Here is a 56533-nt window from a genome sequence, read left to right on the forward strand (position 1 = left end):
TGGCAGGTGGGACCACACCGCACGAACGCTTCTACGACCTGAGCGGCCGCGTGACACGGTATCGACTGGGCAACGTCTTCCGCGACGTGACCTATGACGCCGCAGATCGCATCATCAGCTTCACGCACCTGAGCGCCAACGACGGCATCCCGCAGCCGGCGCTGGACCAGAGCTTCGGCTATGACGAGAACGACCGGATCACGCAGGTGACGACGCTCGCGAGCAGTTGGTCGATCACCTATGACCCCAACGGCAACCGCACGGGCGTGAGCCTGAACGGCAGCCCGAGCGTCTACAACGTCGAGGCCACGAGCAACCGGCTGGCCAGCATCACGAACCCTGCGCGCAGCTTCGGGTATGACAACGCCGGGAACACGATCACCGACAACCCGAACTACACGGCGACCTATGGCCTGAGCGGCTCGCTCGCGAGCATCACGAAGGCCGGCGTTACCGGCACGTACAGCTACGACGCCGACAAGCGGCGCATCCGCAAAGTGACGAGCGCGGGAGCCAGCAGCACGGTCATCTTCGTGTACGGACTCAACGGGGAGTTGCTCGGGGAGTACGACCAGAATGGAGCGGCCATCCGCGAATACGTGTGGCTCGACGACATTCCGGTGGCGATGTTCATGCCGGACCCGACGAACCCGAGCGGCGCGCCGCTGGTGTTCTACATCCATGCCGATCACCTGAACGCGCCCCGGCTTGTCGTCGACATGAACGACGCGATCCGCTGGCGATGGTTCGCCGAGCCGTTCGGCACGACAGCGCCCGAGGTCAATCCGAGCGGGCTTGGCGCCTTCACGCAGCACCTGCGCTTCCCGGGGCAGTACGCGGATGCCGAGAGCGGGCTTTGGTACAACTACTTCCGCTATTACGCGCCGGACGGTGGAGCGTACCGACAGAGTGATCCGATTGGACTCGATGGCGGCATCAACACCTACGCATACAGCTTCAACCAACCAACGAAGTACACAGATCCGCTCGGACTGCAGACCCCAGTCGCTTGTGCAAACCCAGTCAATGCTGCTGTTTGCGCAGAAGCAGGAGTAGGCGTCGGCGCTGGCTCCGGAGGTGCAGCGATCACTATCGCGCGTTTGCAGCAACTTGTTCGCGCTGCGGCGCAAGCCGCAGCAGATGCCGCCGACTCCGACAACGACAAATGCAATGACAAATGCAAGGAGAAAAAGGCCGAAGCGAGCGCTGCGTTCGCAAAGCTGGTTGACCGCCTGATTGACTACCTGACCGGCGGGTCGAGAGGACCGGATGCAGGTCATCTCAAAGCAATCGGTGAAGCGCAGAACAGATTGCAGAATGAGCTTCGCGGAGTGGAGCGGTACTGCAGGCCTCTGCCCCCTCAATATCCGTTCTGGCGGCAGTTGGCGGATCTCAACGTACCTAAAATCTTCTGACCATGAAGTATCCCGCCCTGCGGTTCACCAACGAGCTGTCTTCCGACCCCACCATCGGCGATCTGAGCGCAGCGCAGCGCAGATTGTTGTTGGAGCGGCTGTCATACGTCATTGAGCTTTGCGAGAAGATGGATGGTCTCCAGAGTCGGCAAGAGATTCGCGAGTTCCTGACGGACATTGAGCTTGATGCGTGGGTGAACATTGGCGCGCCGGAAGACGTCGCCGACAAGCCCATCAGTAGTTGGTTGGTCCACGTGAGCTGGGCGTCAGCTTTTTCCGACGGTGAGCCTCTATCGGCCGTTGAGCGTGACGTCCGAGACAGGCTAACCAGCGTCGGGGATGTCAGCTCAGCTCAGGCACTGACGAGTTGGATGAGCCAACAGGCGGCATTCATTCGCGCTTGTGCGACCCACGCGCTTGCCTCTGTAGATCTGGCTTCGTTTGTTGGTCACACGATTGGGATGAACGTGCTGCTGCTCAACCTTCTATCGACGATTGGTCGAGCACGGCTTATGGCGTCATGGCTGAAGCGTTCGGGCTAACGACCGGTCACCGCTGAACATCGCGAGCAAATTGCCCGCGACCGACCCGGCGACGTCACTTGACGCTTCATGCGATGGGGCTCATCAGAAAAAAGCCCGGCACGAGGCCGGGCCAACGTTCTCGCTTCGGACCCCCACCGCCGTGGGGATCCCGCAGGTCACCGCGCCGAGGCGCCGAGCCCGCGTGTCGGGCCGCACACCGGGGGAGTCGGGCAAGCACGATCCCCCAACCGCGGCAAAACCTGTCCTACCGGCGGCGACCCGGGCCGATCACCACCAGGTTTCGCCTTGGATCCCGATGGACGTGCCGGCCTTCTTGTCGCCGAAGACGGCTTGCGTGGTGCCGCCGAGGTTCAGGCGTGCTGCCTCGTTCCACGAGGCATGCGTGACGAACAGGCGCACGGTCGGGCGCGACCACGGGTCCTTGCCGGCCGAGGCGGCCAGCGTGCCGGTGATCTTCGTCATCGTCAGGTTGCCGGTGCTGCCGGCCGCTGCCGCGAGGGACGACCCGGCATCCGGCTTGACCTGGTCGTGGCCCACTTCGAGCAACGCGCGGAACGGCCCGCCGAGGTAGGTGTCGGTGCGCGCGCCGATGGCGAACCACTTGTTGCCGCCGTCGTTGATCTGCTTGTTGATGCGGTACTCGGCGATCGCATCCCAGCCAGTGGTCTCGCCGAACTTGCCGGTTTGCTGGATCACGATGCGGCTGTTCTTCGTCTCGCCCTGCTTGTCGAACTTGGCGCCGAAGATGGTCGCGCCGCCGAGCGTGCCGTTGATGGTCTGGTACGCGCCGATCGCGAGGCCCTTCGGCTGGTCCGGCGCTTCCTGGCCGTTGGCGCCGCCGGTCTTCGACTGCGCCGAGCCGGTCACGTAGATCGACAGGTCGCCGTTCGGGATGTCCTTGATGCCGGTCAGGCGCACCGGAATCGTGAAGCGGTTGTTCTTCACCGAGGTGTCGGTGGCGACACCCGGCACGCCGTAGTTCGGGTCCATCATGAACGCGATGCTGAGCTTGCCGACGCCCAGCTCCATGTCCTCGATGCCGGCACCGTTGCCGTCGTTGTTCTCGAGGAACTGGTCGTTGATGCCGAGCTGCAGGCGGTTGTAGAAGCGGCGGCCAGCCCAGACCTTGCCGTTGGCCAGCTGGCTGATGTGGTCGCCGTAGGTGTAGATCTGGCCGAAGCGCGTGGTCAGCGCGTCGGGCTGCGACTGGCCGGCATCCCAGGCCTTGTAGACGCTCGGCATCACGTGCACGTGCCAGTCGGAACCCTCGAACTCGGCCAGCTTCGCGTTGATGTTGGGCTCGACGACGTAGTCGCACTCGTTGCCCAGGCGCCATTTGGTGTCTGCACCGGCCAGCTGGTAGCAGACCTGGTTGCCGCCACGCGTGTTCAGGCCGACGCCTGCACGCATGTAGCCCGAGAAGTCGATGGCGGGTCCGGCGGCGGCCGAACCGACGGCGCCTGCAAGCGCCATCGCGAGGAACAGAGGTTTCTTGTTCATGGTGTCTCCTGGTCTCCTGTTGGGGTGGAAAGGTCGTTCGCCGAAGTGGCGGCTTTTGGCCTCTGGAGGGGCGGCCAAAACGGGGGCACCGCGCTGCGGCCGGGCACCGGGCGGTCTGTCCGGAAAACGCGAGAAATCGTTTTCATGACAGCGGTGTTCAGCGTGGGCAGCGAGGCGTGCATGGGGGATCCCTAGTGGAGGGCGAGGGCGGCGCCGTTGTCGTTGAACAGCAGTGCGCGCGAGGCCTGCGGCACGAGGCCGATGTCCTGGCCGGCGCCGAGCCCTTCGTGGTCGGCGCTGATGCGCAGCGAGACGGTGTTGGCGGTGCCGCGCAGCGTGGCGTGCACGATGATCGAATCGCCGAGGTGCTCGAGCAGGTCGACGCGTGCGGCGAGGCCGTTCTCGACGCGGCCGATGCCGAGGTGTTCGGGGCGGATGCCGAGCACGAGTTGGGCCGACGCGCCCGACGGCAGCCCGCCGGGCAGGCTGAGCGTGCCGGCCTGTTCGACGCGCAGCTGCACGGCGCCGCTGCCGGCGGCCGCGGCGACGCAGGGGATGAAGTTCATGCGGGGCGAGCCGAGGAAGCCGGCGACGAACTGGTTGGCCGGGTGCTCGTACAGCGACATGGGCGTTCCGACCTGCTCGATGCGGCCGGCGTTGAACACCGCGATGCGGTCGCCGAGCGTCATCGCCTCGACCTGGTCGTGCGTGACGTAGATCATCGTGTTGCCGATTTCCTTGTGCAGCTTCGACAGCTCGATGCGCATCTGCACGCGCAGTGACGCGTCGAGGTTGGACAACGGCTCGTCGAACAGGAAGACGCGCGGCTTGCGCACGATGGCGCGCCCGATCGCGACGCGCTGGCGCTGGCCGCCGGAGAGCGCCTTCGGCTTGCGTTCGAGCAGGTGCGTGATCTGCAGGATCTCGGCGGCGCGGCCGACGGCTTTCTTCACCTCGTCCTTCGACTGCCCGGCGAGCTTGAGCGCGAAGCCCATGTTCTCGGCGACGGTCATGTGCGGGTAGAGCGCATAGCTCTGGAACACCATCGCGACGCCGCGGTCGGCGGGCGGCACCTCGTTGATCAGGTCGCCGCCGATGCGGATCTCGCCCTGGTCGATGTCTTCGAGGCCGGCGATCATGCGCAGCAGCGTCGACTTGCCGCAGCCGGACGGTCCGACGAAGACGGCGAATTCACCGTCGGCGATGTCGAGGTCGATCCCGCGGATCACCTCGACGCTGTTCTCGTAGCTCTTGCGCACGCCGCGCAGGGTCAGGGTGGACATCTCTTCAAGTCTCCGATGTGTTCTTGCTGTGCGCGCGGGCTGCGGCAGGGAGGCTGGGCCGGGAGCTCATGCCGGGGTGGTCGGCCCGGGGGCCGACTCCACTGCGAAGATCGGCTTCGGGGGTGCATCGGCAAACTCCCTCCACTCACTTCGTTCGTTGTGGTCAAACAGTGCCGATGAGTCAGTCCACGAAGCGCGCTGGCGCGCGCCACCCCCGAAGCCGATCTTCTCCGTCACCCCAGAAATCGCCCCCAGCCCAGCCCCCCTGCCACAGCCCGCGAACGGTGAGTTTTCGACGAGCGACTTGCGTTCGACTTGGTGTTGGGCGAAAGCCGCTGTTGTCTCTGCAAAGGCGTGGGTGGGCAGGGTGTGGAGCGCCAATAGGGACGGGGCGCCGGAGCTGGCTGGATTCATGGCCCGCGTGCGCAGCACGCTTCGTGAACTGACTGTCGCCGACTGTTTGACCACAACGAACGAAGTGAGTGACGGGAGTTTCGGCGACGGGCCATGAAGCCAGTCAGCGGAGGGAAGTCTTCGCCCCGAGAGGGGCGAAGACCGGCCCGTCCGGCGCGCCACAGCCTGCCCACCCGCGCCTTTGCCGCTCCGATAGTCGAACGTCGTCATCTCAACCCCCACTCCGAGAGCGCGCGATGAACTCGCGATACCAATGCGCGCTGTCCTTCAGCGTGCGCTGCTGCGTCGCGTAGTCGACGTGAACCAGCCCGAAGCGCTTCGCGTAGCCGGAGTTCCACTCGTAGTTGTCGAGCAGACTCCAGTAGAAGAAGCCCCGCACGTCCACGCCCTGCGCGATCGCGTCGCGCACCGCGCCCAGGTGGCTGCTCAGGTAGTCGATGCGCTGCGGGTCGGCCACCTTGCCGCCCACCAGCTGGTCGGCGCAGGCCGTGCCGTTCTCGGTGATCCACACCGGCGGCAACGGGTAGTCCCGGTGGATCTTCACCAGCAGCTCGGTGAGCCCCTGCGGGTAGTTCTCCCAGCCCATGTCGCTCTCGCCGTGCAGCTTCGGCGCCGGGCGTGCCGGGTCCTCGCTCGAGGCCCAGATGCGGGTGTAGTAGTTGACGCCGAGGAAATCGAGCTTCTGCGCGATCACTTCGAAATCGTTTTCATGAGTGACCGGATAAAGATGTACCCCGGGGGCCGTCGGGTAGCGCTTCAGGAAGATCGGGTCCATGTACCAGCGCACGAAGGTCGCGTATTCGCGCTCGGCCAGCGCGATGTCGGTCGGGCTGTCGGTGGCGGGCGTGGCAGGCGACTGGTTCAGCACGATGCCCAGTGGCGCCTTCACGCCGGCCGCGCGCATCGACTGCAGCGCGAGGCCGTGCGACAGCAGCAGGTGGTGCGCAACCTGCACGGTGAGCTGCGGGTCCTTGAAGCCGGGCGCGAACTGGCCGTTGCCGTTGCCGAGGAACGCGGTGCACCACGGCTCGTTGTGCGTCGCGATGCTCGCGACGCGGTCGCCCAGCTGGCGGCCGATCACCGCGGCGTAGTCGGCAAAGCGATAGGCGGTGTCGCGCGAGCCCCAGCCGCCGAGGTCCTGCAGGGCCTGCGGCAGGTCCCAGTGGTACAGCGTCAGGTGCGGCGCGATGCCGCGCTCGAGCAGGCGGTCGACCAGCCGGTCGTAGAACGCCAGGCCCTTGTCGTTCCAGGCGCCGTGGCCGAGCGGCTGCACGCGCGGCCACGCGATCGAGAAGCGGTAGCTGTCGACGTTCAGCCCGGCGATCAACTCGACGTCGTCGGACCAGCGGTGGTAGTGGTCGCAGGCGACATCGCCGGTGTGGCCTTCGAAGGTCTTGCCCGGGGTGTGCGAGAAGGTGTCCCAGATCGACGGGCCGCGGCCGTCCTCATGGGCCGCGCCTTCGATCTGGTAGGCGCTGGTGGCGACGCCCCACGCAAAGCCGCGGGGAAATTTCGGGTCGGTCACGGGTCGGGATCCTTGAATGAGAAAGTCAGCGTCTCAGGCCTTGACCGCGCCTGCGGTCAGCCCTTCGATCAGCCGGCGCGAGGCCAGCACGAACATCACCAGCAGCGGCAGCACCGCGATCGACGAGCCGGCGCAGATGGCGCCCCACGGCGTCTGGCCGGTGCCCTGCAACGAGCGCAGCGCGAGCGGCACGGTGAACATCTCCATGTCGCGCATCACGATCAGCGGGCCCAGGAAGTTGTTCCACGCACCGATGAAGGTGACCAGGCCGAGCGTGCCCAGCGCCGGGCCGATCAGCGGCACGATGATGCGCAGGTAGATGCCGAACTCGCCGCAGCCGTCGATGCGCGCCGCATCGATCAGGTCGCGCGGGATCGCCGAGCCGATGTACTGCCGCATCATGAAGATGCCGAGCGCGCCGCACGCCGCCGGCACGATCAGCGCCTTCGGCTGGTTCAGCCAGCCGAGCCAGCTCATCGTCAGCGCGGTCGGGATCATCCCGACGAAGCTCGGCAGCAGCAGCGTCGCCATCACGAAGCCGAACAGCCGGTCCTTGTGCTTGAAGTCGTACATCGCGAACGCGAAGCCGGCCAGCGAGCAGAACAGCAGGTTCAGCGCGGTGATCGCCACCGCGATGTACAGGCTCCAGCTCAGGTTGCGCCAGAAGAACGGCAGGCGGTCGAGCAGCAGCTTGACGTTGTCGATGAAGGCATCGCCGAACCACAGCGGCGGCGGCACCGACAGGATCTCGCGGTTCGAGTGCGTCGCGAACACGAACATGAAATAGAACGGCGCCAGCATCAGCAGCGCACCGCCGAGCACGATGGCGTAGGCGCTCGCGGCGGTGGCCGGGTGGGCGAATCGGATCGAGGTCGCGCTCATCGCGTCAGGCCTTCTTTTCGCCGAGGATGCGGTTGTTGGCCCAGGTGACCAGCGCGATCACCATGAACAGCAGCCACGCGATGCTCGACGCGGTGCCGAAGTCGTTGTCGATGAAGGCGGTCGCGTACATGTGCATCGCCGCGGTCTTGCCGGCCTGGTCGAGGCCACCGGTGCCGCCGGTCAGGATGAAGGGCTCCTCGAACAGCTGCAGGTTGCCGATGATGGTCAGCGTGACCGCGAAGAAGATCATCGGCTTGAGCATCGGCAGCGTCACGTAGCGGAACTGCTGCCAGGCCTTCGCGCCGTCCATCGTCGCAGCCTCGAACAGGTCCTTCGGGATCGTCTGGATCGCCGACAGGTACAGCACGGTGTTGAAGCCGACATAGCGCCACCACACGACGAACGAGATCATCCACTTCGTGTAGTACGGCTGCGCCCAGTCGATGTTCTGCGCCGGGAACAGCCAGCCGAGCACCGGCACCTGCGACATCGCGCCGAGCGCCGCATTGACCACGCCGTAGTCGCGCGAGAACAGCGACGAGAACACCAGCGAGATCGCCACCGTCGACGTGATGAACGGCAAGAAATAGGCGCCGACCACCGCGTTGCGCCAGCGGCCGAACGCGGTGTGCAGGAAGAACGCCAGCGGCAGCGCCACCGCATGCTGCGGCACGCCCGACACGATGGCCATCCACACCGTGTTGTAGAGCGACTTGCGGAACCAGTCGTCGTTGGTGACGACGTAGATGTAGTTCTCCAGGCCCACCCACTGCATCGCGTCGAGCCCGGCCGCCGGCTCCCAGCGGTGGAACGACATGAAGATCGAGAACAGCAGCGGGAACAGCCCGAACACCAGGAACAGGATGAAGAACGGACTGATGAAGACGTACGGCGCGTAGTCGCGGAAGCTGAGTCGGCGCTTGCGCACGCCGGCTTGCGCGGCGGGCGCCGTCGTCGTCGTCGGGTCCGGGATCGACGGGTCGGAACTCGTCGGGACCGTGGGTTTGGGCATGGCCTGCATGGTGTCGGGTGCAGCCGGGCACGGCGGCTCGCGCCGCGCCCGGTCTGTCGGTCAGCTGAGGATCAGACGTGAGTCAGAGACGCAGCAGGTCAGCGGCGCACGCGCTTCTTGACCTGTTCCTGCGCATCGGCCAGGGCCGTCTTGATGTCCTTGTTCTGCTCGAGCACCTTGTCGAGCTCGGCGTTGACGACATCGTTGGCCACCGGGTCGTACTTGTCGACCGCGATCGCCTTGATCTTGTCGGCCGACACCTTCCACAGCTGGCGCGCCTTCTGGCCGCCCAGGTACTCGATCGGCTGGTCGAGGAAGGGATCGCTCTGCGCCTCGATCAGCGACGGGAAGGCGTCGAGGCTGCGGAAGGCCTCGATCTGCATGCCCTTGTCCAGCGTCATGAACTTGATGAAGTCCCAGGCCGCGGCCTTGTTGGCCGCCTTCTTCGGGATCGCGTAGAACGAGCCGCCCCACGAGGCGTAGGCGCCGTTCGGCAGTTGCGCCGAGCGCCACTTGCCCTTGGACTCCGGTGCCAGCCAGTTCGACAGGTGGCCCGCCAGCCAGGCGCCCATCATCTGCGAGGCCACCTTGTCGCGCTTGAAGCCTTCGCTCCATTCGTTGGACCAGGCGGTGATCTTGGCGTCGATGCCGGCGGCGCGCGCCGCCTTGGCCAGCTCGAAGCCCTTCTGGAAGCGCGGCGTGTTGATCAGCGGCGTGCCCTTCTTGTCGAAGAAGATGCCCTCGCCGTCCTTCAGGCCGGAGCGGATGTAGATGTCCTTGATGTCGACCGCGCTCGCGAGCAGGTAGGCGCCGGTCGCGGCCTTCACCTTCTTGCCCGATTCGATGTACGACTCCCAGCTCTTGGTGAGGTCGGCCTCGCTGACGCCGGCCTTGTCGAGCAGGTCCTTGCGGTAGAAGAGGGCGCCCGGCCCGATGTCGGCCGGCATCGCGGCCAGCGCACCGCTGCCGCTCATGCCCTGCGGCACGGTGAACTTGGCGATCTTCGACGTGGCCTGCAGGCCGTTGTACGGCGCCTTGCCGAGGTCTTCCAGCCCGCCCGATTCGGCGAACTTGCCGATGAAGCCCACTTCCACCGCCATCACGTCCGGCAGGTTGGCGCCGGTGGCGAGCGCCGTCGTCATCGCGGTGTGGTGGTCGCCGAAGGCCAGGCTGGTCAGCTTGATCTCGACCTCGGGGTGCAGCTTCTTGTAGAGCGGAATCGCCGCCTTGATGGCCAGGTCGAAGCTCGGGAAGGACGCCACCGTCAGCGTCGTCGTGGTCTGGGCCGAAGCGGCCGAGGCCAGCGCCAGTGCTGCGCTCAGCAGCAGGGGTTTCATCAGTCGTGTCACGTCGGGTCTCCTAAGGTCTTTGTGGACGCCGGGCGGGCTGCCTTTCGCTCCGCCGGCTGTTGTACAGGCTCGTGCCTGACGGGGGTCGAACTTCGGCCAGATCGGCTCGGCTGAAATCGATTTCACATCTGCAAACGATTTCAACCGTGGCCCGGCGGGGTGTCAATCGACAAAACCCGGGGTGGTTCACCACTGAGGGAAAGTCCTCTCCGGAGTCACCCTGAGGGGAATCCGGACAGTCCTGCCCACTTGAATGCGGTGGCATTTCTGAAATCGATTTCAGATCAGAGTGAATTAGAAGCGGGCTGCCAGCGCGGGTCAAGATGGTCCGACTCGGGGAAATCCCCGAGATCGTGCAGCTTGTTGCGGGCGTGTAACTCGTGCCAGATGGCGCTGCAAGCGAGCATTGGCGCCATTCGTGGCTTGAGTGGTGCGACTGATCGCCAGCGCCGGCACACATTCGGCGCGCGCGGGAGCGAGCCATCTGTCCCGGTCATGGTGCCATCTGGTTTTGGCACGGTCATGAAAACGTTGCCATACTTGAAACCCCATGCAAAATCGCGAATCGCCCTCTCGCCACAGCCCACCGTGACCCGTCCGAATGTCCGTTCGCCCCTGACCGTCCCGGCTGCCGTGACCCTGCTCGACGTGGCGCGCGAGGCCGGCGTCTCGCCGAGCACGGTGTCGCGCATCCTGAACGGCACCGCCCGCGTCACCTCCGACAAGCGCCAGGCGGTTGAAACCGCCATCAGCAAGCTCGACTTCAAGCCCAACCTGTTCGCGCGCAGCCTGAAGACCGGCACCACGATGACCATCGGCATCCTGGCGCAGGACATCGAGAGCCCGTTCTACACGCGGGCGATGAAGGGCATCGAGACCGGGCTGCTGGGCAGCGGCTACGCGCCCATCATCGTCAGCGGGCACTGGGATGCGCGCGAGGAGGCCGAGCGGGTGCGGCTGCTGATGACGCGCCGCATCGACGGCGTCGTGATCCTGACCGGCCACATGGATGATGCGCAGATCGTCGAGTTCGCGCGGCACCAGCCGATCGTCGTGACCGGCCGCCACCTCGACAGCCACAACATCATCGCGATCAAGCTCGACCAGGTGCGGGGCGGCTACCTGGCCACGCGCCACCTGATCTCGCTCGGGCACCGGCGCATCGCCCACATCGCCGGCGTGCGCGACCACGACGACGCGAAAGACCGCTACCAGGGCTACCTGCAGGCGCATGAAGAGGCCGGGCTGACGCCCGACCCCGAGCTGGTGGTGCAGGGCGATTTCACCGAGCCGGGTGGCCTGTTCGCGATGACGCGGCTGCTCGACGGCGGACGCTCGTTCAGCGCGGTGTTCTGCGCGAACGATCAATCGGCCTTCGGTGCGCGGGTGGTGCTGTACCGCCGCGGCATCCGGGTGCCGGACGATGTGTCGCTGGTCGGTGTCGACGACCTTCCGGCCGCCGCCTACCTGACGCCGCCGATCACGACGGTGCGCCAGCCGATCTACGAAATGGGCCTGTATGCGGCGCACGCGCTGCTGGGCATGCTCGGCCACGCCGCCGAAGAGGTGCACGTGCCGCCGCTCGAATTGATCGTGCGGGAGACGACGCGGCGCGTGTGATGGACGATTCCCGGATTGGCATCCGGGCTACGTCACCGCGCTTCCGCGTCTTCTATTTGCTGCTTGACCTTGCGCGCACCACGCAACACCAGGGTCTCATCGAGCAAGGCCTGCGGCGCCACCGCGCGCGCCACTTCCTCGAGTGAATCCGGGTCGGTCATCAGCGCGTTCGCCAGCGCCGACAGCGCGCAGATCGAACGCCGCGGCACCTGCGGCGGCAGTTCGCGCGTCGCGTTCACCGTCACGTGGTGGCGCACGCTGGCCACCGCCGCCTGCGCCAGGCCCCAGCTTTCGCACAGCGCCGCCCCGAGCAGGTCGTGGCTGACGCCGAAGGCCTGGCTCTCGAGGTACATCAATTCGGTGTCGTCCGCGGCCGACGCCAGCATCGGCTGGTAGATCGCCTGCGAGTGCTTGAACAGCACTGCCTTGCCGCATTCCTCGAACAGCCCGGCCGAGTGCGCGCCCCACGGGTCCACGCTCAGCACCTGGCCGATGCGGCCCATCAGCAGGCCGCGCACGCCGGCGCGCTGCCACAGCGGTTCCAGTTCGGGCGCCGCCGGGAACACCGCGCGCAGGCCCATCTCGAAGGTGACGGCCGCGACTTCGCGCGTGCCGAGGTAGGTGACGGCCTGCTGCACGCTCTGCACGCGGCCCTTCAGGCCGTACAGCGACGAGTTCACCGCCTTCAGCACGGCCGAGGCCAGCGCCATGTCGCTCTCGATCAGCCGGGCCAGCGCCTGCAGGTTCACTTCGTCCTCGGCGAGCAGCAGGGACAACTTCACCAGCGCCTCCGGCTGGGCGGGCACGTCGATGTTCAGTGAACGCAGCTTGGGGTCGATGACAGGCATGGCGGAATCCGGGTGATAGAGCAGTTCTTCACGCTCCATGCTACGCATCAGGCTCGATGCCGATCCGCTGAACAGGCGGGAATTTCAGCCTTTGTTGGCGCCGCAGACACCCACCGGGCGCCGGCAGGGCCTCGGATTCACCGACACTGCACGCCATTCATCCGCCGCACACGACAGGCGGAGAACACGTACGCGCATGGGTCGCGCCCTGGAGGGGGATGTCTTGATGTTGAACTTTCGCATTCGCGGGCTGCAGGGTCTCGTCGCGGGCTTGCTGGCCTGGGCCACCGTGGCCGTCGCGGCGCCGGCAGCCGATTTCACCATCGCTGCGCCACCGGCCTGGGTCGAAGCCATCGCCCCGGACATGGCGGCTTCGGCGCCCACCGAGCAGGTGAGCGCAGGGGTGCACTACCTGCTGTCGGACACGCAGACGCGGGTTGACGCACAGGACCGGACGACCTACCGGCACATCGCGATGAGGGCGGTGAACCCGTCGGGGGTCGAATCGGCGGCACATGTGGAGATCGGCTTCGACCCGGCCTACCAGGCCCTGACCTTGCATTCGATCCGCTTGCACCGCGACGGCCGCACCATCTCCAAGCTGAATGCGGCTGCCGTCAAGGTCCTGCAACAGGAGAAGGATCTCGAGTACCGCATCTTCGACGGCAGCAAGACCGCGCACGTCTTCCTCGAAGACGTGCGCGTCGGCGATGTCGTCGAGTACGCCTACTCGGCACGGGGCAGCAATCCGGTGTTCGGGAACCGGCATTTCGGCCGCGTCGAACTTCAATGGAGCGTGCCGGTGCACCATCTGGTGGGCCGGCTGGTGTGGCCCGCGAGCCGCCCGCTGGCGTTGCAACCGCTGCGCACCGCGTTGCGGCCTGCCGTCTCGGAGCATGACGGCCTGATCGACCACCGCTGGGAAGCGCACGACGTGGCACCGTTGACGATCGAGTCCGGCGCCCCGGACTGGTTCAATCCCTATCCTTTCGTGCAGTGGAGCGAGTTCGCCGACTGGGCCGCCGTGGCACGGTGGGCCGAACCGCTGTATCGCAAGCCCGTCATCCTGGGCCCGGCTCTGCGTGCAGAGGTCGATCGCATCGACGCTGCGGGCGGCAGCCCGCTCTACAAGGCAGCGAAGGTGCTGCGCTTCGTGCAGGGCGAGATCCGCTACCTGGGGGTGGAGGTGGGTCCGGGCTCGCATGCGCCGACGTCACCCGACACCGTGCTCGACCGCCGTTTCGGCGACTGCAAGGACAAATCGCTGCTGACGGCCACGATGCTCAACGCGCTGGGCATGCAAGCGCATCCGGCACTGGTGCACACCGGTTCGCGTGGGACGATCGCCAGTCTGCAGCAGACCCCGGGCGCCTTCAACCATGTGGTGGTGCGGGCAGAGGTCGATGGAACGACCTACTGGCTCGACCCGACGCGTTCGCCGCAACCGGGCACGCTGGACACCCTGGTGCAGGCCGACTTCGGCCGTGCGCTCGTCATCCGCGCAGGCACCACCGGATTGACCGAGATGCCGCCGGCACCCCAGCAGCATCGCGAGGTGCGCATGCTGATCGACGCCAGCGCCGGCCTGGACAAACCGGCGCGCTTGACGGTGGTCACCATCGCGGACGGCTCCTACGCGGAGTCGATGCGCAACAGCCTCGCGACGGCCACCCGCGAAGACCAGCAGAAGAACTACCTCAATTTCTACGCCCGGTACTACCCCGACATCGCGGTCGATCGCCCGATGACGGTGGCCGACGACGGGTCTGCCAACCGGGTGACCGTGACGGAGAACTACCGCATCGCCGCCTTCTGGACACGCAACGAGGACAAGAAGCGACTGGAGGCCGGCGTGTTCGCCCCCGACATGGAAGATGCGCTGCGCGGGCCCCGCCTGACACGCCGCGATGCCCCGTTGGGGTTGGGCCTGCCGACTGAGTTCGTGCACAGGGTCGAAGTACGGCTGCCCGAAGCCTGGCCGATCGAGCCGCAGCACACCGAGGTCAAGGACGTGGCCTTCAGCTTCGAGCACAGCGTTGGCAGCAGCACCGACAACCGGGTGGTCAACCTGCGCGAGCGGCTGGTCTCGCACCTCGATCACGTCGCCGGCGCCGATGCACAGCGCTATGCCGGCAACCTGGAGCGGGCGCGCGGCAGCCTCGGCTACACCTTCTACAAGTACGACGCCGCAGCGCTGCCGGCGGCCGCTGCCGGCACAGGCTTCAACTGGCTGGTCGCATTCGTCGGCGCGATGTTCGCCGGGCTCTGGTGCACGTTGGCGTGGAAGCTGTACTGCTGGGATCCGCTGCCCCGAGCGTCCGTGCAGAATCCTTCGCTCGCCGGCATCGGCGGGTGGCTGGTGCTGGCGGGCCTGTCGCTGGTCGTCACGCCGGTGCGGCTGGTGTTCGACCTCGGGCAGACCTTGCCGAGCTACTCGCTGCAGACCTGGAACGCGGTGACTGTCGCCGGGCAGAGCGCCTACGACCCGATGTGGGCGCCGGTGCTGCTGATCGAGCTGGCCATCAACCTGGCCAAGCTCATTTTCGTGGTCATGATCGCGGTGCTGTTCTTCCGCAGGCGCAGCAGCCTGCCCGCCCTGCTCATTGGGTGGATGGTGATCACGCCCCTCGTCCACGCGGCCGATCTGGTGGTGGCGGCCCGGTTGCTCAAGACCGACGACGCTGCATCGACGCGCGACTGGGCCGAGGTCGGCCGTTCCGTGCTCTTCAGCCTGCTGTGGACGCTGTACTTCCTGCGCTCCGAGCGGGTGGCCGCCACGTTCACGCGCCGCCTGCAGATCGAGTCCCGTCCAGCGCCCGCGGAGAACGTCAGCGCAGAAACGCGTCCCAGCCCGTCTTGAGGATCAGCGCTGACACGACGGCGATGAACACCCCGCGCACGAAGCCCGCGCCGTGCTTCAGCGCGAGCCGCGTGCCGAGCAGGCTGCCGATCACGTTGGCCACCGCCATCGTCAGCGCGATGTGCCACCACACATGGCCCTTGATCGCGAACAGCGCGAGCGCGGCCAGGTTGGTCGCGGTGTTCAGCAGCTTCGCGCTGGCGCTCGCGTTCAGGAAGTCGTAGCCGAGCAGGCGCACGAACAGGAAGACGAAGAAGCTGCCGGTGCCGGGGCCGAAGAAGCCGTCGTAGAAGCCGATCACCAGGCCGATGCCGCTGGCCAGCAGCGCCTGCGTGCGCCCGGTGTGCAGCGGCGCATGCGTGCGGCCCATGTCCTTGCGCGCCAGCGTGTACGCGAGCACCCCGATCAGGATCAGCGGCAAGGCCTTGCGCAGGCCGTCGGCGCTGACCAGCGTCACGGTCCACGCGCCGCTCAGCCCGCCGACCAGCGCCGCCACCGCGGCCGGCAGCAGCGCGCTCCACTGCAGTTCGACGCGCTTGGCGAACTGCGCCGTGGCCCAGCCGGTGCCCCAGACGCCGGCGCCCTTGTTGGTGCCCAGCAGCGTGGCCGGCGGCGCGCTCGGGTAGACGCTGAACAGGGCCGGCACCAGGATCAGCCCGCCGCCGCCGACGATGGCATCGATGAAGCCTGCGAACAAGGAAGCGAGCGTGACCGTGACGAGATCGAGCATGTGTGCGCAGGGGGAAGAAACGGAACCGCAGAATGGGAAAGGGCGCCAGGATCACCTGGCGCCCTTCGCATTTTGTCATCGGTCCGGTCGCTCTCTGGAGTGCCGGCCTGTCGGTGTGTCGCAGCCTTTGAACGCGTGAATGACGCGACCCTCGGATGCGTTGTGTCTGTCTCCTCAGTCCCCCGCCCAGCCGGTCATCCGGGGATGTCGGCCGCGAGTGGGCGGATTTTGGGAGCAGGGCCCCACGCACGCACTAGGTGTTTTCCTGCACCGTTACAGGGCAGCGCTGTCCCGCAGCAAAGGAATGCGCAGGGTCACGCGTGTTCCCTGTCCGACCGGGCTCTGCACCGCGACATCGCCGCCATGCAGTTCCGTGATCCGCTTCACGATCGCGAGCCCGAGGCCCTTGCCGCCCTCGCCGGTGGCGGGCGCCACCTTGGTGCGCGCTTGGTAGAAGCGATCGAACAAATGCGGCAGGTCGATGGCCGGGATGCCCGGCCCGGTGTCGCTGACGCTGACCTCGGCCTGCGTGCCGACGCTCGCGGCGGCCAGCGTGACGCGGCAGCCGCGGCCGCAGAACTTCAGCGCGTTGTCGACCAGGTTCGCGATCGCGCGCTCGAAGAGCTCGACGTCGACCTCGGCCGGCACCGGCACCTCGCCGACCTCGGCCTGCAGCTCGACGCCCGACTGCGCCGCGCGCTCGGCGAAGCGCATCTGGATGTCGTTGAGCAACTCGCGCAGGTCGACCTGCTCGGCGCGCAGCTGGAAGCTCGGCTCGTCGAGCGTCGCGAGGTCGCCCAGCGCCTTCACCAGCCGCGACGCATTGCGCGTGTTGCGCAGCGCCACCTCGACCAGCCGGCGGTCTTCGGCACGCGCCGCGTCGCCGACCCAGCGCGCCTCCAGCGTCTCGAGGCAGGCATCGGTCGCGGTCAGCGGCGAGCGCAGGTCGTGCGACAGGTTGCTGACCGCCTCGCGCCGGAAGTGATCGAGCCGGCTCAGCGCATTCCACTGCCGCTGCAGCGTCGCGAGCATCGCACCGAAGGCGCGCGTCAGCTGCCCGAACTCGTCGGCGGTGGCCGGCGGCAGCAGCGGCTGCGCATCGGCCGCGCCATGCTGCAGGCCTTTCTCGGACAGCATCGCGACCGCATCGGTGAGCCGCCGCAGCGGGCGGGTCACCGATGCGATGACCATCGCCGCGAGCAGCGTCGTCAGCATCACGATGCCGGCGATCACGCCGAGCGCCGGCCGCGCCACGCTCGCGCTCAGCACCTGCCAGCGGTCGGGTGGCAGCTCGGCCTTGTGCGCCACCAGGTAGAGGTAGCCGGCGAGGTTGTCGCCGGCGCGGATCAGCGGGCGGCCGATCGGCCGCGCGGCGATCACCGCATCGGCATCCATGCGCTCGGGGTCGTCGCCCATCACGTACGACGAGCCCTGCGACGACACCGCCTGCCGCACCGGGTCGATCGCGACGCGGAAGCCGGGCGCGAGCTTCGCCGAGCCGGTGCTCGCGAGCACCGTGCCCTGCACGTCGAGCAGGTAGAGCTGGGTGTCGGGCTCGAACAGCACCAGGTTCTTCAGGAAGGCGTCGAAGTCCTGCGGGTGCAGCTCATGCATCTCGAACAGGTTGTCGTACATCGCTACGACGCGGCCGAGGAACAGCGTCGCGCGCTGGTAGGTGGTCTCGTGCTCGAAGCGCTGGAACGCGAAGGCCACGGTCGCGATCACCGCGAGCGCGGTGACCAGGCCGGTCGCGAGGATGGTCAGCGCGATCTTGAGGCGGACGCTCATGCTGGGGCGTCGCGCATCTTGTAGCCGGCGCCTCTGACGGTGAGGATCAGCTGCGGGCGCATCGGGTCGGCCTCGAGCTTGGCGCGCAACCGGTTGATGTGCGTCGTCACCGTGTGCTCGTAGCCGTCGTGCGTGTAGCCCCACACCGCGTTCAGCAACTGCCCGCGCGAGAACACATGCCCCGGGTGGTTGGCAAAGTGCAGCAGCAGGTCGAACTCGAGCGCGGTGAAGTCGATCTCCTCGCCGCGGTAGCGCACCTGGCGCTTGGTCGGCAGGATCTCCAGGTCGCCATTGCGCAGCGTGCTGGCCTGCGCCTGCGCGCCGGCCTGGGCGGCGCGCAGCAGGTCGGCGCGGCGCAGCAGCGCCTTCACGCGCGCCAGCAGCTCGGCCAGCGAGAACGGCTTGGTCAGGTAGTCGTCGGCGCCGAGCTCCAGCCCGAGCACGCGGTCGAGTTCGGTCGCCTTGGCGGTGAGCATCAGGATCGGCGTGCTGCGGCCGCGCGCGCGCAGCGCCTTGCAGACTTCCAGCCCGTCCAGGCCCGGCATCATCAGGTCGAGGATCAGCAGGTCGCTCGCCTGCTCGTTCTGGCTGGCCAGCGCCGCGATGCCGTCGGCCACGGCCGTCACGGCATAGCCCGAATTGCTGAGGTTCAGCACGATCAGATCGCGGATGTCGGTCTGGTCTTCGGCGACGAGGATGGTGGCGGGCATGGGGGCATTGTCGTGCGGGCCGGGAAGCTTCTTACGCTCCGTCGATCACGCCGGACAGCGCGTCCTGAGGCAAATGTGATCTTCCTGTGAGGTTCGGCGACAGCGGCGCGAGGTGCGGTGGCCACAGTCACCCCATCGACAACGACCGATCCCAGGAGCCCCCCATGCAAGCCAACGCCCACGCCACTGCCGCCCCGACCGCCTTCCTGCCGGCCGCCGTGTCCTGGTCGGAGATGGTCTCGTACCGCGGCTACCTGGTGCGGTTCGCGCAGCGCAAGCTGCACGACCCGATGCTGGCCGAGGACGTGGTGCACGACGTGTTCGAGGCGGTGATCTCCGGCCGTGCCAGCTTCGGCGGGCGGGCCGCGCTGCGCTCGTGGCTGACGGCAGTGCTGAAGAACAAGATCGTCGACCTGGTGCGCCAGCGCGCCGGGCACGACAGCCTGGACGCGCACTGGCTGGACGACGACGGCGAAGCGATCGGCGCCGCGGCGCTCGAATGCCCTCAGGCCCGGCCGGACGAAGTCGCCGAGCAGCGCCAGCAGCTCGACCGGATGCTCGCGCGCATCGAGGCGCTGCCGACCGGCTTGCGCGACGTGATGCGCCTGCGCGTGTTGCACGACCAGCCGACCGAGCAGGTGTGCGCGGCGCTGGCGATCACCGAGGACAACCTGTTCGTGCGCCTGCATCGCGCCCGCAAGCAGCTGCTGTCGTGATCCCCACGCGAATATGGTCATAAGGAATCATTCGTTGTAGGAGGCCGGTGCGCTCAGCAGAATCACGCACCTACTCATGCGCATGCCGCGCCACCCCCGCGGCCGCGCCCACGCGAATGAATTTCCAGCAACTGCGGTCTGTCCGCGAGACCGTCCGCTGCGGCTTCAACCTGACCGAGGTTGCCGCGGTGCTCCACACGTCCCAGCCCGGCATCAGCCGGCAGATCCGCGAGCTCGAGGACGAACTCGGCATCGAGATCTTCGTGCGCGCCGGCAAGCGGCTCACCGGCCTGACGCCGCCCGGCGAGGCGGTGCTGCCGATCGTCGAGCGGCTGCTGCTCGACGCCGAGAACCTGCGCCGCGCCGGCGACGAATTCAGCGCGCAGACCAGCGGCCGGCTGTCGATCGCGGCCACCCATTCGCAGGCCCGCTATGCGCTGCCGGCCGTCGTGCGCGACTTCCGCCAGCTCTACCCGCAGGTCACGCTGAACCTGCACCAAGGGTCGCCGAAGCAGGTGGCCGAGATGCTGCTGTCCGGCGAGGCCGACATCGGCATCGCGACCGAGGCGCTGGCCAGCTACGAGCAGCTGGTGGCGCTGCCGTGCTACCGCTGGACGCACAGCGTGGTGGTGCCGATCGGCCATGACCTGCTGAAGCAGGAGGGGCCGCTGACGCTGCAGCGCCTCGCGCGCTACCCGATCATCACCTACGACGTCGGCTACACCGGCCGCACCCACATCGACGAGGCCTTCGCCGCCGAGGGGCTGAAGCCGAGCGTCGTGCTGACCGCGATGGACGCCGACGTGATCAAGACGTACGCCGAACTTGGCATGGGCGTGGGCATCGTCGCGTCGATCGCGTTCGATTCGGAACGCGACCGGCAACTGCGCGCAATCGATGCGCGGGATCTGTTCGCGGTGAACCTGACGCGGCTCGCGGTGCGGCGTGGCACGTGGCTGCGGGGGTATGTGTATTCGTTCATCGAGGCGTTCGCGCCGACGTTGACGCGCGAGACGGTGGAGCGGTCGTTGAACGGGGAAGCGGTCGAAGAGTAGCCAGGCCCAGCGCACCCCTCAAATCATCGCCGCCGGGTCCGGCAACTCATCGCTCGCGAACCGCTGCACCCGCCGCGGCTTCAAATGCACGCGCGAACCGGTCGCCAGCTGCAGCTTCTCGCGCAGCCCCTGGTACTCCGAGCGCGGCAGCTCCACGTCCACATAGCTGCCGTCGTCCTCGCGCTTGAACTCCAGCCGCGTGTTCGGCCCGACCGTCAGCGCCTGCGACAGCGTCACCTCCAGCGTGCCTTCCTCGGCCGCGCCGAGGATCTGCAGCTCGTGCGGCCGCACGTAGCTCACGTCCTCGGCCGCCGTGCCCGCGCCGCTGCGCCCGAAGCGCCCGTGGAACAGGTTCACGTCGCCGAGGAACTGCAGCACGAACGGGCTGGCCGGGTGGTCGTACACCTCGTCCGGCGGGCCGTCCTGCTCGATGCGGCCCTGGTTCATCACGACGATGCGGTCGGCCACCTCCATCGCCTCTTCCTGGTCGTGCGTGACGAACACGCTGGTCACGTTCATCTCGTCGTGCAGCCGGCGCAGCCAGCGGCGCAGCTCCTTGCGCACCTTGGCATCGAGCGCGCCGAACGGCTCGTCGAGCAGCAGCACCTTCGGCTCCACCGCCAGCGCGCGTGCGAGCGCGATGCGCTGGCGCTGTCCGCCCGACAACTGGTGCGGGTAGCGGTCGGCGATCCAGTCGAGCTGCACCAGCTTCAACAGGTCGGTCACCTTGGCCTTGATCTCGGCATCGCTCGGCCGCGTCGCCTTGGGCCGCACGCGCAGCCCGAACGCGACGTTCTCGAAGATCGTCATGTGGCCGAACAGCGCGTAGTGCTGGAACACGAAACCCACCTGGCGCTCGCGCACGTCGGTGTGGGTCGCGTCCTCGCCGTGGAACAGCACGGTGCCGCTGTCGGGGACCTCCAGCCCCGCGATGATGCGCAGCAGCGAGGTCTTGCCCGAGCCCGACGGCCCGAGCAGCGCGACCAGCTCGCCGGCCGGGATGTCCAGGTTCAGGTTGTCGCAGACGACGGTCTTGCCGAAGCTCTTCTTCAGGTTGCGGACTTCGATGCTCATTCTGGAAACCTCATTCCGAGCGGCCTTCGGCCGACTTCTTCTGCGCGCGCACGCGGCGCTCGACCACGTACTTCAACACCAGCGTGACGAGCGCGAGCCCGGCCAGCAGCGACGCCACCGCGAACGCCGCCGCGAACTGGTATTCGTTGTAGAGGATCTCGATGTGCAGCGGCATCGTGTTGGTCTGCCCGCGGATGTGGCCCGACACGACGCTGACCGCGCCGAACTCGCCCATCGCACGCGCATTGCACAGGATCACGCCGTACAGCAGCGCCCACTTGACGTTCGGCAGCGTGATGCGCCGGAAGATCTGCCAGCCGTTGGCGCCCAGCACGCGGGCCGCTTCTTCCTGCTCGGTGCCCTGCGCCTGCATCAGCGGGATCAGCTCGCGCGCGACGAACGGGAAGGTCACGAACACGGTCGCGAGCACGATGCCCGGCACCGCGAAAATGACCTTCAGGTCGTGGTCGCGCAGCCATTCGCCCCACCAGCCCTGCAGGCCGAAGATCAGCACGTAGATCAGCCCGGAGATCACCGGGCTGACCGAGAACGGCAGGTCGATCAGCGTCAGCAGCACGTTCTTGCCGCGGAACTCGAACTTCGCGATGCACCACGCGGCGGCGATGCCGAACACCAGGTTCATCGGCACCGAGATGGCCGCCGCGATGAAGGTCAGCTTGATCGCCGACAGCGCATCGGGGTCGGTGATGGCCGCGAGGTAGACGCCGACGCCCTTCTTGAACGCCTCGGCGAACACGATGGCCAGCGGCACGAACAGGAACAGCGTCAGGAACGCGAGCGCGATGCCGATCAGCGTCCACTTGACCCACGCGGGCTCGGTGGTGGCCGATTGCAGATGGCGCGGGCTCACGGCCGCACTCGCGGTGTTGCGGGGAACGGTCACGGTGTTCATCGTCCCTGCCTTGCTCTCGTCCAGGCCTGCAGCCCGTTGATCCCCAGCAGCAGCGCGAACGCGCTGACCAGCATCACCACCGCGATCGCGGTGGCGCCGGTGTAGTCGTACTGCTCGAGCTTCGTGATGATCAACAGCGGCGTGATCTCGCTGATCAGCGGCATGTTGCCGGCGATGAAGATCACCGAGCCGTATTCACCCAGCGCCCGCGCGAACGCGAGCGCGAAGCCGGTGAGCAGCGCCGGCGAGATGATCGGGAAGATCACCTTCGTGAAGGTCTGCAGCCGCGACGCGCCGAGCGTGGCCGCGGCCTCCTCGATCTCCTTGTGCAGGTCTTCGAGCACCGGCTGCAGCGTGCGCACGACGAAGGGCAGGCCGATGAAGGTCAGCGCGACGAACACGCCGAGCGGCGTGAAGCTGACCTTGAACGGCAGGTAGCGGCCGATCCAGCCGTTCTGCGCGTACAGCGCGGTCAGCGCGATGCCGGCCACCGCGGTGGGCAGCGCGAACGGCAGGTCGACCAGCGCATCGACCAATCGCTTGAACGGAAACTCGTAGCGCACCAGCACCCACGCAACGACGAGGCCGAACACCGCGTTCATCAGCGCGGCGGCGAACGACGCGCCGAAGGTGAGCCGGTACGACGCGAGCACGCGCGGCGAGGTGACGGCGTCCCAGAACGCCGGCCAGGTCATCGTGGCCGTCTTCAGGAAGGCCGCCGACAGCGGCAGCAGCACGATGAAGCTCAGGTACAGCAGCGTGAAGCCGAGCGCCAGGTCGAAGCCGGGCAGCACGCTGTGCCGCTTCAGCAGGGTGCGGGTGAACAGCACGGGCGGCGCTTACTTCTTCGCGGCGGCGAGGATCTGGTCGTAGATCGCGCCGTCGTCGAAATGCTCCTTCTGCGCCTTGGTCCAGCCGCCGAAGACCTCGTCGATCGTGAAGGTGTTGACCTTCGGGAAATCCTTGCCGTACTTGGCCAGGATGGCCGCATTGCGCGGGCGCAGCTGGTGCTTCGCGGCGATCTCCTGCGCCTCGTCGGTCCACAGGAACTTCAGGTAGGCCTCGGCCTGCTTGCGGGTGCCCTTCTTGTCGGCCACCTTCTCGACCACCGCGACCGGGTTCTCGGCCAGGATCGTCGACTTCGGGTACACCACCTCGAAGTTGTCGCCGAACTCTTCCTTGATCAGGTTCACTTCCGATTCGAAGGTCGCGAGCGCGTCGCCGATGTTGCGTTGCGCGAAGGTCGTCGTCGCGGCGCGGCCGCCGCCGTCGAACACCGGCACGTTCGCGAAGATCTTCTGCACCAGCTCGCGCGCCTGCGCCGCGTTGCCGCCGGCCTTGATCACCGAGCCCCACGCAGCCACGTAGCTGTAGCGGCCGTTGCCGGTGATCTTCGGGTTCGGGATCACGACGCTGGTGCCCGGCTTGGCCAGGTCGCCCCAGTCCTTGATGGCCTTCGGGTTGCCCTTGCGCACCAGGATCACGGTGACCGAGGTGGTCGGCGCCGCGTTGTTCGGCAGGCGCTTGGCCCAGTCCTCGGGCAGCAGCTTGCCGCGGGTGGCCAGCACGTCGATGTCGCTCGACTGGTTCATCGTCACCACGTCGGCCTCGAGCCCGTCGAGCACCGCACGCGCCTGCTTGCTGGAGCCGCCGTGCGACTGGTTGATCGCCAGGTCTTCGCCGGTCGACGCCTTCCAGGACTTCTGGAACGCCGGGTTGATCTCCTTGAAGAACTCGCGCGCGACGTCGTAGCTGACGTTCAGCAGTGTCGGGCCGGCCGCCTGGGCGGGCGAGAACGCGAGCAGCGCGACAGCGCCGACGCAGGACAACAGGAGGGCGCGGCGCGCGGCCAGGAGGCGGGTGGACATGGTGGTTCAGCCGCCAACGACGCGGCCCAGGCAAATGGGAGCGCCGATGTTACGGACGGACACGGCGACGGTGAACGACTCAATCGTCGAATCCTTATGAGTTTTTCGCACGAGCGACTCAGCGGCAGCACGCCGAGGCGCCTGCCGCTGGGATCTGAAGCCTGCGCTTACTTGCCGCGTGGATTCCGAATTACTTCGAGTAGATCTGGTCGAACACCCCGCCGTCGGCAAAGTGGGTCTTCTGCGCCTTGGTCCAGCCGCCGAACACCTCGTCGATCGTGAACAGGTTCAGCTTCGGGAATTGCTTCTCGTACTTGGCGGCGACCTTCGGGTCGATCGGGCGGTAGAAGTTGCGCGCCGCGATCTCCTGGCCTTCCGGCGTGTAGAGGTACTCGAGGTAGGCCTGGGCGACGTCGCGGGTGCCGCGCTTGTCGACCACCTTGTCGACCACCGACACCGGCGGCTCGGCCAGGATGCTGGTGGGCGGGTAGACCACGTCGAACTTGTCGGCGCCGAATTCCTTCAGCGACAGGTAGGCCTCGTTCTCCCAGGCCAGCAGCACGTCGCCGATGCCGCGCTCGGCGAAGGTCACGGTGGCGCCGCGCGCGCCCGAATCGAGCACCGGCACGTTCTTGTAGACCTTCGAGATGAACTCGCGGGCTTTCGCGTCGTTGTTGCCGTTGCGCTTCAGCTCGAAGCCGTAGGCGGCCAGGTAGCCCCAGCGCGCGCCGCCCGAGGTCTTCGGGTTCGCGGTGATCACCGAGACGCCGGGCTTGACCAGGTCGTCCCAGTTCTTGATGCCCTTCGGGTTGCCCTTGCGCACCAGGAAGATGTAGGTGGAGCTGTACGGCGTGCTGTTGTGCTGCAGGCGCTTCTGCCAGTCGGTGGGCAGCAGCTTGGCGCGTTCGGCGATCTCGTCGATATCGTAGGCGAGGGCCAGCGTGACGACATCGGCATCGATGCCGTCGATCACCGAGCGGGCCTGCTTGCCCGAGCCGCCGTGCGAGGCCTTGATCGTCACGTTATCGCCGGTCTTGGCCTTCCAGTACTTGCTGAAGGCGCTGTTGTATTCCTGGTAGAGCTCGCGGGTCGGGTCGTAGGACACGTTGAGCAGCGTGATGTCCTTGGCGAGCGCCGGGCCAGAGGCAGCCGCCGTGGCGGCCAGCGCGAGGGAGAGCAGCGAATGGCGGATGAAGCGAGCCGTCGTCATGAAATCGTCCTGGGTGGGCGGCCCGAAGCCGCGGGGAGGATGCGAATGGTAGGCAGCCGGCCTAACTCGCGGAACGAATCAAAACTTCCGTTCTTATGCGCTTTCTGGCTTAGGCGCTGTCGACTTGAAGGGCGCGGATCCGGGCCGGCATGCCTTCGAGGCCCATTTCGCGCACGCCGGGCAGGTTGCCCTCGGTGGCGCTCTGCACCAGGCGCGACAGCGTCTGCAGATGCGGCAACACGGTGCCGAAGAACAGCGGCCGGTCGCCGCGGGCGATCAGCAGCGTCGGGAAATTCTCGACGTCGATCGGGCCGAGCACCTCGTCGTTGTCCTCGATGTCGACCCAGGCGAACTGCGCATCGGGGTGCTCGGCGCGCAGGCTGTCGAACAGCGGTTCGTAGTCGCGGCAGGTGCCGCACCAGGCAGCGCAGAGGCAGGCGACGAGGAGGGGCTCGGGAGCGGACATGGCCGCCAGTGTGCCGCGAGTCGCGAAGGCCCGTGAGCCAGGTGTCAATCGGGTTTCAGACGGAAAAGCGCCAATCGGCGATGGGGGGCAGCGTTTCAGGGGCGTCGCTGCCAGGCGTCTGCAACACCCGCTGCAGCACCCGCTCTTCCAGCGCCGCGAAAGCCGCATTCCCACGCGACCGAGGCCGCGGCAGCGCGATGCGTTCGTCCAACGCCACCTGGTGGTCCTCGATCAGCAGCACCCGGTCGGCCAGCGCGACCGCCTCGGACACGTCGTGCGTCACCAGCAGCGCGGTGAAGCCGTGGCGCTTCCACAGCGATTCGATCAGCGACTGCATCTCGATGCGCGTCAGCGCATCCAGCGCGCCGAGCGGTTCGTCGAGCAGCAGCAGGCGCGGCGCATGCACCAGCGCCCGCGCCAGTGCGACCCGCTGCCGCTGACCACCCGACAGCACCGCCGGCCAGTCGTTCGCGCGATCAGCCAGGCCGACCTGCGCCAGCGCCTCGAGCGCACGCTCGCGCGCATCGACCGCGTCCAGGCCGAGCGCGATGTTGTCGATCACGCGCTTCCACGGCAGCAGCCGCGCATCCTGGAACATGAAGCGCAGGTCGCTCTTGTGCTGCGCCAGCGGCGCGCCGTCGAGCGCCAGCGCACCGGCGCTCGCCTCTTCCAACCCGGCCACCAGCCGCAGCAGCGTGCTCTTGCCGCAACCGCTGCGCCCGACGATGGCGACGAACTCGCCCGGCTCGACGCGCAGGTCGATGCCGGACAGCACCTCGCGCTCGCCGAAGCGCTTCGACAGGCCGCTCACCTGCAGTCCGATGCCGGCCGGCGCGCTGCGGCGCGGCAGCGCGGCGCTCGACTCGCGCAGGATCGCATCGCCGACCGACTCGCCGGCAAACGCCATGCTCTGCAACTCGATCTGCGAGGGCAACATCGCCATCCTCTTGAACATCATTTCGCCACCTGGTAGGCGGGGTTCCAGCGCAGCCACCAGCGCTCCAATCCCTTGGCCAACACATCCGCCAGCTTGCCGAGCAGCGCATACAGCAGGATGCCGACCAGCACCACGTCGGTCTGCAGGAACTCGCGCGCGTTCATCGTCATGTACCCGATGCCGGCCTGCGCCGAGATCGTCTCGGCGACGATCAGGATCACCCACATGAAGCCGAGCGAGAAGCGCACACCGACCAGGATCGACGGCAACGCGCCCGGCAGGATCACGTGCCGGTACAGCGGCCAGCCCGACAGCCCGTAGCTGCGCGCCATCTCGATCAGCCCCTTGTCGACCGAGCGGATGCCGTGGAAGGTGTTGATGTAGACCGGGAAGAAGACGCCCAGCGACACCAGGAACAGCTTGGCCGATTCCTCGATGCCGAACCACAGGATCACCAGCGGGATCAGCGCCAGCGTCGGGATGTTGCGCACCATCTGCAGCGTCGAGTCGAGCAGCGTCTCGGCCACGCGCCACGAGCCGGTCGCGAGCCCCAGCACCAGGCCGAGCCCGCCGCCGATCGCGAAACCCGCCAGCGCCCGCCCGGTGCTGGTGGCCACGTGCCGCGCCATCTCGCCGGACAGCAGCAGCGCCCAGAACGCCTTCACGACGGCCAGCGGCTCCGGCAGCACGCGCGTGGACAGCCAGCCGCTGCGCGACGACAGCTCCCACGCGAGCAGCACCGCCACCGGCAGCAGCCACGGCGCGAGCCGTCGGCGCACGGCGATGAAGGTCGAACTAGACCGCGATCTGGATGTCGGTGACATGGTGCTGCGTCTCGGCATCGGGGTGGTGGGGCTCGATCAGTTCGAGGCGGTTGCCGAACGGGTCTTCGACATAGGCCCGGCTCGCATCGAACAGCGGCGCCTCGTCGACGCGGATGCCGGCGCGCTGCAGGCGGAACACGATGGCGTCGAGGTCGCCGACACGCAGCGCCAGGTGCGCCTGCGGCGCGACGCCGATGTAGTGGCCCTCGGTCAGGTCCAGCCGCTGCCAGCCGAGCGAGTAGCGCAGCGTGCCAGGGCGGTCGAGCTCCGGGTCGCGCACCTCGCGCAGGCCGAGCGCGTCCTCGTAGAACGCACGGGCGCGGCTCGCGCCGCCGAGCGGGATGGGCAACTGCACGTGGTCGACGCTGCGGAAATCGGGCATGTTCAGCTCTGCGAAACCTTGGGCACGTAGGTGTTGGCGACCACCTCGCCGAACGGGCCGGTGAGCACCTGGCCGGCCAGGCGTTCGCGCAGGTTGATCGGCAGCAGCGGGAACACCAGCTCGGCGAAGCGGTGCGCTTCTTCGAGGTGCGGGTAGCCGCTCAAGATGAAGTACTCCAGCCCGAGCGCCGCGTACTCCTTGATGCGGTCGGCCACCTGCTGCGGGTCGCCCACCAGCGCGGTGCCGGCCCCGCCGCGCACCAGGCCGACGCCGGCCCACAGGTTCGGCGCCACCTCCAGCCCCTCGCGCACGTTCTTCGGGTTGAACTTGCCCTTGTTCAGCTCGGCCATGCGGCGCTGGCCGACCGAATCCATCTGCGCGAACTTCTGCTGCGCCCGCGCGACGGTTTCTTCGTCGAGGTGCGACACCAGTTCGGCCGCGGCACGCCAGGCTTCGTCTTCGGTCTCGCGCACGATCACGTGCAGGCGGATGCCGAACTCCAGCGTGCGGCCGTGCTTCGCAGCGCGCTGGCGAATGTCGGCCACCTTGGTCGCGACGGCCTCGGGCGGCTCGCCCCAGGTCAGGTAGGTGTCCAGCTGCTGCGCGGCGAGCTCGTGCGCCTCTTCCGACGAGCCGCCGAAGAAGATCGGCGGGTAGGGCTTGTTGATCGGCGGGTACAGCACCTTGCCGCCCTTGACGCGCAGGTGTTCGCCGTCGAAGCTGACGCCTTCGTTGTCGTGGCTCTTCGCGAGCACGTCGCGCCAGATCGTCAGGAACTCGCGCGACAGCTCGTAGCGCTGCGCGTGCGGCAGGAACAGGCCGTCGCCCTCCAGCTCTTCGGCATCGCCACCGGTCACCAGGTTGACCAGCAGGCGGCCGCCCGACAGGCGGTCGAAGGTCGCGGCCATGCGCGCCGACTGCACCGGCTGCACCAGGCCCGGCCGCAGCGCGACCAGAAACTTGAGGCGCCGGGTCGCGTCGATCAGGCTCGCGGCCAGCACCCACGAGTCTTCGCAGGAGCGGCCGGTCGGCAGCAGCACGCCTTCGTAGCCGAGGCTGTCGGCCGCGATCGCGACCTGCTTGAAGTAGTCGAAGGTCGCGGCACGCGCGCCCTTGCTGGTGCCGAGGTAGCGCGAGTCGCCGTGGGTGGGGATGAACCAGAGGATCTTCATAGGGACGTCACAGGGACTTCGGGGTGGGGGACCAGACGATCTCGGCGACGCGCACCGGCTGCGGGATCAGCCCGAGCCGCGCGAACGCGTCGGCCACGCGCTGCTGATCGGCGGCGATCGCCGGCGTCAGCGGTGCCGCCGGCGAGACCGGGCGGCGCGAGATGAACAGGTGGGTCGTCGCGAGGCTCAGCCCGCTGAAATCGGAGATCAACTGCGCCGCCTCCTTGCGGTGGGCCTGCACCCACGCATCGGCCCGGGTCAGCTCGGCCAGCAGTGCGAGCACCGCCTGCGGGTGCTGCTCGGTGAGCGCGCGCGACGCGAGGTAGAACGAGTTGTTGCTCGACAGGTCGCGGCCGTTGGCCAGCACGCGCGGTTTCAGGTCGAGCTCGACGGCGGCGTAGTACGGATCCCAGATCGCCCAGGCATCGACGCTGCCGCGCTCGAACGCGGCCCGCGCATCGGACGGCGCGAGGTACACCGGCTGGATGTCGGCCCACTGCAGCCCGGCCCGGTCGACCGCGCGCACCAGCAGGTAGTGCGCGCTCGAGCCCTTCTGCAACGCGACCTTGCGACCCTTCAGGTCGGCCAGCGTCTTCAGCGGCGCATCGGGCTTCACCAGGATGGCCGACGACAGCGGCTTCGGCGGCTCGGCACCGACGTAGCGCAGGTCTTTGCCCGCGGCTTGCGCGAACACCGGCGGCGTGTCGCCGGTCAGGCCGAACTCGAGGCTGCCGACGGCCAGCGCCTCCAGCAGCTGCGGGCCGGCCGGGAACTCGATCCACTTGACGGTGCTGCCGGCGAAGCGCTTCTCGAGCGCGGCCTGCTGCTTCAGCACGACCAGGTTGACGGCCGCTTTCTGGAAGCCGATGCGCAACTGCGCGGGGGCCGGCTCGGCCGCGTGCGCGAACGCTGGCAGCGACACCGTGGCCGCGCCGAGGCTCGCCTGCAGCAGCTCGCGGCGCGTGAAACTCATGGCGTGCTCGCGGTCTTCAGCGAGACCGGCAATGCATCGGAGATGCGGATCGCCTTCGGGATCAGCTTCAGCTCGAAGAAGGCGTCGGCGATCTTCTGCTGCTGCGCGGCCACCGTCGGCGTGATCGGCACGATGCCGTACGCGAAGCGGCCCGCGGCGACCTCGGCGACGCCGACATCGAGCCCGATCTGCGGCGCGAGGAAAGCGGCCACCTCGCGGCTGTTGCCCTCGGCCCAGCGGTCGAGCTTGGCGAGTTCTTCGACGATCGCGCGGATCACCTGCGGCTGCTTGTCGGCATAGGGGCGCGAGGCCAGGTAGAACTGGTGGTTGGCGACCAGCCCCTTGCCGTCGGCGAGCACGCGTGCGCCGAGCTGCTTCTCGGCCGCGGCCAGGAACGGATCCCAGATGACCCAGGCGTCGACGCTGCCGCGCTCGAAGGCGGCGCGCGCATCGGCCGGCGCGAGGAACACGGTCTGGATCTCGCTGTACTTGACGCCGGCTTTCTCGAGCGCCTTGACGAGCAGGTAGTGGACGTTGGAGCCCTTGTTCAGCGCGACCTTCTTGCCCTTCAGCTCGGCCACCGAGCGGATCGGCGACTCCTTGCCGACGACGATCGCCTCGCCGGCCGGCGCGGGCGGCTGGTTGGCCACGTAGACGAGGTCGGCACCGGCCGCCTGCGCGAAGATCGGCGGCGCTTCGCCGACGGTGCCGAAATCGATCGAGCCGACGTTCAGGCCTTCGAGCAGCTGCGGGCCGGCGGGGAACTCGGTCCACTTGACGTCGACGCCCTGCGGCGCGAGGCGCTTCTCGAGGTCGCCGCGCGCCTTCAGGATCGTCAGCGTGCCGTACTTCTGGTAGCCGATGCGCAGCTCGGTGCGGGTCTGGGCGAGGGTCGGGCCGGCGACAAGACCCAACGCCAGGGTCAGCACGAGGCCGAGCCGGCGCGTCGAGAACAGCGAGTCGATCCGCAGGGTCATGGTGGTACTTCCAGAGGTGGAGACGGAAAGAGGAAAGAGACACCCCGGCCCGGGACGGCGCCAGGGTGCCGAATCACCCGGCGTTCAAGGCAAGCGGGCGAGGAGACAAGGGTTGCAGCGCGCGGTCGAGGCGTTCGACCAGCGCGTCATCGGGGACGTAACCGCCGGATTCGTGGGGCACCAGCTGCGCGTCGGTGGCGAACACGCCGTCGAGGATGTCGCGCGCGCCGAGGGCCGACAGCACCGGCTTCAGCGCGTAGTCGAGCGCGAGCAGGTGGGCGAGGCTGCCGCCGGTGGCCAGCGGCAGCACGGTCTTGCCGCGCAGGCCGTCGGTGGGCAGCAGGTCGAGGAACAGCTTCAGCAGGCCGCTGTAGGCGGCCTTGTAGATGGGGGTCGCGACCAGCAGCAGGTCGGCATCGCAAACGTCGTTGAGCGCCTCGCGGATCGACGCGTTGTGCGCATCGGCGTGCAGCAGCGGCGCAGCGGGCAGTTCGCGCACCGCGATCAGGCGGCTGCTGTCGCCCGTGCCTTCCAGGCGAGTCTGCGCGAGTTGGAGCAACCAGCCCGAGCGCGATCGGAGCGAGGGACTGCCGGAAATGCTGACGATCTTCATGGCGGGTCGGGCGGGGTGGAGCTCGGTGATGACAACGAGCCGCCACGATAGGGACCGGTGCATCGAACGCCAACGAATGAAAGTGGGTTTGCTTATTGGTTGGGCGCATAGGCCTGCTTGGCCATCGCATTTCGAGAACCCGCTATCTCGGGAATGTGACCCGGACATCTTTCACCTGACATGGTCGGCGCGAGTTCACGAGACTGCGCGCTCGCAACCGCAACACGCCCGATCTGGGAGGCCCCATGAGCAAGGCCGTCAAGCCGACTGGGAACTCCTTGGCCACGGCCACCGAGGCAGCCTTCGGCAACGTAGTCAAGCTGATTCAAGGTGCACGGCGGCGTGCCGCCAAGGCAATCAACGCTGAAGTCATCGAGCTGTATCGGCGTATCGGCCAGTACCTGCATCAACGCATCGAAACCGATGGTTGGTCGAAGGGAACCGTCGAGCAACTGGCCAACTACATCGCCCTTCGCGAGCCGGGCCGAAGCGGGTTCTCAGCCCAGAACCTCTGGCGCATGCGGCAGTTTTACCGGGCGTATCCCCAAGACTCAAAACTCTCAACATTGTTGAGAGAATTGCCGTGGTCCTCGCACCTGCACATCCTCAGCCGCACCAAACGCGAAGAGGAGCGTGAGTTCTACATGCGCATGGCGGTCCAGCAAGGTTGGCAGGTGCGCGAAGTGGCGCGGCAGATCGACGGCGGACTGTTCGAGCGGACACTGCTCCATCCGCCGAAAGCCTCAACGGCGTTGAGAGAGTTGCAACCCCAAGCTGAACGGCACTTCAAGGACACCTACCTGCTCGACTTTCTGGCCCTGCCAGATCCGCACTCGGAATCGGAGCTGCATCGCAGCCTGCTGATGAACCTGGGCCGTTTCCTGACGGAACTCGGGCGGGACTTCTGCTACATCGGCAGCGAGTACCTGGTGCAGGTCGGAGGGCAGGATTTCTTGCTGGATCTGCTCTTCTTCCACCGTGGCCTGAACTGCCTTGTGGCCATCGAGCTCAAGGTCACCGCTTTCGAGCCGGAGCATCTGGGCAAGCTGAATTTCTATCTGGAGGCGTTGGACCGCGACGTGAAGAAGTCTCATGAGAACCCGGCGATCGGCCTGCTGCTGTGCACCAGCAAGGACCACGAGGTGGTGGAGTACGCCCTGAGCCGCACGCTATCTCCCGCGCTGGTGGCTCAGTACCAGACGCAATTGCCGGACAAGCAGATGCTGGCAATGAAGCTGCACGAGCTCTACGCCTTGAGTGCGCCGACGTTGACGCATGGGGGCCGAAGATCAGGTGCGCGGAAGAGTCCTGCGCGCGCGCCGCGTCACAACACCTGATCCCGCAGCTGCGGAAACACCTTCCCGACCTTCCCCAGCAGGTAGTCCCCATACGTCCCGTCGAACGCACGCGGATTCGCGCGGTCCCAGCGCGTCGCGCTGTCGTCGTTGGCCGGCGGCAGGCCCTCGATGGTCTGCACCCGCGCGTCGAAGGCCGGGTCGAAGAAGAACGGGAACGACAGCCGATCGCGGCCCGAGGTGTTCAGGCGCACCCGGTGCGGCGTCGAGCGGTACAGCCCGCCCGTCATCCGGTCGAGCATGTCGCCGATGTTGCAGACGAAGCTGTGCGGCAACGGCGGCGCCTCGATCCAGCCCTCGCGCGTCTTGACCTGCAGGCCGCCGACGTCGTCCTGGCGCAGCAGCGTCAGCAGCCCGTAATCGGTGTGCTCGCCGACGCCCCAGTGCGCATCGGTGCCCGCCGGTACCGGCCGCGTCGGGTAGTTGAACAGGCGGAACAGGATCAGCGGGTCGGCCGTGCAGCGCTCGGCGAAGTACTCGGGCGGCAGCGCCAGGCTCTGCGGGATGACGCGCATCACGCGGTGGCCCAGGGCGGTCAGCGCCGCCATCGTCGCCAGCAGCGCCTCGCGGAAGCCGGCCAGCGACGAATGCTCCGGAAACAGGTTGCGCCCGTGCACCGGCGTGTGCGCCTGCACGCGCGGATCGTCGTCGCCGAGTTCCTCGCCGAGGTACAGGCCTTCCTTCCAGTCGGGCCGGCCCGAGGTCAGCTCGCCGCCCAGCGGAAAGTAGCCGCGCCACGCCCTGCCGCCGAGCGCCATGCGCCATTGCAGCTTGGTCGGCTCGTCGAGCGCGAAGAAGCGGCGGCTCAGGTCTTCCAGGCGATCCATCAGTGCCTCGTCGACGCCATGGCCGACGACGTAGAAGAAGCCGTGCGCGCGGCAGGCCTCGCCGATCCGCCGCGCCACCTCGGGCTCCGGCGACGCGAGGTCGATCACCGGCACGTGCTGTTGCAGCGACAACGCCATCACCGCATCAGAACGGTTTGTCGCCCAGCACCGTCGCACGGTGCATCACGCGGCGGTGCGGCAGGTAGTCGGCGGTTGCATAGTGCTGCGTCAGCCGGTTGTCCCAGAAGGCGAGGTCGTGCAGCTTCCAGCGCCAGCGCACCGTGTGCTCCGGCTTCGCGACATGCTCGAACAGCAACCGCAGCAGCGCGTCGCTCTCCTTCACGGCCAGCTCGACGATGCGCGTCGTGAAGCCTTCGTTGACGAACAGCCCGCGCAGCCCGCTGAGCGGGTGCGTGCGGATCACCGGGTGGACCACCGGCGGGTTCTTCACGCGCGCCTCATCCCAGCGCACGCGCTCGTCGGGCGTGCGGGCGAAGCGGTGCGCGGGAAAGGACTTCACCATGTCGTGCTCGGCCGTGAGGCCGTCGAGCATACGCCGCAGCGGCACCGACAGGCTCTCGAGCGCCGCGATGCCGCTCGCCCACAGCGTGTCGCCGCCCGACGGCGGCAGCAGCCGCGCCGACAGCAGCGCGCCCATCGGCGGTGCCTCGATGAAGGTGACGTCGGTGTGCCAGTTGTCGTTGTCCGGCAGGTTCTTCGCGTCGGTGTCGAGCACGATGATCTCGGGCACCTCGGCCACGTGCGGGTAGATCGGGTGGAGGTGCAGCCCGCCGAAGCGCGCCGCCAGGTCGCGTTGCTGCTGCGGCGTGACGGGCTGGTTCTCGAAGAACAGCACGTGGTGGCGCAGCAGCGCACCCAGCAGCTTGTCGTGCGCGGCCTCGGAGAGCGGCTCGCGCAGGTCGATGCCGGACACCAGCGCGCCGATCGCCGGGCCGAGCGGCGCAACCTGCAAGCCCGCCGCCATCATCCCCGCCCCTGCCACGGCACCAGCCGCCGCTGCAGCGCCCGCAGGCTCAGCTCCAGCCCGAACGCGATCAGCGCGATCGTGAAGATGCCGAGCAGCACGATGTCGGTGGCCAGGAACTGCGCGGCCGACTGCACCATGAAGCCCAGCCCGCGCGTCGCGGCGACCAGCTCGGCCGCGACCAGCGTCGACCAGCCGACCCCCAGCCCGACGCGCAGGCCGGTCAGGATCTCGGGCAGCGCCGTCGGCAGCACCACGTGGCGCAGCAGCTGCCAGCGGGTCGCCCCGAACGATTGCGCGGCGCGCCGGCGCGTCTCGTCGACCTGGCGGACGCCGGTCGCGGTCGCGATCACCAGCGGCGCGAAGATCGCGAGCGTGATCAGCAGCACCTTCGACAGCTCGCCGATGCCGAACCAGATCACGATCAACGGCAGGTAGGCCAGCGGCGGCACCGGCCGGTAGAACTCGATCAGCGGATCGAACACGCCGCGCGCGGTCGGCGACAGGCCCATCCACAGCCCGAGCGGGATCGCCGTGAACACCGCGATGCCCAACGCCAGCGCCACGCGCGCCAGGCTCGCGCCGGCGTGCTGCCACAGCGTGGCATCCAGGTAGCCCTCGCCGGCCACGCGCAGGAATTTCTCCCACACCGCGGCGGGCGGCGGCAGGAACAGCGGCTCGATCCAGCGCGCCGACGTCACCGCCTGCCATGCGGCCAGCAGCACCAGCATGCTCAGCAGGCTGACCACGACGGGGCGCGACCACAGCGGGGCCGTGGCTTCGCGCGCGGCCGGCCGCATCACGGAGTCGTCCAGCCCGGCGGGCTGCGTCAGCACACGCACGGTCATCGGAGAGATCGCATCCATGGCCGGCTCAGTGCAGCGCCTCGCTCAGTGCCTCGTCCTGCGCGAACACCGCGCCCAGCACCTGCTCGCGCACCGCGACGAACCCGGGCAGCGACTTGATCGCCCGCGCCGCCTCGCCCTGCGCATGGCGGCGGCCGAAGTCGAGCGCGCGGTGCGTCACGATGCGCGCCGGCCGGCGCGACAGCACCACCAGGTCGGTCGCGAGGAACACCGCCTCCTCGACACCATGCGTCACCAGCACGATGGTCTTGCCGGTGGTCTGCCACACCTTCAGCAGCAGCTCCTGCATGCGCTCGCGCGTCAGCGCATCGAGCGCACCGAAGGGCTCGTCCATCAGCAGCACCTCGGGGTCGGCGGCCAGTGCACGCGCGATGCCGACGCGCTGACGCATGCCGCCCGACAGCTCCCACACCGGCCGCGACTCGAAGCCTTCGAGCCCGACCAGCGCGAGCAGCCCGCGCGCCCTGTCCTCGCGCGCGGCGCGGCCCCCACCGCGCAGGCGCAAGGGCAGGGCGACATTGTTCAGCACGTCGAGCCAGGGCAGCAGCGCGTCGTCCTGGAACACGACGCCGCGGTCCGCGCCCGGCCCGGTGATCGGCCGGCCCGACACCGACGCCCGCCCGCCGCTGGGCGTGACGAACCCGGCGATCACGTTCAACAGGCTGGACTTGCCGCAGCCCGAAGGCCCCAGCAGCACCGCCAGCGCGCCTTGCGGCACCTGCCAGCTGATGGCGTCCAGCACGGGGGTGTTCACAGCCGTGGCCGAGCCTGCAGCACCCCGGTACCCTACAGTGACCGCCTGCAGTTCGACCACGGCGTGAACTCCTTCGTGTCTTGTTGATGTGGCTTGTGGTGGCGTGTCAGCGCGCCGCCGCGACGGCTTGGCCCGAGGCCTTGGCCGCGGCCTGCACATGCTTCACGCTCACATAGCTGCCGTAATCGGCCAGCACCTTGTCGACCTTGCCCTGCTCCTTCAGGAACTTCGCGGTGTCGGTCAGGGCCTTCACGGTTCCTCCGGGTGATCCACCGAGCAGCGCCGGCGAGGCCTGCTCCGCCAGCGTCGGGAACTTCGAGCCGGCCAGCAGCTCTGGCACGTCGGCCGCGGCGGCACCGGTCAGCTTGACGATCTTGTCGACGTTGGCCTGGTTCGCGACGAAGGCCTTCGCATCCTTGCGGTAGGCCGCATAGGCCTCGCCGGTGATGCGCACGAACTGCGCGACGAACTCCGGGTTCTTCTGCGCGAAGTCGCGGCGCACGATCCACGCATCGAAGGTCGGCGCACCCCAGGTCGCCACCTCGGCCGAGCTGGTCAGCAGCTTGCCGTTCTCCTTGATCTTGCCGAGCGCCGGATCCCACACGTAGGCCGCGTCGATGTCGCCGCGCTGCCAGGCCGCGGTGATCTCGGTCGGGCGCAGGTTGATGATGCTGACTTTCTTCGCATCGATGCCCCAGTGCTTCAGCGCGGCCAGCAGGCTGTAGTGCGTGGTCGACACGAAGGGCACGGCGATCTTCTTGCCGACCAGGTCGGCCGGCTTCGCGATGCCCGAGCCGTTGCGCACCACCAGCGCCTCGGCGCTGCCGATCTCGGCGGCCACCAGGATGGTCTCGATCGGCAGCTCCCGGCTGGCCGCGGCGGCCAGCGGGCTGGAGCCGACGTAGCCGATCTGGATGTCACCGGAGGCGACCGCGGTGATCACCTCGGCGCCGCTCTCGAACTTGCGCCATTCGATGGCCTGGCCGGTGGCTTTCTCATACAGGCCGTCGGCCTGCGCGACCTTGGCCGGTTCGACGACGGTCTGGTAGGCGATGCGAGCCTGCGCGAAGGCCGAGCCCGCGGTGGCGAACAGGCCGAGCGCGATGGCCAGGGCCTGGGTGATCGACGCACGACGGGAAGCGCGACGGGTGCTTGTCATGGTTCTCCTCCTCGGTGACTGCAAGGCCTGCACGGTACGGCGCGACCCGCGCCGGACGAACGAAGCTTTTCGGATGTGCTCATGCGGCGCGCGACGCGGCCAGATATCGAAGCGCGCTTTTCTTCGTTCGCCGCCGCAATTGGTGGCGATAGCCTTCATCGACCCTGATCCATGAAGGAGACGCCGATGTCCGCAGTGCTTGCTGAATTCCCACGCGCCACCGTTCTCGAAGAAGCCCGCCAGCGCGCCCGCGACGGCAAGCTGCCGTTCGCCGGCAGCCTGTCGCCGACCGATGCCTGGGCGCTGACGCGCAGCGGCCAGGCCGTGCTGGTCGACGTGCGCACCGCCGAGGAGCGCAAGTTCGTCGGCCACGTCGCCGAGAGCGTGCACGTGCCCTGGGCCACCGGCACCAGCCTGACGCGCAACCCGCGCTTCGTGCGCGAGCTCGAGGCCAAGGTCGCCAAGCCCGCCGTCGTGCTGCTGCTGTGCCGCAGCGGCAAGCGCTCGGCGGCGGCGGCCGAGGCGGCCACCAAGGCCGGCTTCGCGCAGGCCTTCAACGTCAGCGAAGGCTTCGAAGGCGAGCTGAACGCGCAGGGCCAGCGCGGCCACGACGACGGCTGGCGCTTCCACGGCCTGCCGTGGATCCAGGATTAGTCATGTCGGCATCCGCCTTCGACGTGGCCGACGTCGTCGCCGGCCTGCGCGCCGCGCGCACCCGCTGGCGCGAGTCGCAGCAACGCCAGCGCGAGCCCGGTGGGCGCGAGCTGCCGTCGCGCGAAGCGCTGCAGGGCATCGTCGAATCGCTGCGCGGCGTGCTGTTCCCGATGCGCCTCGGCCCGCCCGACCTGCGCCAGGACAGCGAGGATTGGTACATCGGCCACACGCTCGACACGCTGCTGCATGCGCTGTGCGCGCAGGTGCGGCTCGAGCTGCGCCACGCCGGCCGGCACGAGGTCGATGCCGACGACCTGGTGCGCCGCTTCGCCGCGTCGCTGCCCGCGATCCGCGGCCTGCTCGACAGCGACGTGCTGGCCGCCTTCCACGGCGACCCGGCCGCTCGCAGCGTCGACGAGGTGCTGCTGTGCTACCCCGGCATCGACGCGATGGTGCACCACCGCGTCGCGCACCGGCTGTACGAGCTGGGCGTGCCGCTGCTGGCGCGCATCGTCGCCGAGCTGGCGCACGGCCGCACCGGGATCGACATCCACCCCGGCGCGACCATCGGTGCCGGCTTCTTCATCGACCACGGCACCGGCGTCGTGATCGGCGAGACCGCGGTGATCGGCGAGCGGGTGCGCGTCTACCAGGCGGTCACGTTGGGCGCGAAGCGCTTCCCGACCGACGACGACGGCAAGATCCGCAAGGGCCTCGCGCGCCACCCGCAGGTGGAGGACGACGTGGTCATCTACGCCGGTGCGACGCTGCTCGGGCGCATCGTGATCGGCCGCGGCTCCACCATCGGCGGCAATGTCTGGGTGACCGATGACGTGCCGCCCGGCAGCCAGGTGACACAGGCGACCACAAGACAGGACCGCCGGCCATGAGCACCACACTGCGCCAACGCTTCGGCCAAGTGGTGCGCGTGACCCGCGAAGACCGCGGCTGGTCGCAGGAGCAGCTCGCCGGCCGCGCCGACCTGAACCGCTCCTACCTCGGCGAGATCGAGCGCGGCACCGTGATGCCGTCGATCGAGACCGCCGCCAAGCTCGCCGCGGCGCTGGGCGTCAGCCTGTCGTCGCTGATCGCGCGCTTCGAACTGGGGACGCCCGCCTGATGACATGACACAGGAGTCACCCTTTGATGGCGATAGCCGGTTGATCGGCGCGCCAGCGCTGGCGACACTCGCGCCGCTTATCTGATCCCCGCATAACTTCATTCGTTTTTCGTTTCAGGAGTTCCTCCATGGCTGACACCCAGCAACCGCTGGCCCTTGGCGACAACGCCGCCCGGCAACTTGCCAACGCGACCAAGACCGCCCCGACGCTCGCGACGCTGACGCCGCGCTGGCTGACGCACCTGTTGCAGTGGGTGCCGGTCGAGGCCGGCATCTACCGCCTGAACACGGTCAAGAACCCGCAGGACGTGCTGGTGGCCTGCTCGTCGCAGCGCGACGAGGGCGAGCTGCCCAGCACCTACGTCGACTACGACGAGCAGCCGCGCGAGTACTTCCTGAACGCGGTCAGCACCGTGCTGGACGTGCACACCCGCATCTCCGACCTCTACAGCAGCCCGCACGACCAGATCAAGGAGCAGCTGCGCCTGACGATCGAGACCATCAAGGAGCGGCAGGAGAGCGAGCTGATCAACAACCCGGACTACGGGCTGCTGGCGAGCGTCGCCGACGAACAGCGCGTGTTCCCGCTGACCGGCGCGCCGACGCCCGACGACCTGGACGAGCTGCTGAGCAAGGTCTGGAAGGAGCCGGCCTTCTTCCTGACGCACCCGCTCGCGATCGCTGCGTTCGGCCGCGAGTGCACCCGCCGCGGCGTGCCGCCGCCGACCGTCAGCCTGTTCGGCTCGCAGTTCATCACCTGGCGCGGCATCCCGCTGATCCCGTCCGACAAGGTGCCGGTGGCCGATGGCAAGAGCAAGATCCTGCTGCTGCGCGTCGGCGAGAAGCGCCAGGGCGTCGTCGGCCTGTACCAGCCGGGCCTCGCCGGCGAGCAGAGCCCGGGGCTGTCGGTGCGCTTCATGGGCATCAACCGCAACGCGATCTCGTCGTACCTGATCTCGCTGTACTGCTCGCTCGCGGTGCAGGTGCCTGACGCGCTGGCCGTGCTCGAGGACGTCGAGATCGGCAAGTTCCACGAGTATCCCGACACCTACAAGTGATCAGCAGATGAGCACGATTGACGCGTTCGACCCGGCTGCGATCGCGAAGCTGGCGGGGGAACTCTTCGCGAACTGGCCCGGCGCGGCGCCTTCGTCGGTTCCGTCATCGGTGCCCTCGGCGCCGGCCAACGCGCATCCGGCCGGCTTCACGCCGCCGCCGGGCAGCACCGGCCCGGCCACGCCGAACGTGCAGCCGCTGACGGCGGCCGTGCCCGGCAGCAACCTGCTGCCGAGTTCGCCGCAGCACCCGGCGGCGCTGGCTGCGCAGCTGCCGTCCTCGCTGCCGCATGCGCCGGCCGGCAACGGCGTGCCCGACCTGGGCTACACCGCGGCGCCGGCCTGGGACGGCCGCTTCGGCAGCTCGGCCGCCGGGGTCGCTCCAGCCTCGCCGTCGTTCTACTTCCTCGAGTCGCCGCGCCACCCGGGCCAGCGCGCGCTGGGCGAACCATCGCATGCCGCGCCGGTGAAGCCGGCCTTCGACGTCCACGCGGTGCGGCGCGACTTCCCGATCCTGCAGGAGCGCGTCAACGGCCGGCCGCTGGTCTGGTTCGACAACGCCGCGACCACGCAGAAGCCGCAGGCGGTGATCGACCGCATCAGCCACTTCTACGAGCACGAGAACTCGAACATCCACCGCGCGGCGCACGAGTTGGCCGCGCGCGCGACCGATGCGTACGAAGGCGCGCGCAAGACGGTGCAGCGCTTCCTCGGCGCGGCCTCGGTCGACGAGATCGTGTTCGTGCGCGGCACCACCGAGGCGATCAACCTGGTGGCCAAGAGCTGGGGCGCGAAGCACATCGGCGCCGGCGACGAGATCATCGTCTCGCACCTGGAGCACCACGCGAACATCGTGCCGTGGCAGCAGCTCGCGGGCGAGAAGGGTGCGGTGCTGCGCGTGATCCCGGTCGACGACCGCGGGCAACTGCGGCTCGATGAATACCGCAAGCTGCTCGGGCCGAAAACGAAGCTGGTGGCGGTGACGCAGGTGTCGAACGCGCTCGGCACGGTGGTGCCGGTGCAGGAGATCGTGGCGCTCGCCCATGCGGCCGGCGCGAAGGCGCTGGTCGACGGCGCGCAGTCGGTGTCGCACATGCGGGTCGACGTGCGCGCGATCGATGCCGACTTCTTCGTGTTCTCCGGCCACAAGCTGTTCGGCCCGACCGGCATCGGCGTGCTGTACGGCAAGCAGGCGATCCTGGAAGACATGCCGCCGTGGCAGGGCGGCGGCAACATGATCGCCGACGTGACCTTCGAGAAGACCGTGTACCACGGCGTGCCGACGCGCTTCGAGGCCGGCACCGGCAACATCGCCGACGCGGTCGGGCTGGGGGCTGCGATCGACTACGTGCAACGGCTCGGGCTCGACGCGATCGCGCAGTACGAGCACGCGCTGCTCGGCTACGCGACGCACGCACTGCAGCCGATCCCCGGCGTGCGGCTGGTCGGCACGGCCGAGGACAAGGCGAGCGTGCTGTCGTTCGTGCTCGACGGGTATTCGACGGAGCAGGTCGGGCAGGCGCTGAACCGCGAGGGCATCGCGGTGCGCACCGGGCACCATTGCGCGCAGCCGATCCTGCGCCGCTTCGGGCTCGAGGCGACGGTGCGGCCGTCGCTGGCGTTCTACAACACCTGCGAGGAAGTGGACAGGTTCATCGCGGTGATCCGACAGCTCGCCAACAAGCGCTGACCCGTAGCCCGGATGCCAATCCGGGTTCTCCTCGACGGGATGCATCCCGGATTAGCATCCGGGCTACGGGCGCGTGCTCACGAGGCGCGCGGCTTCGCACATTCTGGAGACAAACATGAACGCGACCACCCATCCCGCCGTGCTCGACCTGATCGGCAACACGCCGCTCGTGCGCGTGACGCGCCTCGACACCGGCCCCTGCACGCTGCTGCTGAAGCTCGAATCGCAGAACCCCGGCGGCTCGATCAAGGACCGCATCGGCGTTTCGATGATCGAGGCCGCCGAGCGCGACGGCCTGCTGCAGCCCGGCGGCACCGTCGTCGAGGCGACCGCCGGCAACACCGGCCTGGGCCTGGCCCTCGTCGCACGCGCGAAGGGCTACCGCGTGGTGCTGGTCGTGCCCGACAAGATGTCGACCGAGAAGGTGCTGCACCTGAAGGCGCTCGGCGCCGAGGTGCACACGACGCGCTCTGACGTCGGCAAGGGCCACCCGGCCTACTACCAGGACTACGCGGCGCGCCTCGCGAAGGAGCTGCCCGGCTCGTTCTTCGCCGACCAGTTCAACAACCCGAACAACCCGCTCGCGCACGAGCGCGGCACCGGCCCGGAGCTCTGGGAGCAGAGCGGCCACGACCTCGACGCGATCGTCGTCGGCGTCGGTTCGTCGGGCACGCTGACCGGCCTGACGCGCTACTTCCGCGGCGTGCAGCCGAAGCTCGAGTTCGTGCTGGCCGACCCGGTGGGCTCGATCCTCGCCGACCAGGTGCTGACCGGCACGCACGGCGCGGCCGGCTCCTGGGCGGTCGAAGGGATCGGCGAAGACTTCATCCCGCCGATCGCCGACCTGTCCGGCATCAAGCATGCGTATTCCATCTCCGACGAAGAAAGCTTCGCGACCTCGCGCGAGCTGCTGCGCGCCGAGGGCCTGATGGGCGGCTCGTCGACCGGCACGCTGCTGGCCACCGCGCTGCGCTTCTGCCGCGCGCAGACCAAGCCGCTGCGCGTCGCCACCTTCGTGTGCGACACCGGCACGCGCTACCTGTCGAAGGTCTACAACGACAGCTGGATGATCGACGAGGGCCTGCTCGCCCGCACGCAGTACGGCGACCTGCGCGACATCGTCGCGCGCCGGCCCGATGAAGGCGGCGTCGTCAGCGTGACGCCCGACGACACGCTGCTGACCGCGTTCCAGCGCATGCGGCTGGCCGACGTCTCGCAGCTGCCGGTGCTCGACGGCGCGCGGCTGGCCGGCGTGATCGACGAATCCGACGTGCTGATGCAGCTGCAGGGCGACCCGGCGCACTACGTCAACACCGTCAGCTCGGCGATGAGCACCGCGCTGGAGACGCTGCGGCCGGGCTCGAGCATCGCCGCGCTGCGCCAGGTGCTGGACCGCGGCCTGGTCGCGATCGTCGCCGACGGCGATACATTCCACGGCCTGATCACCCGCTTCGATCTTCTGAACCACCTCCGCAAGGCACGCCGATGAGCTCCAAGGACACCCACCAGTTCGCGACCCGCGCGATCCACGCCGGCCAGTCGCCCGACCCGACGACCGGCGCGATCATGCCGCCGATCTACGCCACCTCGACCTACGTGCAGCAGAGCCCCGGCGTGCACAAGGGGCTGGACTACGGCCGCTCGCACAACCCGACGCGCTGGGCGCTGGAGCGCTGCGTCGCCGACCTCGAAGGCGGCACGCGCGCGTTCGCGTTCGCGTCCGGGCTGGCTGCCATCTCGACCACGCTCGAGCTGCTGGACGCCGGCGCGCACATCATCGCGAGCGACGACCTGTACGGCGGCACCTTCCGGCTGTTCGACAAGGTGCGCACGCGCAGCGCGGGCCACCAGTTCAGCTTCGTCGACCTGTCGGACCCGCAGGCGCTGCGCGCCGCGATCCGCCCCGAGACGAAGATGGTCTGGGTCGAGACGCCGAGCAACCCGATGCTGAAGCTGACCGACCTGGAGGTCATCGCCCGCATCGCGCGCGAGCACGGCCTGCTGGCGGTGGCCGACAACACCTTCGCGAGCCCGTACGTGCAGCGCCCGCTGGAGCATGGCTTCGACGTGGTCGTGCATTCGAGCACCAAGTACCTCAATGGCCACTCCGACGTGATCGGCGGGATCGCGGTGGTCGGCCAGCGCGCCGAGGAAGCGGGGCAGGCCGAGCGCCTGGGCTTCCTGCAGAACGCGGTCGGCGCGATCGCCGGGCCGTTCGACAGCTTCCTGACGCTGCGCGGCGTGAAGACGCTCGCGCTGCGCATGCAGCGCCATTCCGAGAACGCCTTCGCGCTCGCGCAGTGGCTGGAGCGCCACCCGAAGGTCGCGCGCGTGCACTACCCGGGCCTCGAATCGCACCCGCAGCATGCGCTCGCGAAGCGCCAGATGAACGGGTTTGGCGGCATGGTGTCGGTGACGCTCGCGACCGACCTGGCCGGCTCGCGCCGCTTCCTCGAGGCCTGCGAGGTGTTCTCGCTGGCCGAGAGCCTGGGCGGCGTCGAGAGCCTGATCGAGCACCCGGCGCTGATGACGCACGCGACGATTCCGGCCGAGCAGCGCGCGCAACTCGGCATCGGCGATGCGCTGGTGCGGCTGAGCGTCGGCGTCGAGGACCTGGCCGACCAGCGCGCCGACCTCGAAGGTGCGCTGGCCCGGATCTGATCGCGCAGCATCTAACCGACACGCCTTTGCTTATCCGGATTCAGTCGTTCGCGGATCGGCCGGCCTTGGTTAGTCTGCGGGCCTTGATTCCAACAACATGCTGAAGAGAACCTCCATGCAAAAACGCCTGTTCCTGTCCACGCTGGTCGCCGCCGCCGCCGCGGTGTTCTCGGTCGGCGCCCATGCCGACCAGCTCGCCGACATCCAGAAGAAGGGCGAGATCGTCATCGGCGTGCTCGGCACCGACGAGCCGAACAGCTTCGTCGACCCGAAGACCCGCGACGTGGTCGGCTACGAGGTCGACATCGGCCGCGCGGTCGCTGCGAAGCTGGGCGTGAAGCCGGTGTTCAAGCAGCTCGCCGTGGCCGCGCGCATCCCCGAGCTGCAGCAAGGCCGCGTCGACCTGCTGGCCGCCTCGCTCACGCACAACAAGGAGCGCGAGGCGCTGATCGATTTCTCGCTGACCACCTTCGTGACCGGCCAGAAGGTGCTGGTGAAGAAGGACAGCGGCATCTCGCAACTGTCGCAGCTGGGCGGCAAGAAGGTGCTGACCGTCAAGGGCGGCACGCAGGAGCCGAACATCCGCAAGGCGGTACCCACTGTCGACGTCGTCACCTTCGAGACCACGCAGCAGGCCTTCCTGGCGCTGCAGCAAGGCAAGGGCATCGGCTACGTGAATGACGAGGCTTCGCTGATCGACGACTTCGGCAAGCTCGGCCCGGCCGCGAAGAACTACCTGATCATTCCGCAGAGCATCAGCACCGAGGCGCTGGCGCTGGGCATCCGCAAGGGCGAGGCCGGCGTGAAAGGCGTCGTCGACGGCGTGCTGCGCGACCTGGAGAAGTCGGGCGACGCCGACAAGCTGTTCCAGAAGTGGTACGGGCCGAACACGCGGCTGAAGTTCCAGTCGCGGGATTTCAAGTTTGTGTCGGACAAGATTGACGGCTAACGGCCTGCGCTCGAAGCGCAATCGCGCCAGCCGCCGCGAAGCCAGGCACGCGCGGGCACCGTCGTGCGTTCGATGCGCCTGGTGAAACACTCGCCGATCCCTTTCGTCTGACGCGATACTCGCGTGCCTCGCCCTCTCACGGGGGCGAGGCACTTTGCTGTTGGGCTTCCCTGTGCTTTCCTTCGATTTCTCCCTGCTGCTCTCCGGCCAGTACCACGATGCGCTGGTGGCCGGCTTCGTGCTGTCGCTGCAACTGACGGCCGTGACGCTGGTGCTGGCCGTGCCGCTGGCGACCACGGTCGCGATGCTGCGGCTGTCGCCGTCCCGGCTGCTGCGCGCGATCGGCGTCTCGTACGTCGAGGCGATCCGCAACGTGCCGCTGCTCGCGCACATGCTGTTCTGGTACTTCGGCGCGCCCGAGATGCTGCCCGAGGCGCTGAAGCAGCGGCTGTATGCCACCAACATCGAGGCGATCAGCGCGGTCGCGGCACTCACGCTCTACACCGCCGCCTACATGGCCGAGGACATCCGCAGCGGCATCCGCGCGGTGCCGCCGGGGCAGATGGAGGCGAGCCGCGCGCTCGGCCTCGGCTTCCTGCAGACGATGCAGCTCGTCATCCTGCCGCAGGCGGTGCGCATCACCGTGCCGCCGCTGATCTCGCAGACGCTGAACCTGTGGAAGAACACCAGCATCGCGACCGTGATCGGCGTGGCCGAGATGATGTACCGCGCGGCGCAGGTCGAGTCGGCCACCTTCCGCAGCGTCGAGGCCTTCGCGTTCGCGACCGCGGCCTACCTGACGATCTCGCTCACCATCACCGGCCTGGCGAGCTGGTACCAGCACCGCTACCCGGTGCGCTCGCGATGACGTCGCGTTGAGAACACGATGATCGAGCTGATCCAGACCTACTGGCTCTACTTCCTGATCGGCCAGTACCCGAACGGGCCGCTGGGCGGGCTCGCGCTGACGCTGCTGCTGGCCGCGCTCGGCCTGCTGCTGGCGTTCCCGCTCGGGCTGCTGCTGGGCCTGGCGCGCATCAGCGAGCACCGCGCGCTGCGCTGGCCGGTGACGGCGCTGGTGTTCGTGGTGCGCGGCATCCCGCTGCTGATGGTGGTGTTCTGGGCCTACTTCTTCCTGCCCAGCGTCACCGGCCACAAGACCGACCAGTTCAGCACGATGCTGATCGCGCTGGTGGTGTTCGACGGCGTCTACATCGCCGAGATCGTGCGCGCCGGCGTGCGCGGCATCCCGGACGGCCAGATGCATGCGGCGCGCTCGCTCGGCTTCGGCCGCTTCGGCGCGTTGCGCTACGTGATCCTGCCGCAGGCGCTGCGCCACATGCTGCCGTCGCTGGTGAACCAGTTCGTCTCGACGATCAAGGAGACCTCGCTCGGCTACATCATCGGGCTGACCGAGGTGGCGTTCATCACGACGCAGATCAACACGCAGGTGTTCACGAAGCCGGTGCAGGTGTACAGCACGCTGGCCCTGACCTACTTCGTGCTGTGCTTCGGGTTGTCGCGCGTCGCGTATGCGATGGAACGGCGCCTGGGCGTCCAGGCTACGAGCGACGGTAGTCGGCCGGCGCCACGCCGCACCAGCGCTTGAACTGCCGGCTGAAGTGCGCGCCGCTGGCGTAGCCAAGGCGTTCGCCGACGGCGGCGATGCTGAGCTGCGCATCCATCAGCAGCAGCTTTGCGCGGCGCAGCTTCAGCGTCGAGCGGTACTGGCGCGCCGACATGCCGTACACCTGCCGGAACAGCGCGTTGCCGTGGTCCGGCGTGTAGCCCAGGCGGCGGATCGCGGCCTCGAGCGAGGTCTCGGCGCCGCCGCGCTGCACCTCGCGCTCGATCAGCTCGGCCAGCCGGCCTGCTGTCTGCAGCGCGAGCTGCGGCACCGGCGCGGCAGCGACCTCGTCGCGCTCCAGGCCCTGCGTCAGGGCCGCGAACAGCGACATCAGTGCCGCGGCCGTCTCGAGCCGGCGTGCCAGCGCCGAGCCGGCGACGCGGCCTTCGGCCAGCGCCAGCAGGCGCTGCAGCGCGGGCCGCAGGCTGTTGGTCAGCGCACTGTCGGCTGCGAAGACGCGCGTGCCGGCGCCGCACAGCAGGCGCCGCAGTTCGAGGTCGTCGAGGTCGAAGTGCACGCAGTACAAACTCGAAGCGACCGGCGTGCTCGACGAATGCGCCTCGAAGGGCGTGATCAGCAGCAGGTCGCCGGCGTGCTGCTCCAGCGTGCGGCCGGTCAGCCGCACTTGCTGCTCGCCCGACAGCAGCAGGCAGATCTCGAAGTAGGGGTGGTCGTGCCGCGGGTACTGCCAGCGCGCGGCGACGCGGCGGGTGTGCGCGTCCGTCAGCGACACCGTGGTGCGCACGTCGGGCTGCTTCAGGTAGTCGGGAGCGCTGGGCTCGGGGCGGGCGGGGTGCATGCGCAGGGCAGGTGAGGTGTCGCGGCTTCGGGCATGCCGTTCGCGCCTTCGGACATGGTCCGGCGCGGGCCTGCCTTCCAGAATCGGCACCTTACACCCAACAAGCCGCCTTCAGCGGCAGGAGACACCGCATGCGTTCGCCAGACCCGCTGTCCGCCAACCGCTTCTTCAACACCCAACATGCGCCGGTCGGCGCCCACGCCAGCCTGACGCTCGGCTTCCCCGGTGCCCGCGGCGGCATGGACCTGGAGCTGTGCGGCGCGCCCGGCCAATCGGTGATGGTCGCGCTCGAATCGGCGCAGCAACCGGGCCTGTTCGAGACACTGCCGTTCTGCGCGCCCCCCGACGATGCGGAGCGCCAGCGTTTCGTCAGCGAGCAGGGCGATGCGCACCTCGGTGCGTCGGGCCTCGGCGCGCGGCTGTTCGCGCTGGACGAGGTGCAGCGCGAGTTCTCGCTGGCCACCGACAGCTGGCAAGCCGGCGACCTGCGCTTCACGCTGTACACGCCGGTGCGCGACCTGCCCGATCCCGATGCGAGTGAACCGCTCGACGCGATGCGCGCCTTCGTGCCCGCGGTGCGCGCCGAAATCGAGGTGGACAACCGGGCCGGCACGCGCGCGCGCCGCGTCGCGGTGGGCTTGTCGGGCATCGATCCGCTGCGCGGGCTGCGGCACCTGTCGCTCGACGAAGGTGCCGGCATCGGCGACGGCCTGGAACAGGGCTTCGCGACCGACGCGGCCGGCGCCTGGTCCGGCATCGGCTTCGACCCGCTCGCGGTGCTGGGCGACCGGCATGTGAGCAACCGCGCGTCGATGCTGGGCGGCTGGGGCCTGGTCTGCGCCGAGGTGCCGGCCGGCGAGCGGCGCACGCTGCGCTTCGCGTTCTGCTTTCACCGCGCCGGCGCCGTCACCGGCGGCATCGCGACGCGCCAGCTCTACAACCGCTGGTTCGATTCGGTCGAGTCGGTGGCGCGCTTCGCACTGTCGGATTTCGACGAGGCGGTGCAGGCCAGCCGGGCCGCCGACGCGCGGCTCGCGGCCAGCGCGTTGTCGCCAGCGCAGCGCTTCACGGTCGCGCACGCGACCCGCTCCTACCTCTACTCGACCCAGCTGCTCGAGCGCGACGGCCGCGCGCTGTGGGTCGTCAACGAGGGCGAGTACAACATGCTGAACACGCTCGACCTGGTGCCCGACCATTCGCTGTACGAAGGCCTGCACCACCCGTGGACCATCCGCAACGTGCTCGACCAGTACGCCGCCGGCTACGCCTACGACGACGAGTTGCGCTTTGCCGGCAGCGACGCGACGCACCCGGGCGGCGTCAGCTTCACGCACGACATGGGCGTCGACGGCATCTTCGCGCCGCCGGGCCGCTCGGCCTACGAGCGCGCCGGGCTGACCGGCTGCTTCTCGCAGATGACGACCGAAGAGCTGCTGAACTGGACGCTGTGCGCCGGGCTGTACGTGCACCAGGGCCGCGACCTGGCCTGGGCACGGCGCCATGCCGCGCTGCTGGAGCGCTGCCTGCAGAGCCTGGAGCGCCGCGACCACCCCGAGCCGGCGCAGCGCAACGGCGTGCCACGCGCCGACAGCAGCCGCTGCGAGGGCGGGCGCGAGATCACCACCTACGACTGCCTCGACCCGTCGCTCGGCCAGGCGGCCGGCAACACCTACATCGCCGGCAAAGCCTGGGCGGCGCACGTCATCCTGCAACAGTTGTTCGTGCAGCTGGACCGGCCGGCGCTGGCCGAGCGGGCTCACCAGCAGGCCCGGCGCGCGGCCGCCACCATCGTCGCTGCCGCCCGGCCCGACGGCCTGATCCCGGCGTTGCTGGAGGCGCCCGACGACGACGCGGTGATCCTGCCGGTGATCGAAGCGCTGGCCTACCCCTGGTTCGCCGGCTGCCGCGACGCGCTGGCGCCGGACGGCGAGTACGCGCCGTACCTCGCCGCGCTGAAGCGCCACGTCGGCGAGCACGTGCTGCGCGAAGACACCTGCCTGTTCGCCGATGGTGGCTGGCGCATCACCTCGCGCAGCGACAACACCTTCCCGGCCAAGAGCTACGTCTGCCAGTTCGTCGCCCGCGAGATCCTGCAAATGGATCTCGGCGCCGCCGGCACCCGCGCCGACGACGCCCACGCCACCTGGCAGCTGCACCCCGAACTCAGCGTCCACTGCTGGAGCGAGCAGGTGAAGAACGGCCTGGTGTTCGCGGCCAAGTACTACCCGCGCGGCGTCAGCAGCCAGATCTGGCTGACCGAGGGTCAGACCGAGGGTTAACCGGGTTCACGCCGGCCGCCTTGTTTGAAACAGAACGTAAGCAGTGCGACAGAATAAGTACCGAAGCAGACCGGTACATAACCAATCCAATACCTGTTGATCGCTTGCATTGGCGTCCGATGGGCACGGCTTGGCGGCTGGAGCCACCACCGTTACGTTTCTGAAAGCGCTCGCATCTTGTTGCAAGACACACGTCGCCGTGGGTGAAGGCGGCTTCGAAAATTCCCTCAGTGCTCCGTTGTCAACAACACTGAAAGGGACAGATCATGAAGAGCGTGGGAATGACCGTGGTGGCCGTGGCCATCGGCGGTTTGTGGTCGCAGGTGCAGGCAGCCAGCCTGCAGCCGGCGACGGCGGCGGTGGCCGCACAGGCCGTGTCGTTCGACGGGATGCTGCTGGCGCAAGCCACGACGGCCCCGGCCTGGCAAGAAGGCGTGACCTACACCGCCGGCACCATCGTCAGCTACAACGGCGCGCTGTATGTCGCGCTCGTGACCCACACCGCCTGGGCCGGCACCAACTGGAACCCGGCCGCGACRCCGACGCTGTGGTCGCCGACCGGCGGCACCGCGCCGGCCCCGGCCCCGACGCCCGCTCCTGCACCTGCCCCCGCACCCGCACCGGCCCCCGCGCCGAGCCCGTCGCCCGCCCCGGCGCCCGGCACCTGCGCGATGCCGTGGTCGGCCAGCACCGCCTACAACGGCGGCGCGGTCGTCAGCGTCAACGGCGTGAACTACAAGGCCAACTGGTGGACGCAGGGCAACAACCCGTCGACCAACAGCGGCCCGGTCGGCAGTGGCCAGCCGTGGTCGCCCACCGGCAACTGCAACGGCGCACCGTCGCCGGCACCTGCGCCGGCACCCGCACCGTCGCCTGCTCCGGCGCCCGCACCTGCCCCCGCTCCGGCCCCCGCACCCGCGGGCGACCTGCCGGCCGGCGCCCTGTCGGCGAACCAGAGCAAGCGCGTCTACGTCGGCTACTACCCGAGCTGGAGCGACAACTGGTTCGATGCCACCGGCAAGAGCGCGGCCGAGGTCTACAACGCCAGCAAGCTGGCGCGCGTGCCGGCCACCTACACGCACGTGATGGCCTCGTTCGCCGACCCGAACTTCTCGTGGGCCGGCATCGCGACGAACAGCTTCTCGGGCACCGGCATCAACTTCAACGCGACGCCGCGTGACATCAAGGCCGCGATCGACGTGCTGCACAAGCGCAACCAGAAGATCATCCTGGCGGTGGGTGGCGCGACCTACAACAACTGGGGTCCGATCGCGGCGGAAGGCGCGGCCGGCGGCGGCCCGATCATCAACGCGCTGGCCAAGATCCAGACCGAGATGGGCTTCGACGGGCTGGACGTCGACTACGAAGTCGACGGCGATGTCGACCGCTACGCCAACGCCATCAAGGCGCTGCGCAAGGCCGTCGACCTGGCAGGCGGCGGCCGCGTGCTGACGCTGGCCGGCTGGTCGAGTGGCGCGGACTGCACCTCGGGCACGACGGCCGATTCGCGCTGCGCCGGCAAGATGTCGTACTGGGGCGGCAACGCCGGCCGCGAACGCGGCGTGGTGCTGAAGTACCCGGCGACGGCGGCGATGCTCGACCTGGTCAACGTGATGAGCTACGACGCCCGCTACGAGCACTACGACGGCGTGGTCGCGTACAACCAGTACCGCAGCCTCTACCCGTCGAAGACCATCGTGTCGGTCGGCTTCGAGCCGGCGCCCGAAGGTTGGAGCGGCGGCCAGCTGGTCATCAACGACGGCGACGCGCAGTGCGACGGCTCGCGCATCCTGCAGGACCAGTACGGCGCGACGCTGAACCTGCCGTACTCGGTGCAGCGCTTCACGACGGCGGTGCTGAACAGCACGGCGTCGAACCGCAACCCGCGCGACGGCGCGATGCTGTGGGCCATCATCAAGCCGGCGTCCGGCTCGTGCGGCAGCGCCGCGTTGGCAGCGCCCGGCACGGTCGGCCAGAAGGTCGGCAACAGCTTCGGCCTGCCGGTCGACCCGCTGCTGCAGTCGGCCGACTGGAAGTAAGCAGCGCCTGCGTTAGACCGAGCGCCTTCTCCCTGGAGGGAGGAGGCGCTTTTTTTCGTCCGCCAAATTCGCTATCCGCATGACCTGATCCGGTTTCATTCCTTGCGACGGCCGCACCGCGTGCCCATCATCGATGCTCACTCTCACCCCGAGGTCATTCATGAGCATCACCGCCATCAACGTGCGCAACCAGTTCCGCGGCAAGGTCAAGGAAATCATCGAAGGACCGGTCGTGTCCGAGATCGACGTCGAGACGCCGTCCGGCCTGATCGTCACGTCGGTCATCACGACGCGTTCGGTGAAGGAGCTGAAGCTCACGGTCGGCAAGGACGTGATCGCGCTGGTCAAGTCGACCGAGGTGTCGATCGCCACGCTCTGACAAGTCCCTCTGACGGAGACCCTCCCATGGCATTCCACGGCAGCCCGGTGCGTGTGCTGGTGATCCCCGGCCTGCGCGGCAGCGGCCCGGCGCACTGGCAGAGCTGGCTGCAAAGCCACTTCCGGCGTGCGGTGCGCGTCGAGCAGGACGATTGGGACACCGCCGACCTCGAGACCTGGGCGACCCGCATCGGCGAGACGCTCGCCGCCGAGCCGCTCGGCCCGTGGATCGCGGTGGCCCACAGCTTCGGCTGCCTGGCGCTGGCGCAGCACCTGCTGTCGACCTGCGGGCGCACCGCCCACGGCGTGCGCGGCGCGCTGCTGGTGGCGCCGGCCGAACCCGCGCGCTTCGGGCTCGACGACCTGCCGCTGCGCCAGCGCTTGCGCCTGCCGGCCACGCTGCTCGCGAGCGACACCGACCCGTGGATGAGCGCGCAGCGCGCAGAATCGTTCGCCCAGGCCTGGGGCAGCGGCTTCGTGAACCTGGGCGACGCCGGCCACATCAACGCCGAGGCGGGCTTCGGCCCGTTGCCGGCGGCGAAGAAGCTGACCGAGTTCCTGATCCACCGCGTCGAGCAATCACGGCGGCCCGAGCGCGCCGAGTTGCACGAGTTCTCGTTCGCCGTCTGACCCACCCATCACCAGGAGACCACCATGAGCTTGCGACTGGGCGACATCGCCCCCGACTTCGAACAGCAATCGTCCGACGGCCCGATCAGCTTCCACAAGTGGCTGGGCGACAGCTGGGGCGTGCTGTTCTCGCACCCGGCCGATTTCACGCCGGTGTGCACCACCGAGCTCGGCCTGACCGCCAAGCTGAAGGACGAGTTCACGAAGCGCAACGTGAAGGCCATCGCGCTGAGCGTCGACCCGGTCGAGTCGCACACGAAGTGGATCCACGACATCAACACGACGCAGAAGACGCTGGTCAACTTCCCGATCTTGGCCGACGCCGACCGCAAGGTGGCCGAGCTGTACGACCTGATCCACCCGAACGCGAGCACCACCGCCACGGTGCGCTCGCTGTTCGTGATCGACCCGGCCAAGAAGATCCGCCTGACGATCACCTACCCGGCCAGCACCGGCCGCAACTTCGACGAGATCCTGCGCGTGATCGATTCGCTGCAGCTGACCGATTCGCACAGCGTCGCGACGCCGGGCAACTGGAAGGACGGCGACGACGTCGTGATCGTGCCGTCGCTGCAGGATCCGGAGCTGATCAAGAAGAAGTTCCCGAAGGGCTACACGGCGGTGACGCCGTACCTGCGGCTGACGCCGCAGCCGAACAAGCCTTGAAGGGTCGGCGGCAGGGGTTTGTTGGAAGCATGACTTGCTGACAAGTCATGCGGAAACTAAACTCCGCCGATGCCGCTCACCCAGGCCGACCAGATCCTCGAACTTGCGCGCCGGCAGCACCTGCTGAGGGCGGCTGACGTTCGCGCCCGGGGCTGGTCGCCGCAGCTGCTGCTCAAGCTCCATCAAGCCGGCAAGCTGCACCGCGCCGCCCGCGGGCTCTACAGCCTGCCGGATGCGCAGCCCACCGAGCACCAGACGCTGATCGAGGTCTGCCACCGCGTACCGAAGGCGGTGGTGTGCCTGCTGTCGGCGCTGCAGTTCCACGGCATCGGCACGCAGCTTCCGCACGAGGTGTGGATCGCGCTGCCGGAAGGCACGCAGACACCGGCCATCGCCTACCCGCCGCTGCGCGTCGTGCGGCTGCGCGGCGAGGCCGGCACCGCCGGCGTCGAGACGGTGGTCGAGCAGGGTTCGCCGATCCGCGTCTACGGCGTCGCGAAGACGGTCACCGACTGCTTCAAGTTCCGCCACAAGATCGGGCTGGACGTCGCGCTCGAGGCACTGCGCGATGCCTGGCGATCGCGCCGGCTCGGCATGGACGAGGTCACCCATTTCGCACGGATCAACCGCGTCGAGACGGTGATGCGGCCCTACCTGGAAGCGCTGGTGGGATGAGCGGAACGAACGCGGCATCGGTGCTGGCCCGGCTGCTGAACCTCGCCAAGCAGTCCGGCGAGGACTACAACCTGCTGCTGAACCGCTTCGCGCTGGAGCGGCTGCTCTGCCGCATCAGCGTATCGGAGCATGCCGACCGATTCCTGCTGAAAGGGGCGCTGCTGTTCACGCTCTGGTACGACACGCCGCACCGGCCGACGCGCGACGCCGATCTCCTCGGCTTCGGGCCCGACGGCCCGGAGCACCTGACGGACACCTTCCGCAGCATCGCCGGCATCGACCTCGGCGATGGCATCACGTTCGCGCCCGACTCGGTCCGCGTGGAATCCATCCGCGAGGACACGACCTACGGCGGCTGGCGGGTGCGGCTCGAAGCCCGCATCGGCAACGCACGCTGCGCACTGCATGTCGACGTCGGGTTCGGCGATGCCGTCACGCCGGCCGCCGAGTCGGTGACCTTTCCCGTGCTGCTGGCCGACCTGGCCGCGCCCCGGCTGCAGGCCTATCCGGTCTACACCGTGATCGCGGAGAAATACCACGCGATGGTGTCGCTCGGCATCGCCAACAGCCGCATGAAAGACTTCTTCGACCTGTCCGTCATCGCCCACCGGTCGGCCCTGGACGGCGCCACGCTCGCACGGGCCATCGGCGCGACGTTCGCCCGGCGCCAGACCCCGCTGCCCGTCGAGGCCCCGCTCGCGCTGACGGCCTTCTTCGCGGACGATGAAGCCAAGCGCAGGCAGTGGGCGGCGTTCCTCGGCAAGGCGCGCTTGAGCGCGCGCCCGCTACCGCAGGTCATCGCCTTGCTTCACGACCTGCTGTGGCCGCCCACGCAAGTGGCCGCTTCGGGCAGCCGCGCCAACGCGGCATGGCGGCCCGAGCTCACTCGCTGGTCGTGATCGGGGATCCCCCGTTCTTGCCAGTCGCCGGGTTCGTGCGGCACACTCGCCCCCGACAACAAGTAGAAACACACCACGTTGGGGGGCGTGCGTCGTCGACGCGCGGCCTCGTTCCCATCTTGCGAGGCACCGATGTCCCACAGCTTGAAGGATCTGCTTGCCACCGGCGTCGACGATGACGTAGCCATCTCCGCCCCCGACCGGCCGCCCCTGCGGTACCGCGAACTGCGCCGGCTGATCGCCGAGACCCTCGCGCGGCTCAACGGCCTGGGCATCGCCCGCAACGACCGCGTGGCGATTGTGCTGAACAACGGCCCCGAGATGGCGACCTGCTTCGTCGCCTGCGCCTGCGGCGTCACCAGCGCGCCGCTGAACCCGGCCTACCGCGCCGACGAGTTCGAGTTCTACCTGTCCGACCTGAATGCGAAGGCGCTGATCGTCGAGCGCGGCAGCGTTTCGCCGGCGATCGACGTCGCCGCGAAGCTCGGCGTGCGCGTGATCGACCTGGTGGTGCACGACGGCGCCGGTGCCGGCAGCTTCGTGCTGGAGCCGCGCGACGGCAGCATCGCGGCATCGGCCGCCGAACCCACCTGGGCCGAACCCGACGACGTCTCGATGGTGCTGCACACCTCCGGCACCACCTCGCGCCCGAAGATCGTGCCGCTGTCGCAGCGCAACCTGTGCGCCTCGGCCACCAACATCCGCAGCACACTCGCGTTCACCGGCGCCGATCGCGGGCTGAACATCATGCCGCTGTTCCACATCCACGGCCTGATCGCCGGCGTGCTCGCGCCGCTGTCGGCCG

At 68.5% G+C, this 56533-nt stretch carries 54 protein-coding genes (1 of these 54 cut by a window edge); 25 read left to right on the top strand and 29 right to left on the bottom strand.

Annotated features, from left to right (window positions below; translation table 11 throughout):
- Both ACXJLU_RS07895 and ACXJLU_RS07900 read left to right on the top strand, forming a co-directional pair.
- Positions 1–1415: RHS repeat domain-containing protein (locus ACXJLU_RS07895; RefSeq protein ID WP_457329890.1), on the top strand; the 1415-nt coding region annotated here is incomplete at its 5' end.
- 2 nt (positions 1416–1417) lie between these two features.
- Entirely contained in the window at positions 1418–1957 is a 540-nt protein-coding gene (locus tag ACXJLU_RS07900; protein WP_457329891.1) for a hypothetical protein, read from the top strand.
- Positions 1958–2227: 270 nt separating this feature from the next.
- Here ACXJLU_RS07900 and ACXJLU_RS07905 read toward each other — a convergent pair whose 3' ends face one another.
- The 6 genes from ACXJLU_RS07905 to ACXJLU_RS07930 all read right to left on the bottom strand — a co-directional run bounded on the left by ACXJLU_RS07905 (position 2228) and on the right by ACXJLU_RS07930 (position 9925).
- On the bottom strand, positions 2228–3460 hold the full coding sequence (locus ACXJLU_RS07905) for a carbohydrate porin (protein WP_457329892.1): 1233 nt from the start codon (positions 3458–3460) through the stop codon (positions 2228–2230).
- Between the two features lie 191 nt (positions 3461–3651).
- Positions 3652–4743 carry an ABC transporter ATP-binding protein gene (locus ACXJLU_RS07910; protein WP_457329893.1) on the bottom strand — a complete coding sequence of 364 codons (1092 nt, stop codon included), beginning with the start codon at positions 4741–4743 and terminating at the stop codon, positions 3652–3654.
- A gap of 625 nt (positions 4744–5368) precedes the next feature.
- Positions 5369–6682 (bottom strand): GH1 family beta-glucosidase, encoded by a 1314-nt coding sequence (locus ACXJLU_RS07915; protein WP_457329894.1) that lies wholly within the window; start codon positions 6680–6682, stop codon positions 5369–5371.
- A gap of 33 nt (positions 6683–6715) precedes the next feature.
- A complete protein-coding gene (locus ACXJLU_RS07920; RefSeq protein WP_457329895.1) occupies positions 6716–7564 on the bottom strand; it encodes a carbohydrate ABC transporter permease in 849 nt (282 codons plus the stop codon).
- 4 nt (positions 7565–7568) lie between these two features.
- Complete coding sequence (locus ACXJLU_RS07925) at positions 7569–8576, bottom strand: carbohydrate ABC transporter permease (protein ID WP_457329896.1); 1008 nt, start codon at positions 8574–8576, stop codon at positions 7569–7571.
- Between the two features lie 98 nt (positions 8577–8674).
- Positions 8675–9925, bottom strand: a complete 1251-nt coding sequence (locus ACXJLU_RS07930) for an ABC transporter substrate-binding protein (protein ID WP_457329897.1) — start codon at positions 9923–9925, stop codon at positions 8675–8677.
- A 633-nt stretch (positions 9926–10558) separates the two neighbouring features.
- Between ACXJLU_RS07930 and ACXJLU_RS07935 the strand changes: the two genes are divergently transcribed.
- Positions 10559–11545 (top strand): LacI family DNA-binding transcriptional regulator, encoded by a 987-nt coding sequence (locus ACXJLU_RS07935; RefSeq protein ID WP_073465757.1) that lies wholly within the window; start codon positions 10559–10561, stop codon positions 11543–11545.
- A 32-nt stretch (positions 11546–11577) separates the two neighbouring features.
- Here the strand turns inward: ACXJLU_RS07935 and ACXJLU_RS07940 are convergent, their stop codons facing one another.
- Positions 11578–12393 carry an HDOD domain-containing protein gene (locus tag ACXJLU_RS07940; RefSeq protein ID WP_073467355.1) on the bottom strand — a complete coding sequence of 272 codons (816 nt, stop codon included), beginning with the start codon at positions 12391–12393 and terminating at the stop codon, positions 11578–11580.
- Positions 12394–12619: 226 nt separating this feature from the next.
- Between ACXJLU_RS07940 and ACXJLU_RS07945 the strand changes: the two genes are divergently transcribed.
- The gene (locus ACXJLU_RS07945) at positions 12620–15253 is read left to right on the top strand and encodes a DUF3857 domain-containing protein (protein WP_457329898.1); all 2634 of its coding nucleotides are present in this window, start codon (positions 12620–12622) and stop codon (positions 15251–15253) included.
- On the opposite strand, the gene ACXJLU_RS07950 is transcribed toward ACXJLU_RS07945, so the two are convergent.
- The 3 genes from ACXJLU_RS07950 to ACXJLU_RS07960 form a co-directional block, all read right to left on the bottom strand.
- Positions 15222–15983: a TSUP family transporter gene (locus tag ACXJLU_RS07950; protein ID WP_073467340.1), complete on the bottom strand. Its 762-nt coding sequence runs from the start codon at positions 15981–15983 to the stop codon at positions 15222–15224. The genes ACXJLU_RS07945 and ACXJLU_RS07950 overlap by 32 nt on opposite strands.
- A gap of 273 nt (positions 15984–16256) precedes the next feature.
- Entirely contained in the window at positions 16257–17771 is a 1515-nt protein-coding gene (locus tag ACXJLU_RS07955) for a sensor histidine kinase (RefSeq protein WP_457329899.1), read from the bottom strand.
- A complete protein-coding gene (locus ACXJLU_RS07960) occupies positions 17768–18481 on the bottom strand; it encodes a response regulator (protein ID WP_457329900.1) in 714 nt (237 codons plus the stop codon). Before ACXJLU_RS07960 ends, ACXJLU_RS07955 begins: the two co-directional genes overlap by 4 nt.
- Before the next feature lie 164 nt (positions 18482–18645).
- Between ACXJLU_RS07960 and ACXJLU_RS07965 the strand changes: the two genes are divergently transcribed.
- Positions 18646–19197 (top strand): sigma-70 family RNA polymerase sigma factor, encoded by a 552-nt coding sequence (locus ACXJLU_RS07965; RefSeq protein WP_457329901.1) that lies wholly within the window; start codon positions 18646–18648, stop codon positions 19195–19197.
- A gap of 116 nt (positions 19198–19313) precedes the next feature.
- Positions 19314–20252, top strand: a complete 939-nt coding sequence (locus ACXJLU_RS07970) for a CysB family HTH-type transcriptional regulator (protein WP_073467336.1) — start codon at positions 19314–19316, stop codon at positions 20250–20252.
- Between the two features lie 18 nt (positions 20253–20270).
- Here the strand turns inward: ACXJLU_RS07970 and ACXJLU_RS07975 are convergent, their stop codons facing one another.
- From ACXJLU_RS07975 to ssuE, 13 genes are all read right to left on the bottom strand, one after another.
- Positions 20271–21326 (bottom strand): sulfate/molybdate ABC transporter ATP-binding protein, encoded by a 1056-nt coding sequence (locus ACXJLU_RS07975; RefSeq protein WP_457329902.1) that lies wholly within the window; start codon positions 21324–21326, stop codon positions 20271–20273.
- A gap of 10 nt (positions 21327–21336) precedes the next feature.
- Complete coding sequence (cysW, locus tag ACXJLU_RS07980) at positions 21337–22239, bottom strand: sulfate ABC transporter permease subunit CysW (protein ID WP_457329903.1); 903 nt, start codon at positions 22237–22239, stop codon at positions 21337–21339.
- A complete protein-coding gene (gene cysT, locus ACXJLU_RS07985) occupies positions 22236–23069 on the bottom strand; it encodes a sulfate ABC transporter permease subunit CysT (protein WP_457329904.1) in 834 nt (277 codons plus the stop codon). The genes cysW and cysT overlap by 4 nt, the downstream gene beginning before the upstream one ends.
- A 9-nt stretch (positions 23070–23078) precedes the next feature.
- Positions 23079–24107 (bottom strand): sulfate ABC transporter substrate-binding protein, encoded by a 1029-nt coding sequence (locus ACXJLU_RS07990; protein ID WP_457329905.1) that lies wholly within the window; start codon positions 24105–24107, stop codon positions 23079–23081.
- A gap of 190 nt (positions 24108–24297) precedes the next feature.
- Positions 24298–25317, bottom strand: coding sequence for a sulfate ABC transporter substrate-binding protein (locus ACXJLU_RS07995; protein ID WP_457329906.1), 1020 nt, complete (start codon positions 25315–25317; stop codon positions 24298–24300).
- A gap of 109 nt (positions 25318–25426) precedes the next feature.
- Positions 25427–25783 carry a thioredoxin family protein gene (locus ACXJLU_RS08000; protein WP_457329907.1) on the bottom strand — a complete coding sequence of 119 codons (357 nt, stop codon included), beginning with the start codon at positions 25781–25783 and terminating at the stop codon, positions 25427–25429.
- Positions 25784–25838: 55 nt separating this feature from the next.
- On the bottom strand, positions 25839–26720 hold the full coding sequence (locus ACXJLU_RS08005) for an ATP-binding cassette domain-containing protein (protein WP_457329908.1): 882 nt from the start codon (positions 26718–26720) through the stop codon (positions 25839–25841).
- Positions 26721–26737: 17 nt separating this feature from the next.
- Positions 26738–27544, bottom strand: a complete 807-nt coding sequence (gene ssuC / locus ACXJLU_RS08010) for an aliphatic sulfonate ABC transporter permease SsuC (RefSeq protein ID WP_457329909.1) — start codon at positions 27542–27544, stop codon at positions 26738–26740.
- Positions 27516–27926, bottom strand: coding sequence for a VOC family protein (locus tag ACXJLU_RS08015; protein WP_457329910.1), 411 nt, complete (start codon positions 27924–27926; stop codon positions 27516–27518). The genes ssuC and ACXJLU_RS08015 overlap by 29 nt, the downstream gene beginning before the upstream one ends.
- A 2-nt stretch (positions 27927–27928) precedes the next feature.
- Positions 27929–29098 carry an FMNH2-dependent alkanesulfonate monooxygenase gene (gene ssuD, locus ACXJLU_RS08020; protein ID WP_457329911.1) on the bottom strand — a complete coding sequence of 390 codons (1170 nt, stop codon included), beginning with the start codon at positions 29096–29098 and terminating at the stop codon, positions 27929–27931.
- A 7-nt stretch (positions 29099–29105) separates the two neighbouring features.
- The gene (locus ACXJLU_RS08025; RefSeq protein ID WP_457329912.1) at positions 29106–30071 is read right to left on the bottom strand and encodes a sulfonate ABC transporter substrate-binding protein; all 966 of its coding nucleotides are present in this window, start codon (positions 30069–30071) and stop codon (positions 29106–29108) included.
- A complete protein-coding gene (locus ACXJLU_RS08030) occupies positions 30068–31048 on the bottom strand; it encodes a sulfonate ABC transporter substrate-binding protein (RefSeq protein WP_457329913.1) in 981 nt (326 codons plus the stop codon). The genes ACXJLU_RS08025 and ACXJLU_RS08030 overlap by 4 nt, the downstream gene beginning before the upstream one ends.
- A gap of 73 nt (positions 31049–31121) precedes the next feature.
- A complete protein-coding gene (ssuE, locus tag ACXJLU_RS08035; protein WP_457329914.1) occupies positions 31122–31661 on the bottom strand; it encodes an NADPH-dependent FMN reductase in 540 nt (179 codons plus the stop codon).
- A gap of 245 nt (positions 31662–31906) precedes the next feature.
- On the opposite strand from ssuE, the gene ACXJLU_RS08040 reads away from it, so the two are divergent.
- Entirely contained in the window at positions 31907–32998 is a 1092-nt protein-coding gene (locus ACXJLU_RS08040; protein WP_457329915.1) for a PDDEXK nuclease domain-containing protein, read from the top strand.
- Here ACXJLU_RS08040 and ACXJLU_RS08045 read toward each other — a convergent pair.
- The 5 genes from ACXJLU_RS08045 to tauA are packed head-to-tail and all read right to left on the bottom strand — an operon-like array spanning position 32986 to position 37607.
- Complete coding sequence (locus ACXJLU_RS08045; protein WP_457329916.1) at positions 32986–33981, bottom strand: isopenicillin N synthase family dioxygenase; 996 nt, start codon at positions 33979–33981, stop codon at positions 32986–32988. The two genes, ACXJLU_RS08040 and ACXJLU_RS08045, sit on opposite strands and share 13 nt — an antisense overlap.
- A gap of 7 nt (positions 33982–33988) precedes the next feature.
- Entirely contained in the window at positions 33989–34828 is an 840-nt protein-coding gene (gene tauD, locus ACXJLU_RS08050) for a taurine dioxygenase (protein WP_457329917.1), read from the bottom strand.
- Positions 34828–35694 carry a taurine ABC transporter permease TauC gene (tauC, locus tag ACXJLU_RS08055; protein WP_457329918.1) on the bottom strand — a complete coding sequence of 289 codons (867 nt, stop codon included), beginning with the start codon at positions 35692–35694 and terminating at the stop codon, positions 34828–34830. The genes tauD and tauC overlap by 1 nt, the downstream gene beginning before the upstream one ends.
- Positions 35695–35701: 7 nt before the next feature.
- The gene (locus tag ACXJLU_RS08060) at positions 35702–36508 is read right to left on the bottom strand and encodes a taurine ABC transporter ATP-binding protein (RefSeq protein WP_457329919.1); all 807 of its coding nucleotides are present in this window, start codon (positions 36506–36508) and stop codon (positions 35702–35704) included.
- A 46-nt stretch (positions 36509–36554) separates the two neighbouring features.
- Positions 36555–37607, bottom strand: a complete 1053-nt coding sequence (gene tauA, locus ACXJLU_RS08065) for a taurine ABC transporter substrate-binding protein (protein ID WP_457329920.1) — start codon at positions 37605–37607, stop codon at positions 36555–36557.
- A 186-nt stretch (positions 37608–37793) separates the two neighbouring features.
- On the opposite strand from tauA, the gene ACXJLU_RS08070 reads away from it, so the two are divergent.
- The 10 genes from ACXJLU_RS08070 to ACXJLU_RS08115 all read left to right on the top strand — a co-directional run bounded on the left by ACXJLU_RS08070 (position 37794) and on the right by ACXJLU_RS08115 (position 47345).
- Entirely contained in the window at positions 37794–38261 is a 468-nt protein-coding gene (locus ACXJLU_RS08070; RefSeq protein WP_457329921.1) for a rhodanese-like domain-containing protein, read from the top strand.
- 2 nt (positions 38262–38263) lie between these two features.
- The gene (gene epsC, locus ACXJLU_RS08075) at positions 38264–39151 is read left to right on the top strand and encodes a serine O-acetyltransferase EpsC (protein WP_457329922.1); all 888 of its coding nucleotides are present in this window, start codon (positions 38264–38266) and stop codon (positions 39149–39151) included.
- On the top strand, positions 39148–39381 hold the full coding sequence (locus tag ACXJLU_RS08080; protein ID WP_457329923.1) for a helix-turn-helix domain-containing protein: 234 nt from the start codon (positions 39148–39150) through the stop codon (positions 39379–39381). The genes epsC and ACXJLU_RS08080 overlap by 4 nt, the downstream gene beginning before the upstream one ends.
- Positions 39382–39509: 128 nt before the next feature.
- Complete coding sequence (locus ACXJLU_RS08085; protein ID WP_457329924.1) at positions 39510–40439, top strand: family 2A encapsulin nanocompartment shell protein; 930 nt, start codon at positions 39510–39512, stop codon at positions 40437–40439.
- A gap of 7 nt (positions 40440–40446) precedes the next feature.
- Positions 40447–42126 carry a family 2A encapsulin nanocompartment cargo protein cysteine desulfurase gene (locus tag ACXJLU_RS08090; protein ID WP_457329925.1) on the top strand — a complete coding sequence of 560 codons (1680 nt, stop codon included), beginning with the start codon at positions 40447–40449 and terminating at the stop codon, positions 42124–42126.
- 115 nt (positions 42127–42241) lie between these two features.
- Positions 42242–43615, top strand: coding sequence for a pyridoxal-phosphate dependent enzyme (locus ACXJLU_RS08095; RefSeq protein WP_457329926.1), 1374 nt, complete (start codon positions 42242–42244; stop codon positions 43613–43615).
- A complete protein-coding gene (locus tag ACXJLU_RS08100; RefSeq protein ID WP_457329927.1) occupies positions 43612–44787 on the top strand; it encodes a trans-sulfuration enzyme family protein in 1176 nt (391 codons plus the stop codon). Before ACXJLU_RS08095 ends, ACXJLU_RS08100 begins: the two co-directional genes overlap by 4 nt.
- Before the next feature lie 115 nt (positions 44788–44902).
- On the top strand, positions 44903–45736 hold the full coding sequence (locus ACXJLU_RS08105) for a transporter substrate-binding domain-containing protein (RefSeq protein ID WP_457329928.1): 834 nt from the start codon (positions 44903–44905) through the stop codon (positions 45734–45736).
- Between the two features lie 172 nt (positions 45737–45908).
- Complete coding sequence (locus ACXJLU_RS08110) at positions 45909–46604, top strand: amino acid ABC transporter permease (RefSeq protein WP_457329929.1); 696 nt, start codon at positions 45909–45911, stop codon at positions 46602–46604.
- A gap of 18 nt (positions 46605–46622) precedes the next feature.
- On the top strand, positions 46623–47345 hold the full coding sequence (locus ACXJLU_RS08115; protein WP_457329930.1) for an amino acid ABC transporter permease: 723 nt from the start codon (positions 46623–46625) through the stop codon (positions 47343–47345).
- Here the strand turns inward: ACXJLU_RS08115 and ACXJLU_RS08120 are convergent.
- The gene (locus ACXJLU_RS08120; RefSeq protein ID WP_457329931.1) at positions 47299–48162 is read right to left on the bottom strand and encodes an AraC family transcriptional regulator; all 864 of its coding nucleotides are present in this window, start codon (positions 48160–48162) and stop codon (positions 47299–47301) included. The genes ACXJLU_RS08115 and ACXJLU_RS08120 overlap by 47 nt on opposite strands.
- Positions 48163–48293: 131 nt before the next feature.
- Here ACXJLU_RS08120 and ACXJLU_RS08125 point away from each other — a divergent pair, with 131 nt between their 5' ends.
- The 8 genes from ACXJLU_RS08125 to ACXJLU_RS08160 all read left to right on the top strand — a co-directional run.
- The gene (locus ACXJLU_RS08125; protein ID WP_457329932.1) at positions 48294–50441 is read left to right on the top strand and encodes a glycoside hydrolase family 52 protein; all 2148 of its coding nucleotides are present in this window, start codon (positions 48294–48296) and stop codon (positions 50439–50441) included.
- Between the two features lie 266 nt (positions 50442–50707).
- Entirely contained in the window at positions 50708–52480 is a 1773-nt protein-coding gene (locus ACXJLU_RS08130; RefSeq protein WP_457329933.1) for a carbohydrate-binding protein, read from the top strand.
- A 160-nt stretch (positions 52481–52640) separates the two neighbouring features.
- Complete coding sequence (locus ACXJLU_RS08135; protein WP_073467307.1) at positions 52641–52859, top strand: TOBE domain-containing protein; 219 nt, start codon at positions 52641–52643, stop codon at positions 52857–52859.
- A gap of 26 nt (positions 52860–52885) precedes the next feature.
- Positions 52886–53488 (top strand): RBBP9/YdeN family alpha/beta hydrolase, encoded by a 603-nt coding sequence (locus ACXJLU_RS08140; RefSeq protein WP_457329934.1) that lies wholly within the window; start codon positions 52886–52888, stop codon positions 53486–53488.
- Between the two features lie 24 nt (positions 53489–53512).
- Positions 53513–54154 (top strand): peroxiredoxin, encoded by a 642-nt coding sequence (locus ACXJLU_RS08145; protein WP_457329935.1) that lies wholly within the window; start codon positions 53513–53515, stop codon positions 54152–54154.
- Positions 54155–54223: 69 nt separating this feature from the next.
- Entirely contained in the window at positions 54224–54829 is a 606-nt protein-coding gene (locus ACXJLU_RS08150) for a type IV toxin-antitoxin system AbiEi family antitoxin domain-containing protein (RefSeq protein WP_457329936.1), read from the top strand.
- Positions 54826–55728: a nucleotidyl transferase AbiEii/AbiGii toxin family protein gene (locus ACXJLU_RS08155; protein ID WP_457329937.1), complete on the top strand. Its 903-nt coding sequence runs from the start codon at positions 54826–54828 to the stop codon at positions 55726–55728. Before ACXJLU_RS08150 ends, ACXJLU_RS08155 begins: the two co-directional genes overlap by 4 nt.
- Positions 55729–55860: 132 nt before the next feature.
- On the top strand, positions 55861–56533 hold the start of the coding sequence (locus ACXJLU_RS08160) for an acyl--CoA ligase (RefSeq protein ID WP_457329938.1). 851 nt of this gene lie beyond the right edge of the window; the window shows 673 of its 1524 coding nt (coding positions 1–673); the start codon lies at positions 55861–55863; its stop codon lies beyond the right edge, outside the window.

Source organism: Rhizobacter sp. P5_C2 (assembly GCF_054049715.1).

Coding starts and splice junctions, on each gene's coding strand:
- ACXJLU_RS07975 (WP_457329902.1), bottom strand. CDS start 21,326: ATGAGCATCGAAGTCCGCAACCTGAAGAAGAGCTTCGGCAAGACCGTC.
- ACXJLU_RS08015 (WP_457329910.1), bottom strand. CDS start 27,926: ATGCCCGATTTCCGCAGCGTCGACCACGTGCAGTTGCCCATCCCGCTC.
- tauD (WP_457329917.1), bottom strand. CDS start 34,828: ATGGCGGCGGGCTTGCAGGTTGCGCCGCTCGGCCCGGCGATCGGCGCG.
- ACXJLU_RS07920 (WP_457329895.1), bottom strand. CDS start 7,564: ATGAGCGCGACCTCGATCCGATTCGCCCACCCGGCCACCGCCGCGAGC.
- ACXJLU_RS08000 (WP_457329907.1), bottom strand. CDS start 25,783: ATGTCCGCTCCCGAGCCCCTCCTCGTCGCCTGCCTCTGCGCTGCCTGG.
- ACXJLU_RS08045 (WP_457329916.1), bottom strand. CDS start 33,981: ATGGCGTTGTCGCTGCAACAGCACGTGCCGGTGATCGACCTCGCGTCG.
- ACXJLU_RS08090 (WP_457329925.1), top strand. CDS start 40,447: ATGAGCACGATTGACGCGTTCGACCCGGCTGCGATCGCGAAGCTGGCG.
- ACXJLU_RS08040 (WP_457329915.1), top strand. CDS start 31,907: ATGAGCAAGGCCGTCAAGCCGACTGGGAACTCCTTGGCCACGGCCACC.
- ACXJLU_RS08100 (WP_457329927.1), top strand. CDS start 43,612: ATGAGCTCCAAGGACACCCACCAGTTCGCGACCCGCGCGATCCACGCC.
- ACXJLU_RS08145 (WP_457329935.1), top strand. CDS start 53,513: ATGAGCTTGCGACTGGGCGACATCGCCCCCGACTTCGAACAGCAATCG.
- ACXJLU_RS07950 (WP_073467340.1), bottom strand. CDS start 15,983: ATGCTCGATCTCGTCACGGTCACGCTCGCTTCCTTGTTCGCAGGCTTC.
- ssuD (WP_457329911.1), bottom strand. CDS start 29,098: ATGAAGATCCTCTGGTTCATCCCCACCCACGGCGACTCGCGCTACCTC.
- ssuC (WP_457329909.1), bottom strand. CDS start 27,544: ATGTCACCGACATCCAGATCGCGGTCTAGTTCGACCTTCATCGCCGTG.
- ACXJLU_RS07905 (WP_457329892.1), bottom strand. CDS start 3,460: ATGAACAAGAAACCTCTGTTCCTCGCGATGGCGCTTGCAGGCGCCGTC.
- ACXJLU_RS08080 (WP_457329923.1), top strand. CDS start 39,148: ATGAGCACCACACTGCGCCAACGCTTCGGCCAAGTGGTGCGCGTGACC.
- ACXJLU_RS08005 (WP_457329908.1), bottom strand. CDS start 26,720: ATGTTGCCCTCGCAGATCGAGTTGCAGAGCATGGCGTTTGCCGGCGAG.
- ACXJLU_RS08105 (WP_457329928.1), top strand. CDS start 44,903: ATGCAAAAACGCCTGTTCCTGTCCACGCTGGTCGCCGCCGCCGCCGCG.
- ACXJLU_RS08140 (WP_457329934.1), top strand. CDS start 52,886: ATGGCATTCCACGGCAGCCCGGTGCGTGTGCTGGTGATCCCCGGCCTG.
- epsC (WP_457329922.1), top strand. CDS start 38,264: ATGTCGGCATCCGCCTTCGACGTGGCCGACGTCGTCGCCGGCCTGCGC.
- ACXJLU_RS08095 (WP_457329926.1), top strand. CDS start 42,242: ATGAACGCGACCACCCATCCCGCCGTGCTCGACCTGATCGGCAACACG.
- ACXJLU_RS08115 (WP_457329930.1), top strand. CDS start 46,623: ATGATCGAGCTGATCCAGACCTACTGGCTCTACTTCCTGATCGGCCAG.
- ACXJLU_RS07995 (WP_457329906.1), bottom strand. CDS start 25,317: ATGACGACGGCTCGCTTCATCCGCCATTCGCTGCTCTCCCTCGCGCTG.
- ssuE (WP_457329914.1), bottom strand. CDS start 31,661: ATGAAGATCGTCAGCATTTCCGGCAGTCCCTCGCTCCGATCGCGCTCG.
- ACXJLU_RS07970 (WP_073467336.1), top strand. CDS start 19,314: ATGAATTTCCAGCAACTGCGGTCTGTCCGCGAGACCGTCCGCTGCGGC.
- ACXJLU_RS08155 (WP_457329937.1), top strand. CDS start 54,826: ATGAGCGGAACGAACGCGGCATCGGTGCTGGCCCGGCTGCTGAACCTC.
- ACXJLU_RS07940 (WP_073467355.1), bottom strand. CDS start 12,393: ATGCCTGTCATCGACCCCAAGCTGCGTTCACTGAACATCGACGTGCCC.
- ACXJLU_RS08120 (WP_457329931.1), bottom strand. CDS start 48,162: ATGCACCCCGCCCGCCCCGAGCCCAGCGCTCCCGACTACCTGAAGCAG.
- ACXJLU_RS08125 (WP_457329932.1), top strand. CDS start 48,294: ATGCGTTCGCCAGACCCGCTGTCCGCCAACCGCTTCTTCAACACCCAA.
- tauC (WP_457329918.1), bottom strand. CDS start 35,694: ATGGATGCGATCTCTCCGATGACCGTGCGTGTGCTGACGCAGCCCGCC.
- tauA (WP_457329920.1), bottom strand. CDS start 37,607: ATGACAAGCACCCGTCGCGCTTCCCGTCGTGCGTCGATCACCCAGGCC.
- cysW (WP_457329903.1), bottom strand. CDS start 22,239: ATGAACACCGTGACCGTTCCCCGCAACACCGCGAGTGCGGCCGTGAGC.
- ACXJLU_RS07910 (WP_457329893.1), bottom strand. CDS start 4,743: ATGTCCACCCTGACCCTGCGCGGCGTGCGCAAGAGCTACGAGAACAGC.
- ACXJLU_RS08025 (WP_457329912.1), bottom strand. CDS start 30,071: ATGAGTTTCACGCGCCGCGAGCTGCTGCAGGCGAGCCTCGGCGCGGCC.
- ACXJLU_RS07955 (WP_457329899.1), bottom strand. CDS start 17,771: ATGAGCGTCCGCCTCAAGATCGCGCTGACCATCCTCGCGACCGGCCTG.
- ACXJLU_RS08085 (WP_457329924.1), top strand. CDS start 39,510: ATGGCTGACACCCAGCAACCGCTGGCCCTTGGCGACAACGCCGCCCGG.
- ACXJLU_RS08135 (WP_073467307.1), top strand. CDS start 52,641: ATGAGCATCACCGCCATCAACGTGCGCAACCAGTTCCGCGGCAAGGTC.
- ACXJLU_RS07965 (WP_457329901.1), top strand. CDS start 18,646: ATGCAAGCCAACGCCCACGCCACTGCCGCCCCGACCGCCTTCCTGCCG.
- ACXJLU_RS07945 (WP_457329898.1), top strand. CDS start 12,620: ATGTTGAACTTTCGCATTCGCGGGCTGCAGGGTCTCGTCGCGGGCTTG.
- ACXJLU_RS08030 (WP_457329913.1), bottom strand. CDS start 31,048: ATGACCCTGCGGATCGACTCGCTGTTCTCGACGCGCCGGCTCGGCCTC.
- ACXJLU_RS07925 (WP_457329896.1), bottom strand. CDS start 8,576: ATGCCCAAACCCACGGTCCCGACGAGTTCCGACCCGTCGATCCCGGAC.
- ACXJLU_RS08150 (WP_457329936.1), top strand. CDS start 54,224: ATGCCGCTCACCCAGGCCGACCAGATCCTCGAACTTGCGCGCCGGCAG.
- ACXJLU_RS07990 (WP_457329905.1), bottom strand. CDS start 24,107: ATGTCCACCCGCCTCCTGGCCGCGCGCCGCGCCCTCCTGTTGTCCTGC.
- ACXJLU_RS08070 (WP_457329921.1), top strand. CDS start 37,794: ATGTCCGCAGTGCTTGCTGAATTCCCACGCGCCACCGTTCTCGAAGAA.
- ACXJLU_RS07900 (WP_457329891.1), top strand. CDS start 1,418: ATGAAGTATCCCGCCCTGCGGTTCACCAACGAGCTGTCTTCCGACCCC.
- ACXJLU_RS07960 (WP_457329900.1), bottom strand. CDS start 18,481: ATGCCCGCCACCATCCTCGTCGCCGAAGACCAGACCGACATCCGCGAT.